64 protein-coding genes (1 of these 64 running past the window's edge) are annotated in these 55,601 nt (G+C 56.2%); 5 read left to right on the top strand and 59 right to left on the bottom strand.

The features are described from left to right. The 9 genes in view from ACO4XG_RS06970 to ACO4XG_RS06930 are tightly spaced (at most 17 nt apart) and all read right to left on the bottom strand, a layout consistent with a single transcriptional unit that may run on beyond the window. A protein-coding gene (locus ACO4XG_RS06970; protein ID WP_308508532.1) for an LCP family protein crosses the window boundary here: on the bottom strand, positions 1–1,336 show its 5' portion. The gene continues 218 nt to the left of window position 1, outside the view; only the first 1,336 of its 1,554 coding nucleotides appear in the window; it begins with the start codon at positions 1,334–1,336; its stop codon lies beyond the left edge, outside the window. Between the two features lie 17 nt (positions 1,337–1,353). Continuing rightward, the gene (locus ACO4XG_RS06965) at positions 1,354–2,763 is read right to left on the bottom strand and encodes an undecaprenyl-phosphate glucose phosphotransferase (RefSeq protein WP_308508531.1); all 1,410 of its coding nucleotides are present in this window, start codon (positions 2,761–2,763) and stop codon (positions 1,354–1,356) included. Positions 2,764–2,770: 7 nt separating this feature from the next. After that, positions 2,771–3,802: a glycosyltransferase family 2 protein gene (locus ACO4XG_RS06960; protein ID WP_308508530.1), complete on the bottom strand. Its 1,032-nt coding sequence runs from the start codon at positions 3,800–3,802 to the stop codon at positions 2,771–2,773. Beyond that, entirely contained in the window at positions 3,799–6,030 is a 2,232-nt protein-coding gene (locus ACO4XG_RS06955; protein WP_308508529.1) for a glycosyltransferase family 2 protein, read from the bottom strand. The genes ACO4XG_RS06960 and ACO4XG_RS06955 overlap by 4 nt, the downstream gene beginning before the upstream one ends. Next, a complete protein-coding gene (locus tag ACO4XG_RS06950) occupies positions 6,027–6,986 on the bottom strand; it encodes a glycosyltransferase family 2 protein (RefSeq protein WP_308508528.1) in 960 nt (319 codons plus the stop codon). Before ACO4XG_RS06950 ends, ACO4XG_RS06955 begins: the two co-directional genes overlap by 4 nt. Beyond that, the gene (locus tag ACO4XG_RS06945) at positions 6,983–8,074 is read right to left on the bottom strand and encodes a zinc-binding dehydrogenase (protein WP_308508527.1); all 1,092 of its coding nucleotides are present in this window, start codon (positions 8,072–8,074) and stop codon (positions 6,983–6,985) included. The genes ACO4XG_RS06950 and ACO4XG_RS06945 overlap by 4 nt, the downstream gene beginning before the upstream one ends. After that, positions 8,071–9,219, bottom strand: a complete 1,149-nt coding sequence (locus ACO4XG_RS06940) for a class I SAM-dependent methyltransferase (protein ID WP_308508526.1) — start codon at positions 9,217–9,219, stop codon at positions 8,071–8,073. Before ACO4XG_RS06940 ends, ACO4XG_RS06945 begins: the two co-directional genes overlap by 4 nt. Positions 9,220–9,233: 14 nt before the next feature. Beyond that, positions 9,234–10,214, bottom strand: coding sequence for an NAD-dependent epimerase/dehydratase family protein (locus tag ACO4XG_RS06935; RefSeq protein ID WP_308508525.1), 981 nt, complete (start codon positions 10,212–10,214; stop codon positions 9,234–9,236). Beyond that, a complete protein-coding gene (locus tag ACO4XG_RS06930) occupies positions 10,211–12,148 on the bottom strand; it encodes a thiamine pyrophosphate-binding protein (protein ID WP_308508524.1) in 1,938 nt (645 codons plus the stop codon). Before ACO4XG_RS06930 ends, ACO4XG_RS06935 begins: the two co-directional genes overlap by 4 nt. Before the next feature lie 213 nt (positions 12,149–12,361). Here ACO4XG_RS06930 and ACO4XG_RS06925 point away from each other — a divergent pair, with 213 nt between their 5' ends. Then, positions 12,362–12,718 carry a hypothetical protein gene (locus ACO4XG_RS06925; protein WP_308508523.1) on the top strand — a complete coding sequence of 119 codons (357 nt, stop codon included), beginning with the start codon at positions 12,362–12,364 and terminating at the stop codon, positions 12,716–12,718. A 66-nt stretch (positions 12,719–12,784) separates the two neighbouring features. On the opposite strand, the gene ACO4XG_RS06920 is transcribed toward ACO4XG_RS06925, so the two are convergent. The 33 genes from ACO4XG_RS06920 to ACO4XG_RS06760 all read right to left on the bottom strand — a co-directional run bounded on the left by ACO4XG_RS06920 (position 12,785) and on the right by ACO4XG_RS06760 (position 31,118). Beyond that, the gene (locus ACO4XG_RS06920) at positions 12,785–14,017 is read right to left on the bottom strand and encodes an N-acetylmuramoyl-L-alanine amidase family protein (RefSeq protein WP_308508522.1); all 1,233 of its coding nucleotides are present in this window, start codon (positions 14,015–14,017) and stop codon (positions 12,785–12,787) included. A gap of 478 nt (positions 14,018–14,495) precedes the next feature. Continuing rightward, entirely contained in the window at positions 14,496–15,023 is a 528-nt protein-coding gene (locus ACO4XG_RS06915) for a bL17 family ribosomal protein (protein WP_009532616.1), read from the bottom strand. Positions 15,024–15,122: 99 nt separating this feature from the next. Further along, positions 15,123–16,109 (bottom strand): DNA-directed RNA polymerase subunit alpha, encoded by a 987-nt coding sequence (locus ACO4XG_RS06910; protein WP_009532617.1) that lies wholly within the window; start codon positions 16,107–16,109, stop codon positions 15,123–15,125. A 99-nt stretch (positions 16,110–16,208) separates the two neighbouring features. Further along, entirely contained in the window at positions 16,209–16,802 is a 594-nt protein-coding gene (gene rpsD, locus ACO4XG_RS06905) for a 30S ribosomal protein S4 (protein WP_308508521.1), read from the bottom strand. Between the two features lie 15 nt (positions 16,803–16,817). Continuing rightward, the gene (gene rpsK, locus ACO4XG_RS06900) at positions 16,818–17,210 is read right to left on the bottom strand and encodes a 30S ribosomal protein S11 (protein WP_330362064.1); all 393 of its coding nucleotides are present in this window, start codon (positions 17,208–17,210) and stop codon (positions 16,818–16,820) included. Between the two features lie 103 nt (positions 17,211–17,313). Beyond that, positions 17,314–17,682: a 30S ribosomal protein S13 gene (rpsM, locus tag ACO4XG_RS06895; RefSeq protein ID WP_308508520.1), complete on the bottom strand. Its 369-nt coding sequence runs from the start codon at positions 17,680–17,682 to the stop codon at positions 17,314–17,316. Positions 17,683–17,718: 36 nt separating this feature from the next. Continuing rightward, positions 17,719–17,832: a 50S ribosomal protein L36 gene (gene rpmJ, locus ACO4XG_RS06890; protein ID WP_009532621.1), complete on the bottom strand. Its 114-nt coding sequence runs from the start codon at positions 17,830–17,832 to the stop codon at positions 17,719–17,721. A 92-nt stretch (positions 17,833–17,924) separates the two neighbouring features. Next, positions 17,925–18,143, bottom strand: a complete 219-nt coding sequence (gene infA, locus ACO4XG_RS06885; protein ID WP_009532622.1) for a translation initiation factor IF-1 — start codon at positions 18,141–18,143, stop codon at positions 17,925–17,927. Positions 18,144–18,160: 17 nt separating this feature from the next. Further along, positions 18,161–18,937: a type I methionyl aminopeptidase gene (gene map / locus ACO4XG_RS06880; RefSeq protein ID WP_308508519.1), complete on the bottom strand. Its 777-nt coding sequence runs from the start codon at positions 18,935–18,937 to the stop codon at positions 18,161–18,163. A gap of 26 nt (positions 18,938–18,963) precedes the next feature. Further along, positions 18,964–19,602, bottom strand: a complete 639-nt coding sequence (locus ACO4XG_RS06875; RefSeq protein ID WP_308508518.1) for an adenylate kinase — start codon at positions 19,600–19,602, stop codon at positions 18,964–18,966. An 81-nt stretch (positions 19,603–19,683) separates the two neighbouring features. Then, positions 19,684–21,015 carry a preprotein translocase subunit SecY gene (gene secY / locus ACO4XG_RS06870; RefSeq protein WP_308508517.1) on the bottom strand — a complete coding sequence of 444 codons (1,332 nt, stop codon included), beginning with the start codon at positions 21,013–21,015 and terminating at the stop codon, positions 19,684–19,686. A gap of 2 nt (positions 21,016–21,017) precedes the next feature. Continuing rightward, on the bottom strand, positions 21,018–21,458 hold the full coding sequence (gene rplO / locus ACO4XG_RS06865) for a 50S ribosomal protein L15 (protein WP_009532626.1): 441 nt from the start codon (positions 21,456–21,458) through the stop codon (positions 21,018–21,020). 17 nt (positions 21,459–21,475) lie between these two features. Continuing rightward, positions 21,476–21,664 (bottom strand): 50S ribosomal protein L30, encoded by a 189-nt coding sequence (gene rpmD / locus ACO4XG_RS06860; protein ID WP_009532627.1) that lies wholly within the window; start codon positions 21,662–21,664, stop codon positions 21,476–21,478. A gap of 16 nt (positions 21,665–21,680) precedes the next feature. Further along, entirely contained in the window at positions 21,681–22,190 is a 510-nt protein-coding gene (gene rpsE, locus ACO4XG_RS06855; RefSeq protein WP_040799664.1) for a 30S ribosomal protein S5, read from the bottom strand. 24 nt (positions 22,191–22,214) lie between these two features. Beyond that, complete coding sequence (gene rplR, locus ACO4XG_RS06850; RefSeq protein ID WP_009532629.1) at positions 22,215–22,583, bottom strand: 50S ribosomal protein L18; 369 nt, start codon at positions 22,581–22,583, stop codon at positions 22,215–22,217. A gap of 16 nt (positions 22,584–22,599) precedes the next feature. Next, the gene (gene rplF / locus ACO4XG_RS06845; protein ID WP_009532630.1) at positions 22,600–23,142 is read right to left on the bottom strand and encodes a 50S ribosomal protein L6; all 543 of its coding nucleotides are present in this window, start codon (positions 23,140–23,142) and stop codon (positions 22,600–22,602) included. A gap of 64 nt (positions 23,143–23,206) precedes the next feature. Then, complete coding sequence (rpsH, locus tag ACO4XG_RS06840; protein WP_009532631.1) at positions 23,207–23,608, bottom strand: 30S ribosomal protein S8; 402 nt, start codon at positions 23,606–23,608, stop codon at positions 23,207–23,209. Positions 23,609–23,646: 38 nt separating this feature from the next. Further along, positions 23,647–23,832, bottom strand: coding sequence for a type Z 30S ribosomal protein S14 (locus ACO4XG_RS06835; RefSeq protein WP_009532632.1), 186 nt, complete (start codon positions 23,830–23,832; stop codon positions 23,647–23,649). An 18-nt stretch (positions 23,833–23,850) separates the two neighbouring features. Further along, positions 23,851–24,396, bottom strand: a complete 546-nt coding sequence (rplE, locus tag ACO4XG_RS06830) for a 50S ribosomal protein L5 (RefSeq protein WP_009532633.1) — start codon at positions 24,394–24,396, stop codon at positions 23,851–23,853. A gap of 23 nt (positions 24,397–24,419) precedes the next feature. Then, entirely contained in the window at positions 24,420–24,725 is a 306-nt protein-coding gene (gene rplX, locus ACO4XG_RS06825) for a 50S ribosomal protein L24 (RefSeq protein ID WP_009532634.1), read from the bottom strand. Between the two features lie 11 nt (positions 24,726–24,736). Further along, positions 24,737–25,105 carry a 50S ribosomal protein L14 gene (gene rplN, locus ACO4XG_RS06820; RefSeq protein ID WP_009532635.1) on the bottom strand — a complete coding sequence of 123 codons (369 nt, stop codon included), beginning with the start codon at positions 25,103–25,105 and terminating at the stop codon, positions 24,737–24,739. Between the two features lie 26 nt (positions 25,106–25,131). After that, the gene (rpsQ, locus tag ACO4XG_RS06815; RefSeq protein ID WP_009532636.1) at positions 25,132–25,389 is read right to left on the bottom strand and encodes a 30S ribosomal protein S17; all 258 of its coding nucleotides are present in this window, start codon (positions 25,387–25,389) and stop codon (positions 25,132–25,134) included. An 18-nt stretch (positions 25,390–25,407) separates the two neighbouring features. Continuing rightward, on the bottom strand, positions 25,408–25,611 hold the full coding sequence (rpmC, locus tag ACO4XG_RS06810) for a 50S ribosomal protein L29 (protein WP_009532637.1): 204 nt from the start codon (positions 25,609–25,611) through the stop codon (positions 25,408–25,410). After that, complete coding sequence (gene rplP / locus ACO4XG_RS06805; protein WP_308508516.1) at positions 25,598–26,074, bottom strand: 50S ribosomal protein L16; 477 nt, start codon at positions 26,072–26,074, stop codon at positions 25,598–25,600. Before rplP ends, rpmC begins: the two co-directional genes overlap by 14 nt. 3 nt (positions 26,075–26,077) lie before the next feature. Next, positions 26,078–26,737 (bottom strand): 30S ribosomal protein S3, encoded by a 660-nt coding sequence (rpsC, locus tag ACO4XG_RS06800; RefSeq protein WP_009532639.1) that lies wholly within the window; start codon positions 26,735–26,737, stop codon positions 26,078–26,080. Between the two features lie 11 nt (positions 26,738–26,748). Beyond that, complete coding sequence (gene rplV / locus ACO4XG_RS06795; RefSeq protein WP_308508515.1) at positions 26,749–27,147, bottom strand: 50S ribosomal protein L22; 399 nt, start codon at positions 27,145–27,147, stop codon at positions 26,749–26,751. A gap of 30 nt (positions 27,148–27,177) precedes the next feature. Then, positions 27,178–27,462, bottom strand: a complete 285-nt coding sequence (gene rpsS / locus ACO4XG_RS06790; RefSeq protein ID WP_308508514.1) for a 30S ribosomal protein S19 — start codon at positions 27,460–27,462, stop codon at positions 27,178–27,180. Between the two features lie 16 nt (positions 27,463–27,478). Continuing rightward, positions 27,479–28,318 (bottom strand): 50S ribosomal protein L2, encoded by an 840-nt coding sequence (gene rplB / locus ACO4XG_RS06785; RefSeq protein ID WP_009532642.1) that lies wholly within the window; start codon positions 28,316–28,318, stop codon positions 27,479–27,481. 52 nt (positions 28,319–28,370) lie between these two features. After that, positions 28,371–28,670: a 50S ribosomal protein L23 gene (rplW, locus tag ACO4XG_RS06780; protein WP_009532643.1), complete on the bottom strand. Its 300-nt coding sequence runs from the start codon at positions 28,668–28,670 to the stop codon at positions 28,371–28,373. Beyond that, positions 28,670–29,290: a 50S ribosomal protein L4 gene (gene rplD, locus ACO4XG_RS06775; protein ID WP_009532644.1), complete on the bottom strand. Its 621-nt coding sequence runs from the start codon at positions 29,288–29,290 to the stop codon at positions 28,670–28,672. The genes rplW and rplD overlap by 1 nt, the downstream gene beginning before the upstream one ends. Positions 29,291–29,315: 25 nt before the next feature. Continuing rightward, entirely contained in the window at positions 29,316–29,996 is a 681-nt protein-coding gene (gene rplC, locus ACO4XG_RS06770) for a 50S ribosomal protein L3 (protein WP_308508513.1), read from the bottom strand. Positions 29,997–30,054: 58 nt separating this feature from the next. After that, the gene (rpsJ, locus tag ACO4XG_RS06765; protein ID WP_009532646.1) at positions 30,055–30,372 is read right to left on the bottom strand and encodes a 30S ribosomal protein S10; all 318 of its coding nucleotides are present in this window, start codon (positions 30,370–30,372) and stop codon (positions 30,055–30,057) included. A 293-nt stretch (positions 30,373–30,665) separates the two neighbouring features. Continuing rightward, a complete protein-coding gene (locus ACO4XG_RS06760) occupies positions 30,666–31,118 on the bottom strand; it encodes a hypothetical protein (RefSeq protein WP_308508512.1) in 453 nt (150 codons plus the stop codon). 172 nt (positions 31,119–31,290) lie between these two features. Between ACO4XG_RS06760 and ACO4XG_RS06755 the strand changes: the two genes are divergently transcribed. Next, positions 31,291–32,196, top strand: a complete 906-nt coding sequence (locus tag ACO4XG_RS06755; RefSeq protein ID WP_308508511.1) for a class I SAM-dependent methyltransferase — start codon at positions 31,291–31,293, stop codon at positions 32,194–32,196. 66 nt (positions 32,197–32,262) lie between these two features. Here the strand turns inward: ACO4XG_RS06755 and ACO4XG_RS06750 are convergent, their stop codons facing one another. Together ACO4XG_RS06750 and ACO4XG_RS06745 are read right to left on the bottom strand one after the other, a co-directional pair. Continuing rightward, complete coding sequence (locus ACO4XG_RS06750; RefSeq protein ID WP_308508510.1) at positions 32,263–32,748, bottom strand: YbjN domain-containing protein; 486 nt, start codon at positions 32,746–32,748, stop codon at positions 32,263–32,265. A gap of 72 nt (positions 32,749–32,820) precedes the next feature. After that, positions 32,821–34,125, bottom strand: coding sequence for an HAD-IIIA family hydrolase (locus ACO4XG_RS06745; RefSeq protein WP_308508509.1), 1,305 nt, complete (start codon positions 34,123–34,125; stop codon positions 32,821–32,823). Positions 34,126–34,285: 160 nt separating this feature from the next. Here ACO4XG_RS06745 and mscL point away from each other — a divergent pair, with 160 nt between their 5' ends. After that, on the top strand, positions 34,286–34,687 hold the full coding sequence (gene mscL / locus ACO4XG_RS06740) for a large-conductance mechanosensitive channel protein MscL (protein WP_308508508.1): 402 nt from the start codon (positions 34,286–34,288) through the stop codon (positions 34,685–34,687). 71 nt (positions 34,688–34,758) lie between these two features. On the opposite strand, the gene ACO4XG_RS06735 is transcribed toward mscL, so the two are convergent. From ACO4XG_RS06735 to ACO4XG_RS06715, 5 genes are all read right to left on the bottom strand, one after another. Continuing rightward, positions 34,759–35,310 carry an NUDIX hydrolase gene (locus tag ACO4XG_RS06735; protein ID WP_308508507.1) on the bottom strand — a complete coding sequence of 184 codons (552 nt, stop codon included), beginning with the start codon at positions 35,308–35,310 and terminating at the stop codon, positions 34,759–34,761. A 30-nt stretch (positions 35,311–35,340) separates the two neighbouring features. Beyond that, positions 35,341–36,768, bottom strand: coding sequence for a hypothetical protein (locus tag ACO4XG_RS06730; RefSeq protein WP_308508506.1), 1,428 nt, complete (start codon positions 36,766–36,768; stop codon positions 35,341–35,343). Positions 36,769–36,823: 55 nt separating this feature from the next. Then, complete coding sequence (locus tag ACO4XG_RS06725; RefSeq protein WP_308508505.1) at positions 36,824–37,066, bottom strand: hypothetical protein; 243 nt, start codon at positions 37,064–37,066, stop codon at positions 36,824–36,826. A gap of 424 nt (positions 37,067–37,490) precedes the next feature. Then, the gene (locus ACO4XG_RS06720; protein ID WP_308508504.1) at positions 37,491–38,765 is read right to left on the bottom strand and encodes a diaminopimelate decarboxylase; all 1,275 of its coding nucleotides are present in this window, start codon (positions 38,763–38,765) and stop codon (positions 37,491–37,493) included. Positions 38,766–38,776: 11 nt separating this feature from the next. Then, complete coding sequence (locus ACO4XG_RS06715; RefSeq protein WP_308508503.1) at positions 38,777–39,649, bottom strand: hypothetical protein; 873 nt, start codon at positions 39,647–39,649, stop codon at positions 38,777–38,779. 233 nt (positions 39,650–39,882) lie between these two features. Between ACO4XG_RS06715 and ACO4XG_RS06710 the strand changes: the two genes are divergently transcribed. Then, positions 39,883–44,223, top strand: a complete 4,341-nt coding sequence (locus ACO4XG_RS06710; protein WP_308508502.1) for an acyl-CoA dehydratase activase-related protein — start codon at positions 39,883–39,885, stop codon at positions 44,221–44,223. 91 nt (positions 44,224–44,314) lie between these two features. Here the strand turns inward: ACO4XG_RS06710 and ACO4XG_RS06705 are convergent, their stop codons facing one another. Then, positions 44,315–45,283: a DUF4097 family beta strand repeat-containing protein gene (locus tag ACO4XG_RS06705; protein WP_308508501.1), complete on the bottom strand. Its 969-nt coding sequence runs from the start codon at positions 45,281–45,283 to the stop codon at positions 44,315–44,317. A 71-nt stretch (positions 45,284–45,354) separates the two neighbouring features. Between ACO4XG_RS06705 and ACO4XG_RS06700 the strand changes: the two genes are divergently transcribed. After that, a complete protein-coding gene (locus ACO4XG_RS06700; protein ID WP_308508500.1) occupies positions 45,355–45,672 on the top strand; it encodes a hypothetical protein in 318 nt (105 codons plus the stop codon). Between the two features lie 127 nt (positions 45,673–45,799). Here ACO4XG_RS06700 and ACO4XG_RS06695 read toward each other — a convergent pair whose 3' ends face one another. The 9 genes from ACO4XG_RS06695 to ACO4XG_RS06655 form a co-directional block, all read right to left on the bottom strand. Beyond that, a complete protein-coding gene (locus ACO4XG_RS06695; RefSeq protein WP_308508499.1) occupies positions 45,800–46,702 on the bottom strand; it encodes an Abi family protein in 903 nt (300 codons plus the stop codon). A 186-nt stretch (positions 46,703–46,888) separates the two neighbouring features. Then, positions 46,889–48,031, bottom strand: coding sequence for a (R)-2-hydroxyglutaryl-CoA dehydratase subunit beta (hgdB, locus tag ACO4XG_RS06690; RefSeq protein WP_308508498.1), 1,143 nt, complete (start codon positions 48,029–48,031; stop codon positions 46,889–46,891). Between the two features lie 3 nt (positions 48,032–48,034). Beyond that, positions 48,035–49,522: a (R)-2-hydroxyglutaryl-CoA dehydratase subunit alpha gene (gene hgdA, locus ACO4XG_RS06685; protein WP_308508497.1), complete on the bottom strand. Its 1,488-nt coding sequence runs from the start codon at positions 49,520–49,522 to the stop codon at positions 48,035–48,037. A 27-nt stretch (positions 49,523–49,549) separates the two neighbouring features. Further along, the gene (hgdC, locus tag ACO4XG_RS06680) at positions 49,550–50,344 is read right to left on the bottom strand and encodes a (R)-2-hydroxyglutaryl-CoA dehydratase activase HgdC (RefSeq protein WP_308508496.1); all 795 of its coding nucleotides are present in this window, start codon (positions 50,342–50,344) and stop codon (positions 49,550–49,552) included. Positions 50,345–50,381: 37 nt separating this feature from the next. Beyond that, positions 50,382–52,196, bottom strand: a complete 1,815-nt coding sequence (locus ACO4XG_RS06675; RefSeq protein WP_308508495.1) for an acyl-CoA carboxylase subunit beta — start codon at positions 52,194–52,196, stop codon at positions 50,382–50,384. A gap of 48 nt (positions 52,197–52,244) precedes the next feature. Next, positions 52,245–53,039: a glutaconate CoA-transferase subunit B gene (gene gctB, locus ACO4XG_RS06670; RefSeq protein WP_009532664.1), complete on the bottom strand. Its 795-nt coding sequence runs from the start codon at positions 53,037–53,039 to the stop codon at positions 52,245–52,247. A gap of 16 nt (positions 53,040–53,055) precedes the next feature. Beyond that, positions 53,056–54,087 (bottom strand): glutaconate CoA-transferase subunit A, encoded by a 1,032-nt coding sequence (gene gctA, locus ACO4XG_RS06665; RefSeq protein WP_009532665.1) that lies wholly within the window; start codon positions 54,085–54,087, stop codon positions 53,056–53,058. Between the two features lie 78 nt (positions 54,088–54,165). Next, positions 54,166–55,263, bottom strand: a complete 1,098-nt coding sequence (locus ACO4XG_RS06660; RefSeq protein WP_485129672.1) for a sodium ion-translocating decarboxylase subunit beta — start codon at positions 55,261–55,263, stop codon at positions 54,166–54,168. 72 nt (positions 55,264–55,335) lie between these two features. Continuing rightward, on the bottom strand, positions 55,336–55,601 hold a 266-nt coding region (locus ACO4XG_RS06655; RefSeq protein WP_308508493.1), incomplete at its 5' end, for a biotin/lipoyl-containing protein.

Here is a 55,601-nt window from a genome sequence, read left to right as displayed (position 1 = left end):
TGCCGCGGGAATCCGTCGCCTCAGCGCTCGTCTCATGTGTGCTGCCGGACTCGCTCTCCTCCCGCGTGCTCTTCGAAGAAGCGCTGCCGCCGCCCTCCGTTTCGCTGCGGCTCCGTCTGGTCGTCTCCTCCTCGGTGTTGCTGTTTCGCTTTCTCGCCGCGCTCGTCTCCTCGCCCTCGTTGTACTCGCGCATCTTTGCCTTGTACTTTCGCTCCTCCGAGCGGCCGCGGTAGCGCGCGATGTCGGAGGCGATGTGGTTGTCGATCTCCTGCACCTGATTGGAAACCGTATACTCTTCGCCGCCGAAGAGGAAGGTATGCAGATCCTTGACATTCTTCTCGAGCGTGTTCGGAATGACACAGGCACCCTTGAAGCCCATGTTGATCTCACGGCGATCCATCGGGAAGCCGATGGTCTCCACAATGCTGTACTTCTTGACATTGGTCGCGAGGCTCATGCCGTCGTCCCAGGTGAGACTCGTCGCTACCATCGAGAGCAGGTTGCCCGCGAGATTCGAGAGCGTCGCCGGATCCGCCTGCTTTGCCTTCTGCACGCAGAGCTCCAGAACGCGGCGCTGCCGCTCGGTTCTCGTGTAGTCGTTGTCCATGTAGCGGAGGCGCGCATAGGCAACTGCCTGAATGCCGTCCAAATGGTTCATGCCCGCGTGTGTCAGCTGCACCGAACCGATTTGGGTGCCCTTGACGGTCTCCGTGATATAGGAATTGATGTACTTGAACTCCGGCTGGGTCAAATCGATGTCCACACCGCCGAGGATGTTGATGCCGGTCGCGACCGCCTTCCAGTTAAAGGTCACATAGTCGGTGATGTTGAGGTCTAGGTTCTGGTTCAGCGCCTTGACCGCAAGCTCCGGTCCGCCGACCGCATAGGCCTGGTTAATCTTATTGTAATTGCCGTTCGCGAGACTCAGATAAGAGTCGCGGAACACGCTCGCAATGCGGATTTCGCCGTTCTCGCGGTTGATGCTCACAATCATGATGACATCCGCATTGTTGCCGCGCCCCACCGAGGAGTCGCGCGAGTCGACGCCGAAGGCCGCGATGTTCCAGTAACCCTTCATCTTTGCAATGTCATCGGTCGTGAGCTCTGTGTTCTCGACATTCTTCACCTCAAAGACAGGGCGCTGTATCTTGGAATACTGCTTCAGAAGATAGGCATAGGCGAAAATGGCGAGCAGAACGAAGACTTCGAGAACTGCCATGATGATAAATCTGCGCCGCTTGATTGCCTTCGCGCTCTTCGGTGTTTTCTCTGCAACTGCCGCCTCTGCTTTCTTCCGGCTTCTGCCTCTCTGCGGCTCCTGCATCTCATTTTCCATACAATCTCCTGTTTTCCTCAATAAGCGTTTTTGTTGATAAATCCGCGGACAAAGGTGAGCAAAATAATCTTAAAATCAAAGCCCAATGTCCAGTTCTCGATGTAGTAGAGGTCGTACTCGATTCTCTTCTCTATCGAGGTGTCCCCGCGAAGTCCGTTGATCTGCGCCCAGCCGGTGAGACCGGGTCTCACCTGGTGCTTGATCATATAGTGCGGAATTTCTTCCTTGAACTTCTCGACGAAGTAGGGTCTCTCCGGTCTCGGTCCGACCAGACTCATATCGCCGCGCACAATGTTGAAAAATTGCGGCGTCTCATCGAGACTGGTCTTCCGGAGGATGCTCCCGATCCAGGTAACCCGCGGATCTTTTTTGACTGTCCAGCCTTTTTTCTCCTCCGAATCGACCTGCTGGCGCATCGAGCGGAACTTGTACATCCGGAATTTCTTCTGGTGTAAGCCCACCCGCTCCTGTTTGAAGATAATCGGGCCGGGGCTCGAAATCTTCACGAGAATCGCGGCGAGCAGCATAATCGGCGAGAAAATAATCAGCCCGACAATGCCGCCGATAATATCCACGAGGCGCTTCGCCGCCGCATTGTAAAACTCGGTCAGCGGCACATGGCGAATATTAATGACCGGCATGCCGGCCACATCTTCCATGTAGGGAATGGTCGGAATCACACCGTAGTAATCCGGAATAAACTTCGTGTGCACGCCGGATTTCTCGCAGATAGACACGATATTCTTTAATTTTTCATACTGTGAGAGCGGCAGCGTAATCGCAATCTCATCCAGCGCATTTCGCTCAAGCAAGGGCTGCAACTCATTGACGCCGCCGATAATCCGTATGCCGTGATAGCTGAACCCGGGCTCATGGGTGTCGTCGAGAATGCCGTTGATCTGATAGCCCCACTCGGCATTGGTTAAAATGCGGTCAATGTAACCCTTCGCCGCTTCGCCGTAGCCGACCAGGAGGATATTCTTCTGGTTAAAGCCGAGCCGTCGCATGCGCCGCAAAAAGCCGCGAATCACATTCCGCTCAATCGTCATCCAGACCACGCAGGTCAGATAGAAAACCAGCACCAGCCGACGCGAAAAGTGATACAGAATCGCATTCTTGGATCCGAGATACAACACCAACGTAAAGAGCAGCACGCCGATTGTATTGACTTTCAGGATCCCCGCAAACTCCGCGCGTCGTCCCTTGGTGCGCTTCGGCGCATAGAGCCCGAAGAGCGCATTCAGCAGGAGGTACAGCGGCACAATGAAAAACAGCGCCTGCATGTAAATCGCAAAGCTGAGGCGCCCGACTTTCTCGTGGTAGAGACCGAACAGAATGTACCAGGCGAGAAAATAAGAGCCGCTGATCACCGCTGCATCAATCAGAATATGCAGTCGATTGAACTGCCTTTGGAAGTCTTTTACCATACGGAAATTATACTGGATTGGAGGCCGATTTTCCAGCTTCCTTTTTCGCAGCCCGCGAGACATAGTGTCTCACATAGGCGGCGGTGCCGAGAACCAGTTCCCACTCGATTGCGAGGATGCGGGAAGCCGGAATCTTTGAGAAATCTGTTTTATCGCGCGCCGGGAGCGCCGTGAGGCCCTCAATGAGGCCGCGCAGATAATCGGAAAGCAGCCCCTTCTTTGCAAAGAAAGCCGCCTTTACGGCAATGCCGCCGATCAGGAAGGGCAGATTCCAGATGAGCTGCCAGAGCGGCTGGTTTTTCGCCATCGTGAAAATGTGATTTCTCGCCGAGAGCCGCACTTTGAACGCATTGTACTTTGAGCCGCTGGTCGCGGAGCCGAAGTGGTAGACCTTGGCCGCCGGGCAGTAGAGATTCCGGTAGCCCGCGAGTTTGGCCCGCCACCCGAGGTCTATATCTTCCAGATAGGCAAAGTAGCTCTCGTCGAGCCCGCCGAACTCCCGGTACAAGTCCGTCCGGTAAATCGCCGCGCCGCCGCAGGCGGAGAAGACCTCTGCCTCTTTCTCATAGGCCGCACAGGGCTCCATGGTGCCGCGTTGAAAAGCCCAGCCGGGCAGCGAAAGCAGGTCGCCCGCATCGTCAATCTCCGCGTGGTTCTGCGTGCGTATCATCATCGCACTGACCGAGAAGATGCGCTCGTGCCGCGAAATGCTCTCCGTGAGCGCGCGCACAAAGTTCGGAAAGACCTCGGTGTCGTTGTTTAAGAGCAGCACATAGGGCGTCTTGACCTCCCGGACCGCGCGGTTCACGCCGCCCGCAAAGCCCAGATTTTCTTCGCTGAATAGGGTCGGAATGCCCTCTTTCCTGAGCCATTCCGCGCTCCCGTCCGAGGAGCCGTTTTCCATGACGAGGAGCGAAAAATTTTGCTCCGTCTGACGCTTCAGCGCCGCAATGCACTGCGGCAGATATTTCATGCCGTTGTAGTTCGGAATGACCACCGTGACGCGCGCATCCTCGCGCTCCCATTGTTCCGCTCTCACGCCTCTTCCTCCAGTTCGCGCAAATATTTTTCGATACCCGGCATGTGATAGGGTTCGCCGATTTTCTCCTTGTCGAGATCCCGGAGCGCAAAATTCGACTTCCGAAGTGTCAGGTTCGGGTTGTAATAGGGATCTCCTTTTTCGAGAATTGTCGGCCAGCGCTTCATGAAGCGCGCCACTTCGCGGTTAAAGCGCTCCACCTTTTCCGGCGTGTCCTCGAGACCGCGCGACTTCGACTCGTAGTGGTGCAGCAGCGCGTAGGGATTATAGACCACCAGCTTTCCGGCCGCCCGCACTTTGAGGCAGTAGTCAATGTCGTTAAACGCGACCGCAAGTTCCTCCGTGAAGCCGCCGACCGAGAGAAAGAGTTCCTTCTTTGTCAGCAGGCAGGCCGCCGTCACCGCCGAGTAGTCCTGGGCGGTCAGCGCGCGGTGGAAGTAGCTGTTCTGCACTTCGTGGAGACCGATGAAGGTGTGCCCTGCAATGCCGCCGAAGCCGATGACCACGCCCGCGTGCTGTATCGTATCGTCCTCGTAGAGGAGGCGGCAGCCGACCGCGCCGACATCTTCCCGCTGTCCGTAGCCGAGAAGCTCCCGCACCGTGTCCGGGTTGATGAGTTCCACGTCGTTGTTCATAAAGAGCAGATATTCGCCCTTCGCATAGCGGACGCCGAAGTTATTGATTGCCGAAAAATTGAAGCCACCTTCGTAGTAAACAACCTTGACCTCAGGCAACTCCTTCTGAATCGCCTCATAATAGGCAAAGGTCTCGGGATCGGTCGAATTGTTCTCGACGACAATGAACTCCAGATTCTTGTAAGTTCCCTTCTCGAGGAGAGAGCGCATTGCCTTGTCCAGATCCTCGCGATGGTCCTTATTCGGGATGACCACCGAGACGAGCGGTTCCTCCGTCAAATCAAAAATCGTGTGGTAGATGCCGTAGTCCACCCCCTTTTTAACCTCTCTGATCTTTAGCTCCGGGTAGACGCGCTCGTAATGCGCGCGAATCGCCCTTGCGCCCGCCTCGAAGGCGTAGAGCTTGCTCTCCGGGTTCGAGGCCGTCGAGTTCATGTGACAGCGCCAGTGATAGAGCACCTTCGGGACATGGACAATGTGCCGCGCTTTCTCGGTCACGCGGAAGATAAAGTCATAGTCCTGGGCGCCGTCATAGGCCGCGTCAAACTGCCCGACCGTGTCGAGAAGACTTTTCCGCACCGCAAAGAGATGGCAGATATAGTTGACGGAGCCGAGCAGATCCGGGTTAAAGTCCGGCTTAAAATGCGGGTCAAAGAGGGAGCCGCCGTCCATGTCGAGCTTATCCTCGTCGGAATAGAGGCAGTCGGTTTCCGGCTCCTTCACAACGACCTCGGCAAAGGAGAAGAGCGCTTCGGGCGGCAGAATATCGTCGTGGTCGCAGAGCACCACAAAATCGCCTGTCGCAAGGGCGAGCGCCGCGTTCGTATTTCCCGCGATGCCGCGGTTCTCGCCGAGCACCGTATAACGGATTCTCGGATCGCGCGCCGCATACTCCCGGAGAACAGCTTCCGTGTCCTTCCCGGGGCGGCTGCCGTCCGCAAGGCAGATTTCAAACTTCGTATAGGTCTGCGCGAGCAGGGAGTCGAGGAGCGCCTTCAAATAAACTGTCGGCGTCTCAAAAAGCGGAATCACAATCGAAAAGAGAGGCGACGTACTGTCAAAGACCGTTTCCCGCTGCCGCTGTAGCTCTGCCTCCGTGGGGCGGGTCTTCTCGTACCACTCGGCGTACTCGTAGTCCGAGTCTATGCCCTGCAATTTGTTCTTGGACTTCAAAAAGAGCTTTTTCAGGCCGTGCTTCTTGAAATAGTCAAAGGCCACGCGCACGGTCTCCATATTGCAGAGATCCTTGATTTTCTCCATGCGCTTATGTGCAACCGAAGAGCGCTTCGCAATCAGCTCTTCGTTGTATTTGATGCGCGCCTTATGCCCCTCAACAGAGATGACCAGATAGTAATTCTTGCCTCTCTCGTAGGGAAAGCGGATGTCAAAGCCGTACTCTTTTTCCGAAGTCGCGTGATAGTAAATCTGGCTCACATCGTCCCGGCGTGTCCGCACCAGCTTAAACGGCAGAGGGCGGTGTGCCTCATCTTCGACCGAAAATGTCGCTTCGCTCCCCGGATTCCGCCCGATGGCCCAGCCGTTTAGGGTGATGTAGTTTTCCCGAATGCGCACCACGTCGACTCTGTACTTCATCGCGTCTCCTCCGCGTCTTCGCTGTCAAAATTAAGTCGCTCTGCCTCGACCACCAGCGGGCGCTTCATGACGCGCTGATTGATGGTCAGCACATATTCACCGACCATGCCGATGAAGAAAATCTGCACCGCGCCGAGAAAGAGCATGCCGATTAAGAGCGGCGCTAACCCCGCCTGGAAGCGGTCCCAGTAGAGGAGCTTCAGCACGAGGTAGATGAGCGCGATCACAACGCTCACCACCAGGGTGATGCCGCCGAGGAAGGTCGCGAGCCGCAGGCCGAACTTCGTATAGGAGGTCACCGAGAGCATGGCTGCGTCATAGAGCTTATAAAGATTGTTGCTCGTCTTGCCCGCGCGGCGCTTCGGCTGGTCGTAGGGAATTTCCTTCCGGCGATAGCCGAGTTCCGCGACAATGCCGCGGAGAAAAGGCGTCGGGTCATCGAGATCCCGGAGTACCTGAATAAAACTCTTATCGTAGAGGCCGAAGCCCGTGAAGTGCTCAATCTGATCCACCTCGGAGAGCTTCCGGATCCACTTATAATAGAGCGAGCGAAGGTGATACATGAGCGGATTCTCTGCGCTGTGGGTCTTGATCCCGATTGCGATTTTGTAGCCCTCTTCCCAGGCCGCGACATATTTCACAATCATCTCGGGCGGGTCCTGGAAATCCGCTGCCATCAGCACCGTCGCATCGCCGGTAGACTGGAGCATCCCGTAGTAGGGCGAGTTGAACTGCCCGAAGTTTTTGGCGTTAAAAATTGCCTTGATTTTATGATTCTCCGCACAAAGTGCGCGGAGATATTCTCTGGTTCTGTCCTGCGAATCGTTGTCAATGAAGATGAGTTCGTAATCATAGGCTGCGAGCTCATGCCGAAAGAGGCCCACCAGCGTTTCCGCCATCGGCCCGACATTTTCCTCTTCGTTATAGCAGGGAATCACAACGCTGATTTTTTTCATGCCTGCTTTTCCTCTCCTCCCGGCGAAAGGCGCACCATCACCTTGATTAAATCCTGCGGTTTGCGCCGCATGAGTTCGAGCCCTTCCGCAAGTGCCGGAAAACCCGTGAGCTTATGCGTGACCATGCGCCCGGGCTCTATTCTGCCGGCCTTCACGAGGCGCAGAAGCCGCTCCATCCGCGCTCTTCCGCCCTTGCAGAGTTCGAGGTGAACGGTCTTTCCCGCCATTCCTCTGCCGCCGGAAAACTTCGGAATCCCGATATCGCCGTCGCCGGGATAATGCTTTAAGTTCACGACGCGGCCGATGCCGTAGCGCACCATGTCGACAGCCTCCCGAAAGGTATCGTCGTTGCCGCCGCAGACAAAGACCGCATCCGCGCCCCGTCCGCCGGTTCTCGCCATAATCTGCTCCCGGATATCGCCGTCCTTATAACTCAGCACCTCTGTCGCGCCGAATTCGAGGGCGCGCCGCACACTGATTTCCCGTGTGCCGACCGCATAAATCTCCGCAGCTCCCTTAAGTGCGGCGCCCTGTACGGCCATGAGCCCCACCGCGCCGATGCCGAGCACCACGACCGTGTCGCCGAATTTGAGTTCCGCTGCCTCAACGCCGGTAAAGCCTGTCGTCACCATGTCGACACACATCAGCGCATCCTCGAGGCTCACGCCTTCCGGCACTTTTGCGAGGGTCGTGTCGGCATCCGCAATGCCGAATGCCTCGGCAAAGACGCCCGGAATGCTCCGCCCGAGCGCATTGCCCGAGAAGGGGCGCCCCGCATGGCGGTCGTTTCCCTCCTGGATTTCGACATTCCGCCAGTCCGGCGTGATGGCCGGCACCGCGACCAAGTCGCCGACCCGAAAGTCCCGCACGCGGCTTGCGACCGCCTTGACCCGCGCAATGCACTCATGCCCGAGAATCAGGTTGTCGGGCTTCTTGGAACCGCTCCCGTACACTGTGTTGACATCCGAACTGCAGGGCGCCACAACCACCGGCTCCAGAACGGCGCCGTACGGCTCCTCGAGTAACGGATACGGCGCGCTGTCAATGAGCGCCGCCTGTCCGGGTCTCTCCAGTACAAATGCTCTCATGCCTCTCTCCTGTCCGTAAGACGCTCGGGTCTGTCGCTCCGGAGCGTCCAAATCTCGGTGTCCGCCGGAAACTTCTCGCGGATGCGCGCCGCAATCTCTTCCGTGTAGCCCGGCGCGACAATCAGAATACAAGTTGCCGGGTCCGCCGCGGCTGCATCCGGCGAGACAATCGGGATGTGCGAAGCGGGGGCAATGTGTCCCTGCTTAAAGGGCGCGGAGTCGATGATATAGCAGATTTTATCGCCAAGTCCAAGGGAAGCCGCAATCGAAAAGCCCTGGTGCGAAGCGCCCCAGATTGCGACCTTGCCGCGCGCCGCCGCCGCATTCACAAGCCCGGTGATGTCCCGCGCAATGGTCTTCTGCTTTTCGATGAGTCCCGAGACATCCGGTCTCGCTTTCTTTTTCACCCAGACCGAAATCGTATCGCGGTTTACGCGCTCTTTCCGCAGAACGTCGAAACCGCAGCGGTTCATCAGCGAACTTAAGCTGTCCTCGGTGAAATAGGAAAGATGATCCGGAATGAACTCGTAGAAGCTGTTTTCTTCGAGAATATACTCAAAGCTCGGCACCGTCACAAGCCCTGCGCCGCCTACCGTCAGATTGTTCGCAATCGCGCGGAGATAGGCCGCCGGATCCGGCTGATGCTCGAGAAAATTAAACGAGGTGAAGGCATCAAAAGGCCCGTTCTCGAAAATCTGATCCTCCCGCTCCGGGTATTCCTCCGCGACCGTGAGCCCCTTTTCGCGCGCCTTTACAACGAGTTCGTGAAAGTGCTCCATCCCGTAGGCCTTGACCGGATACGCCGCGAGAATCGAGAGAAATTCCCCCTGCCCGCAACCCGCTTCCAGAATCTTCTTTCCCTCTAAGTGGAAGGCCGGAATCCAGGCGTCGTACTGCGCGCGGCGAAGCTTGTCCATGGTCTCCGAGTAGCCGCCGGAGCGTATCACATCGCGATAGTAGGCGACAGGCTCGCTGTCGAGCTGCGTGAGCCCGCAACCCGTGCAGGCGCAGAGCCTGAGTGTGACCCCGCGCTCGGTCGCCGCATCCTCCGGGCGCGGCAGATGCTGCGCCGCGGCCGGCATGTTCTCAATGGTAAGCAGCGGCTCCGCGGAAAGCGGCGCACCGCAGGCAATACATCTCTTCACAGCTGTTTCCTCCCTCAGTTCTCTCCGTTTGCGGTATCCGAGAGCAAGTCCCGCACGCCCGCGCGAAAACCGGTTTCGGGCGTCCAGTCTATGCTCCGCAGTAATTTCGAAATGTTCGGCGCGAGATAGGGCGTTCCCTCGGGCCCTGTCTCCCGCGGCTCAAAGTGCGCAAGCGCGGCAGGCTGTCCCGCCGTCTCAAATATCTCTTCGACAAAACACCGCAGAGATCGCGTGTCGAGGCTCGCGACATTGAAGATTTCGCCCTGCATGCTTCTCTCGGCTTCGCCGAGCAAGCGAAGGGCGCGAACGGCATCCCTGAGCGCCAAAAAGTTCCACTGCTGCGCACAGGGGCCGAAGCGCACTTCCTCTCCCGCCGCGGCCGCCTTGACCGCGGTCGGCACAATCGCGGTCTCGTGATCCCCCGGCCCGTAGACCGAGAAGATGCGAAGGTGGCGGTAGTCTGCGCCGAGACGCGCCGCGATCTCTCCCCCGCGCGCCGAAAAAGCGAGCTTGGCGCGCCCATACTCCGAAATCGGACGGCAGGACGTCTGCTCGTCAATCGCTGTGCCCGGCATCTCCCCGCTTCGAACGCGTTCCAGTGTAACACCGTACTCGGCCTGCGAGCCCGCAAACAGAAAGCGCTTCGCGCCGAATTCCGCCGCGAGCGCTACCATGTCCTCCGAGGCCGCTAAGTTTCTGTCCTGGATTTCCCTGTCCATGCGTCCGCGCTGTCCCACGCCGCCCCAGGCAAGGTGGAAGCAGACATCTAACGGCAGCGCCTCCGCTGCCGTCAGTTCCCGCTCCAGATTTTGTCGCAGCGCTGTCCTGTCTTCCATGTCGCCGGAAAACAGGTGAAAGCCGACTCCCGTGAGCGGCAGGCCCGTCCGCCCTGTCTTTTCCCGGAGCGGCGCAAACACTTCATGCCCCGCATCGAGTAGCTCTTTTGCGAGTGCAAGCCCCAAAAAGCTGCTTGCACCGCTTAAGAGCACTCTCACGGCCGATACCTCGGCACAATCATATTCTCATCCAACTCCTCATCGCTCAGAAACGGAACCAGCTCCTCAAGCGGCGGGCTCACCATGCTGCCGTCCGGCAGACGCTTTCCGCCGGACTTCGGCTCAAAGTTCTGGTCGGTATCCACGAAGATCTCGCAGAGCATCGGTCCCTCTGCCGCGAGCGTCTTTTGTATCGCCTCATCAATCTCATCGTTATTCCGCGCTGCGACATAAGGCAACTCGAACGCTGCCGCAATCTTTTCGAAAGACGGGAAGCTGAGGTCCCCGCTGTCGCTGCCTATGCCGATCAGCGGCTGGTCGCCGAAGAAGTTGCGCTCGGTCTGGCGAATCGAGTGATAGCCATCGTTGTTGATGAGGAAAATCTTAATCGGCATCTTCGCGCCGGAGATGGTCTGCAGTTCCTGCAGATTCATCATGATGCTGCCGTCGCCGGTCAGGAGGACAATATCGCGCCCGTAGCGCTCACGATCCTCGTTGGCCTTCGCCGCACCGATTGCCGCAGGCAAATCATAGCCCATCGAGGCAATCGCGGAGTTCGAGATGAAGCGCTGTCCCTTTTTAATCCGGTAGGCATGGCCGCCGACCACGCAGGCGGATCCGTTGCCGACCACGGTAATCGTGTTTTCCGGTACCGCGTCGCCGAGTTTCCGAATCAGCGCATAGACATTCGCCGGGCGCGAAGCCGGAACTGCAAGGTGCTTTTCCTGTACGACCGGATAGCGCTCCACCCAGTACTTGCAGGTCTCGCTCCAGCTCATACCGCGAAGCCCCTCGCCGCCGCCGAAAATCGGCGTCTGCTTTTCATCCAGCACCTCGTTCATGACCGTTAAAAGATCCTTCGCATCCGCATGGACCGGGAGCGAAACATGAATCGTAGGCTTCTTCAATTCCTCCGCGTCGATGTCGTTCACAATCGTGAAGGCTTCGCGCGCCCACGCCTTCGACTGGAAGCCGACCTGACGCACACTGAGACGAGAGCCCACCGAGAAGACCAGATCCGCATTCTGAACCGCAAAGTTACCCGGGCGATCGCCGAAGTTACCCGGACGTCCCGCGTAAAGCGGGTCATCGCTCGGGAGGCAGTCCTCGGAATCCCAGCCGACCACAACCGGAATGCCGAGTTTCCGCGCGACCGCAAGGAATTCCGCGTGCGCGTTCGCAATCCGAATGCCGTTGCCCGCGTTAAAGACCGGGCGCTTGGACGCGGCAATGCGGTCAATGATTTCCTCCGCGAGTTCCCGTGTCACCTTCTTCGGCAGCACAGCGCGGTACTCGCCCTTCCCGGCCTCGTCCTCGGGGATTTTATGCGCCGAGGGTGTCGCAAAGCCGTCGCCGCCCGCCTCGTAGTTCTCGGGGTCAAAGCCCGGGAGCTCATCCGTCTCCACAAAGGCGCCCTGCACATCGAGCGGAATGTCAAGCCAGGTCGGACCCGGTCTGCCGCTCTCTGCGAGGTACAGCGCCTTCTCGAGGCAGTAGCGAATGCGCAGCGGATCCGTGACCATCTCACAGTACTTGGTCATCGCCGCGACCGATTTACAGATATCGAATTCCTGGTCGCCGAGCGCACGAATGTGCACACCCGACATGCGCGCCGTCCAGTCCGTCCGAATCTGACCCGAAAGCACCAGCATCGGGATGGAGTCCAGCCATGCGCCGACCACGCCGGTCAGGGCATTCGTGCCGCCGGGTCCTGTGGTCACACAGACCACGGCGGGCTTATTGTTGATGCGCGCGTAACACTCCGCAGCAATCGCACAGGCCTGCTCGTGATGGTTATACGTGATTGTGAGGCCGTCTTCATGGCCGAGGGCATTGTTTAAGTGCATCGCACCGCCGCCCACGACACTGAACCCGCGCACAATGCCGCTCTCTACCAGTTTTCTCGCAATGTAGTTGCTGACTTTAATCCGCATTTTCTCCTCCGGCTTGCAACTTTTTACTTGCCACCCGTCTGATGGCATACCGTTAAAAGTATACCACAAAGCACATATGCTGCATAGAATACGCCTGCCGCCGTAAACACGGAAGAATTCCTTACAATATGTTTACAGCTCTCCTAAGTCGCTTTTCACGCCGCAAATATCTGGTATAATTATTCTGACGAAAGGGGAAAGGAGGATTAACGCATGAAGAAAAAAGGGTTGCGAATTGCTCTGCTGTTCGCACTGGTCCTTTCCATGTCACAGGCAGCACCCGCATTTGCGGCGCATACGCTCGTTGATGCAAACAGCTATGTTCTCTCCAATACAGCGCAAGGTGTCGCTGTCACCGGAAAAGACGGTAAAGCGGTCTCCGGCTGGGTGCAGGACAAAGACGGAAATTTCTACTACTTTAAAAAAGGCGTCAGAAATTCCGGCTGGGATAAAATCAACGGAGACTGGTATTATTTTTACCCGGAGACAGGCGCACTTGCGCGGAATACCAAGGTCCTGAATTATGATGTGGATGATGACGGCCGCATGATTAAAGTTCACGAGTGGTAAGGCAATCGTTTCCTTGATCACGGCAAGAAAAAAGAAGCGCAACCGCGCTTCTTTTTTCTTGTCCTTTTAATGCCGCCACGCGCCGTCCGCATCCACATAGAATGTGTCCACCGTCGTATTCCGCGCCATCTCCCCGCTCTCCGGATAGAAGTAAGACCAGTGGTCACCGAGCTGTACCCAGCCCTTGGCCCTCTGTCCGTCCGCGAGCGCGTAATAGTACTTGTCGCCGCTCACAATCAGCTCATTGGCCGCCATCTTGCCGTAGGTCGGGGAATCCGGGTCTGCGTCCAGATAGTACATCTTTCCGTTCACATCCTGCCAGCCGCTCAACATCTCGCCGCTCTCTGCGAAATAATACCAGCCCGAGACAGCGCGCGCCCAGCCGGTGCGCATCTTCCCCTCAGAGCTGAAGAAATACCACTTGCCCTCAATCTTCTCAAAGCCGTCTTTCTTGAAGCTACCGTCTGGAAAGCGATACATCCAGGCGCCGCCGCTCTGAATCCAGCCCGCCTTCTCGATATTGCTGCCGTCGCCCTTGCCGGTCTGATCCCAGACTGCGCCCTGACCGTTCGAAACCTGCGCGGCATTGACCTTCTGGGTCTCCGACTCTGTGAAGCCGGAACTCTTGCCGCTGCCCTTCGCCTCGGTGCGGATGCGGAAGCTGTAGTTGCCGCTCTTCGTCATGTAGGGATAGAAGTTATAGCTGTTGCCCGTCACGCCGAAGACACGCTTCACAATGTCGCCGCCGCGCCGGAGCACAAGCTCATAGCTGCCGCTCGTGTTTGCGGGCTCACGCCAGCTCGCCTGGCCGAGCGCGCCCTTCTGCCAGCTTACCCCCTCCGGCTCCGCAAAATCGCCCTTGATGCCCGGGAAGCGAAGTCCCACAATAAGGCGCGTCTTGCTGCGCCGAAGCTCTGTCACCTTGACCGCATTGTCGGAGAGATGCACATCGCTCTCGCTCAAAGTCTGCGAAAAACTCCTGTCGCTGTCCGTGGTCCGGAGCACTGCCTCGACGCTAATCACACTGCCGACCGGCAGATTGTCACCGATACCGCCGGTCACGCGCACGCTCTCGAGCTGATAGGAATCCGCATTCACCCAGACTCCCAGTTCACCCTTGGCAGGATCCCCCTGCACAACACCGTCCCGCGTGATGCTCCCGCCCGTCTCGATCCGGTTCTTCGCATTGAGACGCACACTGCCGATTTTCTGTTTGGAAGCGGCCACCGCCGGTACCGCGGCAAAAGCCGACAAGAGCATTGCAGTCAATGCCGACAAAAGTATCTTTCTCGGTCTCATCTGATACCTCCTTCTGTGCAAACGGTACAAATAATTCTCTTCTCAATCAGTATACCGAATATTTCCGTCCGGAACAAGCCACTCGTACCGCTCCTTTTCTGTGCACTCCGTCATGCGACAAGCCCCGACTGCACAGACACTTCCCCTCTGTTTTTCCGCAAGGAGAAACAAGGGCATCAACAGCATCGAGTAGATATGGCAACGCCGCCGCAAGAGGGGCAGGCCGCCTGCTTTCTGACCATTTTCTCCAAACATACCGGTTCAGGCTAAGCGGACAAAAAGAGTTGGTGCTAGCTCCACCTTTTTCTGTGGCGAAAGCCTTTTGTCTACCTCCAGAAAGCCCACCACAAGAAGGGCAGATGGTATGCTTCATGACTTTTTCCTCCAAACATACCGGTTCCAGGAAGATGTAAGCAGAAAAAAAGATACCGGTTTTCCCCGCGGAAAACCGGTATCTGAAAAATGCTTCGGATTCTGCTTAGACCAGCTCGAGCAGCACTTCCATCGCTGCATCGCCCTTTCTCAGGCCGATCTTCACGATGCGGGTGTAACCGCCCTTTCTGCTCTCATACTTCGGTCCGTACTCATCGAAGAGCTTCGCAACAAGGTCAACCTTCTTGCCAGCCTTCTTGTGCTTCGGATCGAACTCGCCGACTGCGTAGAGCTTTGCGAGCATGTGACGTCTCGCGTTCATTCTGGACGGCTTGTCCTTCTTGATTTCCTTCTGAACCGTGTCATAGACAACGACTCTCTTGCCGTCTTTCTCTTCTCTGACGCGCTTGCCGTTTGCATCCTTGCGCGGCACTTTAGCCGTGACGCTCACGGTCTCGAAGTTGTCCTTCTCCTTCACTGCCAGCGCAATGAGGGGCTCGACCATCTTTCTGACTTCCTTCGCTCTCGCCTCGGTCGTCACAATCTTGCCGTTTGCGATGAGCGCCGTCGCCTGACTTCTCAGGAGAGCCAGTCTCACATCCGTTTTGCGTCCAAGCTTTCTGTACTTTGCCATTGGTTTTCTCCTCCGTTTGGGAGCGCGATCCGTGCCATATCGGGACTCATCGGAATCGCACCATACTCAGGGGCTGCCGCTGTCTTGCCGGGCAGCCTGTTATTGCTCTTCTTCTTCCTCTTCTTCGGTCTCCTCGCTCTGGCGCAGCTGCAGATTCAAATCCGCGAGCTTCTCCAGAACTTCATCGAGGGACTTCTTGCCGAGGTTGCGCACTTTCATCATATCTTCCGGCGTCTTGCTGATCAGCTCTTCGACCGTGTTGATGCCCGCGCGCTTCAGGCAGTTGTAAGAGCGCACCGAGAGCTCGAGCTCGTCGATGTTCATCTCAAGCACTTTCTCCTTCTCGTCGCTCTTCTTCTCGGACATGACCTCGACTCTGCGTGCATTCTCCGAGAGATCCACGAAAAGGCTCAGATGCTCCGAGAGCACCTTGGCCGCGAGGCTCACGGCCTCGTCCGGCGCTGCCGTTCCGTTGGTAAATACGTCAAGGGTCAGCTTATCGTAGTCCGTCATCTGACCGACACGGGTATTCTCGACGCGCATGTTGACGCGCTCCACCGGCGTGTAGATGGAATCCACCGCAATCACGCCGATCGGCAGGTCGCCCTGCGCCTTATTCTTCTCCGCGCTGACATAGCCGCGTCCGCTTGTAATCGTGAGTTCTGCCGAGAATTTCGTGCTGCCGCCGGAAATGGTCGCGATGACCTGATTCTTGTTCAGAATCTCAATGTCCGCATCGCACTGAATGTCTGCTGCAGTGACCACGCCCTCGCCCTCAAAATCAATGTAGGCGGTCTTCGGCTCTTTCGAGGAAGAATGATTCTTGATTGCAAGGCTCTTGATGTTCATGATGATTTCCGTCACATCTTCCTTGACCTGGGGGATGGACGAGAACTCATGGAGCACACCGGCAATCTTCACCTGGCTCACCGCCGTACCCGGCAGGGACGAGAGCATGATGCGGCGCAGGGAATTGCCCAGGGTCAGACCATAACCTCTCTCCAGCGGTTCACAGATGAAACGGCCAAACGTTTTGTCTTCGGAGATCTCAGCAATCTCGATATTTGGTTTCTGAAATTCGAACAAGAATGATACCCCCTTTAAATCTTTGGCCACGCATGGAAACACTCCGGAAAGTCCCACTTAGGGAGTCTCTCGGAAAGAGACTCCCTAGCGGTAGACATATTACTTGGAGTACAACTCAACGATCTGCAGTTCATCGACCGGAACGTCGATTTCCTCGCGGGACGGCAGTGCCTTGACTGCGCCCTTCAGATTCTCCTTATCGGACTCAAGCCAGGTCGGCACAATGCGACCGGAAGTCATCTCGATAATCTCCTTGTAGCGCTCCGAAGACTTCGCCTTCTCCTTAATCTCAACCGTGTCGCCGGCCTTGATCAGGTAGGAGGGGATGTTCACAATCTTGCCGTTCACAAGAACGTGTCTGTGACCGACAATCTGACGAGCCTCTCTTCTGGTTCTTGCCCAGCCGAGGCGGAAGATCACATTGTCCAGTCTGCTCTCGAGAAGAACCATCAGGTTCTCACCGACCTGTCCCTTCATACGGGACGCCTTCTCGAAATAGTTGCGGAACGGCTTCTCCAGCACACCGTAGATGAACTTTGCCTTCTGCTTCTCGCGAAGCTGAGAGCCGTACTCGCTCATCTTGCGATTTGCTCTTCTCAATTCTCTGTTGGATCTTTTATCGATGCCGAGGAATCCAGGCTCCAGGCCGAGAGATCTGCATCTTTTAAGAACAGGAACTCTGTTAACTGCCACTTTTCTACCTCCTGATTATACTCTTCTGCGCTTCGGCGGACGGCATCCGTTGTGCGGAACCGGGGTCACGTCCTTAATGCTGGTCACCTCAATGCCACACGCCGAGAGCGCGCGGATTGCGGCTTCACGCCCGGAACCCGGACCCTTCACCATCACGTCGACAGACTTTAAACCATGGATGATAGCTGCTTTTGCGGCAGTCTCTGCAGCCACGGAAGCTGCATACGGAGTAGATTTCTTTGAACCTCTGAATCCAAGGCCACCGGCACTTGCCCAGGACAGCGCATTGCCCTGTAAGTCGGTCAACGTAACAATCGTGTTGTTAAACGAAGACTGAATGTGTGCCTGGCCGCGTTCAACGTTTTTCTTAACGCGCTTCTTGGCGGACGCCTTCTTCGCGCTTGACATCTGCTGCTTTGCCATTAAACTAACCTACTTTCTCGTTTACTTGAACCAAGTTCGCTCCTGTCGTTAAAACATGCAACGTGATTCAATTCTGCGGTTACTAAAATTACTTCTTCTTATTAGCAACGGTCTTTCTCGGGCCTTTGCAGGTTCTTGCATTCGTCTTGGTCTTCTGACCGCGAACGGGCAAGCCCTTACGATGGCGAATTCCGCGATAGCAGCCGATTTCGGTGAGTCTCTTGATGTCCATAGCGATCTGTCTTCTCAGATCACCTTCAACAACCTGAGTTTCAGCGATCACTTCGGCAATCTTCTTGACTTCGTCATCGGTGAGATCCTTGACTCTCGTGTTCGGATCCACGCCGGCCTGGGACAGAATTCTGTTGGAACTCGTCACACCGATACCATAGATATAGGTGAGTCCGATTTCAACACGCTTCTCTCTCGGTAAATCAACGCCTGAAATACGAGCCATTGTGCTGTCTTCCTCCTGTATTATTTTTGCTGCGTCTTAGCCTTGTCTCTGCTTGTGCTTCGGGTTCTCGCAGATGATTCTGACGGAGCCCTTGCGCTTGATGACTTTGCACTTCTCGCACATCGGCTTGACTGAAGATCTGACTTTCATTGTGTGATACTCCTTTCATCTGCCAACAAAGTCGCCATAGTAGTATAGCAGTTTTGAGTCTGCTTTACAAGCCCATTGCGCACTTCCGCAGATTATTTATTTCTCCAAGTGATTCTGGCCTTGTTGAGGTCATAGGGGGATAATTCCACCGTCACCCGGTCGCCCGGGAGTATGCGGATATAATTCATTCTGAGCTTGCCTGAAATGTGTGCGAGCACCTGGTGACCATTTTCCAGTTCTACCTGAAACATCGCATTCGGCAGCTTCTCAATGACCTTGCCTTCCAGCTGGATTACGTCGGTCTTTGACATCCTACTGTCCTTTCGGTTTAATGCACTCTGTCCGGATCGTTCTTGCCGAGCGATAAAATCTCCGGTTCGCCGTCCGTAATCAGAATTGTGTTCTCGTAGTGGGCTGCGAGACTGCCGTCGGCCGTGGTCACGGTCCAGCCGTCATCGCCCCAATCCACTTCGTAGGTTCCGATGGTGATCATCGGCTCCAGGGCCAGGGTCATGCCCGCCTGCAGGCGGATACCCTTGCGGTTCATGCGGAAATTCGGAACTTCCGGATCCTCATGCATCTCGGTGCCGATGCCGTGGCCCACGAGGTCTCTCACGACTCCGTAGCCGCGCGACTCGGCGTAGTCGCCGATTGCACCGCAGATATCGTTTAAGTGATTGCCCGCCTTTGCAAAGCGGAGTCCCGCAAAGAAAGATTCCCGCGTCACATCAATCAGATCCTGCGCCTCTTTCGAGATTTCGCCGATGCCCCAGGTTCTGGCCGCATCGCTCTGCCAGCCCTTCCAGATGACACCGGTGTCGAGCGAGACAATATCGCCCTCGCGGATCACGCGCTTCTTCGAGGGAATGCCGTGGACAACTTCATCGTTCACGGAGACGCAGACACTCGCGGGATAGCCCTCATAGCCGAGAAACGAGGGAATGCAGTCATAGCCCCGAATCAGCTTCTCGCAGAGTTTGTCGATCTCAAGGGTCGTCATGCCCGGCTTCAGCGCCGCATGGAGCTCCTCATGCACCTTGGCGAGAATTTCACCCGCCTCCCGCATCAACTGAATCTCATGTTCCGATTTTACCGTCACTGCCATTTCTTAACTCCAATCTCCGGGGCCCGTCAGAGCAGCGCTTTGATTGCCTCGAACACTTCTCCCATCTCCTGCGTGCCGTCCACTTCCCGAAGCACCCCCTGTCCTCTGTAGTACTCAATCAGAGGCTTGGTCTGCTCATGGTAGACCTTAAGACGCGCCGCCACTGTCTCCGGCTTGTCGTCCGCGCGCTGCACGAGCGCATGGCCGCAGACATCGCAGATGTTCTCCGTCTTCGGTGCGCGATAGCGGACATGATAGCTCTCGCCGCAGTTCGGACAGCTGCGCCGTCCCTCCATGCGGTCGATGATGGCCTCATCCGGCACTTCGATATCGACCGCTTCGTCGATCTTCGTGCCCTCCGCCGCAAGTGCCTCGGTCAGCGCCTCCGCCTGCGGTATGGTCCGCGGGAAACCGTCCAGCACATAGCCCTCGCTGCAGTCCGCCTCGTGAATGCGGTCTTTCAGCATTCCGATGGTCACCCCATCCGGCACAAGACCGCCTGCGTCCATGTAGCGCTTGGCCTCAAGGCCGAGCGGCGTGCCCGCTTTGATGTTCGCGCGGAAGATATCTCCGGTCGAGATATGAGGAATCCGATAGTAATCCGCAATTCGTTTTGCCTGTGTCCCTTTTCCGGCGCCAGGAGCGCCGAGCATGACAATCTTCACTGCCTTCTCCTTTGCTAGCGTGCCCATCGCAATGTAGAGCATCCGGCGGACAAACTTGCCCGCCGGACGCCGCGCTCTGCGTTAATTTCCGAGGAAGCCTCTGTAGTTTTTCACCAGAGTGATCGACTCAATCGACTTCAGCGTCTCGAGAATTACGCCGACAATAATGATCAGAGAGTTTCCGGTGAACGTGAGCGAGCCGATGTTGAATACGCCCGAGATGAAAATCGGAATCACGGCAACAATCGTGAGTCCCGTCGCACCGAGAAAGATGACATACTTTAAAACTTCACTCAGATAGTCACTGGTCGGACGCCCCGGACGGATACCCGGGATGAAACCGCCGGACTTCTTCATGTTGTTCGCGACCTCCAGCGGGTTGAACGTGATGGAGGTGTAGAAATACGCGAACAGGATGATGAGCACAATGTAAAGCACCAGACCGACCGAGTAAGCCGGACGCTCGGGCTTTAACCAGTTCGACGAGTTCAGAACCATGATGATCTTACCCGGAATGCTCGCATAGTCCACATTGAAGAACTGCGCGATAACAACCGGCATCGACATAATCGAGCTGGCGAAGATAACCGGGATCACGCCTGCGGTGTTGACCTTCAACGGAATCTCCGAGGACTGTCCGTTGCTCATCATTCTTCTGCCCTGCATCTTCGCCGTGTACTGCACCGGAATGTGGCGCTCCGCGTCGCAGAGCAGCACGACAAAGACAGTCATGAGCAGGATGAAGGCCACAATAATCAGGCCCACAACCACTGCCGTCGCCGGCGACTTCGCGTTCATAATGAAGCGCTCCCAGAGCGTTGCGAAGTCGTTCGGAATCGAGGACAGAATGTTAATCAAAAGCACAATCGAAATGCCGTTGCCGACACCCTTCTCCGTGATTCTCTCGCCGATCCACATCAGGAAGGCGGAGCCCGCGGTCATCGCCGCAATCGTGACGAAGACACTCTTCAGGGTGAAGTGGGTCAGAAGACCCTGGCTGCCGAAACCGACCGCCATGGCAATCGACTGAATGAGTGCGAGCGCAACCGTCAGGTAACGCGTATAGCTCAGCATTTTCTTTCTGCCGTCCTCGCCCTCCCGCTGCAGCTCTTCGAGCTGCGGGATGGCAATTGTCATCAGTTCCATGATAATGGAAGAGGTGATGTAAGGCGTGATGCTGAGCGCCAGCACACTCATCTGCTCAAACGAGCCGCCGGTGATCGCATTGAAGAAATTGAATGCGTTGCCGGCGCCCTGACGCTGCTGTTCAAAGAAGTTCTTCAGATAATCCGTATTCACGCCCGGAATGGGAAGATTGCTTCCAAAGCGGATCACAATCAGCATCAGCAGGGTGAAAAGAAGACGATCTCGAACCTCCTTGACTTTTAATGCCTTTTGGAGACTCTTCAGCATGTTTACAGCACCTCGCAGGTACCGCCCACAGCCTCAATCTTTGCCTTTGCGCCCTCGCTGACTGCGTTGACCTTGACGGTCAGCTTCTTCGTGAGCTCGCCGTTGCCAAGGATCTTCACGCCGTCGCGTGCGTGAGAAATGATGCCGAGTGCAATCAGCGACTCAGCCGTCACTTCACTTCCGTTCTCGAACTTCTCAAGTCTCTCGACATTGACCGCCACGATATCCTTCGTGTTGCGGTTCTTGAAGCCTCTCTTCGGAAGGCGTCTGTACAGCGGCATCTGGCCGCCTTCGAAACCCGGTCTCGGAGCGCCGGAACGCGCCTTCTGACCCTTGTGTCCCTTACCGGCAGTCTTTCCGTTGCCGGATCCGTGACCGCGGCCGCGTCTGAAGTTGTCAGAGTGGACAGCGCCCTCAGCCGGTCTCAAATTCGATAAATCCATGACTGAACCTCCTATCCTTATTCTTCTACTTCTTCGACACGCACAAGGTGTCTCACACGCCAAACCATGCCGCGCATCGCTGCGTTGTCCGGCATGACGACGGTCTTATGCATTTTCTTGAGTCCCAGCGCTGCTACAGTCGCTCTCTGCTTCGGAATTGCGCCGATCGGGGACTTGACAAGAGTAATCTTAAGCTGTTTCGCCATGTTCCTGTCCTCCTTTTCAGCCGAGAATGTCTTCCACGGACTTGCCGCGTCTCTTTGCAATCTCCTCCGGAGAGCGGATTGCCTTGAGTCCTTCCAGCGTCGCGAGCACAACATTGGTCTTGTTGTTCGAGCCGAGCGACTTGGTACGGATGTTCTGGATGCCTGCAAGCTCCACAACCGCACGAGCCGGGCCGCCTGCGATGATACCGGTACCTTCCGGTGCGCGCTTCATCAGCACCACGGCGCTGCCGTACTCACCCGTGAAGTCGTGCGGGATGCTCTTGTTCTCGTCAATTGCAACCGTGACAATGTTCTTCATTGCCGCCTCTTTGCCCTTGCGAATAGCCTCCGGAACCTCACCTGCCTTGCCGAGTCCGACACCGACCTTGCCCTTGCCGTCTCCTACAACCACGAGAGCGGAGAAACGCATCGTGCGGCCGCCCTTGACGGTCTTGCTGACGCGCTTGATGGCGACGACCTTGTCGTTGTACTCAGAATTCTTCTGATCGTTTCTATCGCGATTCATTGCCATTGTCTTCTGTTCCCCCTCTTAGAATTGTAAGCCGGCTTCGCGTGCAGCGTCTGCGAGCGCCTGGATCTTACCCGTATAGAGGAATCCACCTCTGTCAAACACGACGGCGCTGATGCCCTGCTCCTTCGCGCGCTCTGCGATGAGCTTGCCGACATATGCAGCAGCTTCCACGGTATCCGTGTGCTCCAGTGCGCTCTTCGCCTCCTTCTCCAGCGTGGAAGCAGCGACGAGGGTACGGCCGACCGTATCGTCGATAATCTGCGCGTACATATGGCTGTTGCTGCGGAACACGGAGAGGCGCGGTCTCTGCGCAGTGCCGCTCAGGTGGCTGCGCATTCTCCAGTGCTTCTTCTCGCGGACAGCTTTTCTGGATTCTTTGCTTACCATAATAAAACCCTCCTAATTATTTCTTACCGGTCTTACCGACCTTGCGTCTGATGGTCTCCGTAGCGTACTTGATACCCTTGCCCTTATACGGCTCAGGCAGTCTCTTCTCACGGATCACGGCAGCATGCTGTCCGACTTTCTCTTTATCGATACCCTGCACCTTGATGATATTCTGACCGTCGAGGACCGTCGTGACGCCTTCCGGATCCTCCATCTCGACCGGATGAGAATAACCAAGAGACAGGACGAGTTTGCTTCCCTGCTTAGCGGCTCTGTAACCAACACCGTTGATCTCCAGAACCTTCTCATAGCCCTCAGTCACGCCGACTACCATGTTCTTGATCAGTGTTCTCGTGAGACCGTGCAGCGACTTGATTCTCTTCAAGTCGTTGGGTCTTGTGACAATAATCTCGCTGCCTTCCTGCTTGATCTCAAGCTCAGCGGGCAGCACTCTCTCCAGCGTACCCTTCGGACCTTTTACAGTCACAAGATTATTTTCTGCGATTGTGACAGTGACGCCTGCCGGAATCGCGATAGGCATTCTTCCAATTCGTGACATGCCGATTTCCTCCTGATGTCGTTAAAATGATCGGGATCTTATGTGCATTTCATGCGGCAATTTCTTACCAGATAAATGCTAAAACCTCACCGCCCACACCTAAACGGCGTGCTTCCTTGTCTGTGATGACGCCCTGGTTTGTGGAGATGATTGCAGTGCCGAGGCCGCCGAGAACCTTCGGCATATCTTCCTTGCCCGCGTAGATACGAAGACCGGGCTTGGAGATTCTCTTCAGACCGCTAAGGATGCGGTCGTTCTTGGTTGCGCCGTACTTCAGCGTGATACGAATGTCCTGGAAGCCCTTGTTCTCGACGAACTCGTACTTCTCGACATAGCCCTCGTTCACAAGAATGTCGGCAATTGCGACCTTCATCTTGGAAGCCGGGACATCGACCACATCATGCTTTGCAGTATTTGCATTGCGGATTCTTGTCAGCATATCTGCAATCGGATCGTTCGTTGTCATGGAATGTTTCCTCCTGTTGGATTTCTATCAGCTTCGCCTTACCAGCTTGCCTTCGTGACACCGGGGATCTGCCCCTTGTAAGCGAGCTCTCTAAAGCAGATACGGCAAATTCCGTACTTTCTGAGATAAGCGTGAGGGCGTCCGCAGATTCTGCAGCGGTTGTACTCTCTGGTGGAGAACTTCGCCGGACGCGCCTGCTTGATCTTCATCGACTTCTTAGCCATGAGTCTTTTCCCTCCTGATTATTTGGCAAACGGCATGTTGAACAGCGTTAACAGGTAGCGCGCCTCTTCGTCCGTCTGTGCCGTGGTGACAAAAATGATGTCCATGCCGCGCACCTTGTCGATCTTGTCGTACTCGATCTCCGGGAAAATCAGCTGCTCTTTGATACCCATTGCGTAGTTGCCTCTGCCGTCAAAGGAGTTCGGGTTCACACCTCTGAAGTCGCGGACACGCGGCAGTGCGAGGTTGATCAGACGATCGGCGAACTCATACATCTTCTCGCCGCGCAGCGTCACCTTGCAACCGATCGGCATATCCTCACGAATCTTGAAGTTTGCGACCGACTTCTTGGACTTCGTAATCACTGCCTTCTGGCCCGCAATGATCTCCAGGTCGCGGACTGCAGCCTCGAGGACCTTTGCGTTCTCCTTCGCCTCGCCGACACCCATGTTGATCACGATCTTGTCGAGCTTCGGGACCTGCATCGGATTCTTGTATCCGAACTTCTCAATCATCTTTGCGACAAGCTCGTTGTCGTAGATTTCTCTTAATCTAGCTCTAGCCACTTGGAATGCTCCTCCTCTCTGCGTTAGTCGATGACCTTGCCGCTCTTCTTTGCGACACGGACCTTCTTGCCGTCTCTCAGCTCAAAGCCGACCTTCGTGCGCTCACCGTTCACGAGGAGCGCCACGTTCGAGACGTGAATGGAACCTTCCTTGCTCACGATGCCGCCGTTCTGGTTCTGCGGGCTCGGCTTCTGGTGCTTCTGCACCATGTTGCAACCCTCGACGATGACTCTGTCCTTCGCCGCGTCCACATGCAGCACCTTGCCGCTCTTGCCCTTGTCCTTGCCAGCGATGATCTGAACGTTATCGTTCTTCTTAATCTTGCGCATTGCGGACCTCCTTATAATACTTCCGGAGCAAGGGAAACGATCTTCATGAACTGCTTTTCACGAAGCTCTCTTGCCACCGGCCCGAAAATGCGGGTACCTGTCGGCGTCTTGTCATCCTTGATGATGACTGCCGCGTTCTCGTCAAAGGTGATGTAAGAGCCGTCTTTTCTGCGTGTCTTCTGCACCGTGCGAACCACGACTGCCTTGACGACATCACCCTTCTTAACAACGCCGCCCGGCGTTGCGTCCTTAACGGACGCCACAATCACATCGCCGATGTGCGCATATCTTCTGGTTGAACCGCCCATCACGCGGATGCAAAGGAGTTCCTTCGCACCGGTGTTGTCGGCAACTCTCAAGCGTGTTTCCTGCTGAATCATGCCGGATACTCCCTTCCTCTACTCGATTATCTCGCCTTCTCGACGATCTCAACCAGTCTCCATCTCTTATCCTTCGAGAGCGGTCTGGTCTCCATGATTCTGACTCTGTCACCGATTCTGCACTCATTGTTCTCATCGTGCGCCTTGAACTTCTTGGTCTGCTTGATGATCTTGCCGTACAGCGGGTGCTTCACGTGATCCTCGACCGCAACCGTGATGGTCTTATCCATCTTGTCGCTGACGACCTTGCCGACACGTGTCTTTCTAAGATTTCTCTCTTCCACGGTTTATCTCCTTTCGGCTCACGCTCTCGCCTGTTCCGTGATAACGGTCTGGATTCTCGCGATGTTCTTGCGAACCTCGCTGATTCTCGCAGTGTTATCCAGCTGGCTGGTGGCATTCTGGAATCTCAGGTTGAAAAGCTCCTTCTTCGCGGAGACCAATGCCTCTCTCAGCTCAGCTGCACTCTTCGCTCTTAACTCTTCGACATACTTATTCGTTTTCACTCTGTTCACCGCCTTCTGCAGTCACTGCGGAAACTCCGTCCACGCCTGCGTTGACCTCTTCCTTGGAAGCAATCTTGCACTTGCACGGAAGCTTGTGCATTGCGAGGCGCAGTGCCTCTCTAGCATCAGCCTCTGCGACGCCGTCGATCTCAAAGAGAACGCGTCCGGGCTTGACAACAGCCACCCAGTACTCCGTGGAGCCCTTACCGGAACCCATTCGGGTCTCAGCCGGCTTTGCGGTGACAGGCTTGTCCGGGAAAATCTTGATCCAGACCTTACCGCCACGCTTCGTATAACGGGTCAGTGCGACACGGGCCGCCTCAATCTGATTGCTCCGGATCCAGCAGGGTTCCTGAGCAACAAGACCGAAGGAGCCGTCCGTGATTCTGTTTCCGCGCATTGCTTTTCCGGCCATGGAACCGCGGAACTGCTTTCTGTGCTTGACTCTCTTAGGCATTAACATAGTTTATTTCGCGCTCCCTTCTCTGGTCTCAGCTCTCGCCGGCAGAACTTCGCCCTTGTAAATCCAGACCTTGACGCCGACCTTACCGTAGGTCGTGTCTGCCTCGGCGAAGCCGTAGTCGATGTCCGCGCGCAGGGTCTGCAGCGGAATGGTACCCTCCGAGTAGAACTCGCTTCTTGCGATATCCGCACCGCCGAGACGGCCTGCGCAGCAAGTCTTGATGCCGAGGATGCCCGACTTCATGCTTCTCTGCATTGCGGACTTCATCGCGCGGCGGAAAGAGGTTCTGTTCTCAAGCTGCTGCGCGATGTTCTCTGCGACGAGCTGTGCCTCTCTGTCCGGTCTCTTGATCTCCTTGATGTCGATGAAGACCTTCTTCTCGGTGAGCTTCGCAACTTCCTTCTTCAGCTTCTCGATCTCTGCGCCCTGCTTGCCGATGACCACACCCGGCTTTGCCGTGTGAATGATCACGCGAACTCGGTCCGAAGCGCGCTCAATCTCGATGTCGCTCACGCCGGAGGCATAGAGTCTCTTCTTCAGGAACTTCCGGATGTTGTAGTCCTCGACTAAGTTGTCCGCGAAGTCTCCCTCTGCGAACCATCTGGAGTCCCAGTCTTTGATCACGCCGACTCTAAGGCCGTGCGGGTTAACCTTCTGTCCCATTCTCTACCTCCTCATCTCTCGTCCAGAACAACCGTGATGTGGCTCATTCTCTTGAAGATTCTGTAGGCTCTACCCTGCGCTCTCGGGTGGACTCTCTTCATGATGGGGCCGTTGCTTGCATAGCACTCTGCGATGTAGAGTTTGTCAGCCTGCAAGTTGTTGTTGTTCTCTGCGTTCGCGATTGCGGACTCCACGAGCTTCTTAATGACGCCGGAAGCATATCTGGGATTGTAAGCCAGGATGCCGAGCGCCGTCTTCACGTCTTTGCCTCTGATTGCGTCCAGTACGAAGCATGCCTTCTGTACCGGGATTCTCGCATAAGAAAGCTTTGCAGACGGTCTCTTGTCGTTCTGTGCGTTTCTCTCTCTCTTAAACTGGGATCTATGTACTTTCTTGTGTACGTTAGCCATGTTGAAACCCTCCTTTCAAACCTTTCTTAATTATCTGGGCGACCCGACCTTCTTCTCGTCTGCGCCGTGACCTCTGTAGGTGCGCGTCGCAACGAACTCGCCGAGTTTGTGTCCGACCATGTCCTCGGTGACATAGACCGGGACATGCTTTCTGCCGTCGTGAACCGCGATCGTGAGACCGACCATAGCCGGGAAGATCGTGGAGCGGCGGGACCAGGTCTTGATAACCGACTTCTGGCCGGATTTGTTCATTTCTTCGACCTTCTTGAGCAGGCTCTCGTCTGCGAAGGGTCCTTTCTTCAGTGAACGTGCCATCTGTATCCTCCCTTAATTAGGCCTTGCCGTTTCTTCTTCTGACAATCAGCTTATTGGACTGCTTATTCTTCTTTCTGGTCTTGAGGCCCATAGCCGGCTTGCCCCAAGGTGTGCACGGACCCGGGCGACCGATCGGCGCTCTGCCCTCACCACCACCGTGCGGGTGATCGTTCGGGTTCATGACAGAACCGCGGACCGTCGGGCGGATGCCCATGTGGCGCTTTCTGCCTGCCTTACCGAGGTTGATGAGGTTGTGCTCACCGTTGCCGACGCTGCCCATCGTTGCGCGGCAGTTAATCGGCACCATTCTCATCTCGCCGGACGGGAGACGAAGCGTTGCGTACTTGCCTTCCTTTGCCATGAGCTGCGCGGTGATGCCTGCAGCGCGTGCAAGCTGTGCGCCCTTGCCCGGGTAAAGCTCGATGTTGTGAATCTCGGAACCGACCGGAATGAGTGCAAGCGGAAGGCAGTTGCCCACTCTCGCCTCAGCCTTGTCGCCGCTCATCACGGTCTGGCCGACCGTGAGGCCCTGCGGAGCCAGGATGTATGCCTTTGCGCCGTCCGCATAGCAGAGCAGTGCAATGTTAGCCGTTCTGTTCGGATCGTACTCGATCGCAACAACCTTTGCCGGGATGTTGTCCTTCGAATTTCTCTTGAAATCGATGATTCTGTACTTTCTTCTCGCACCGCCGCCTCTGTGTCTGACCGTAATCTTACCCTGCGCGTTGCGTCCAGCGTGCTTCTTCTTGCTGACGACCAGGGACTTCTCCGGCGTGGATTTCGTGATCTCAGCGAAATCGGAACCCGTCATGTTTCTTCTCGACGGAGTATACGCGGTATACTTTCTAATTCCCATTGTCTTCTCCTTTAGTTTGTTATCGCGGATTCACACCGCATAGTTTGAGGCATTACAGACCCTGGAAGATCTCGATCTCCTTGGAGTCTGCGGTGAGCTGCACAATTGCCTTCTTGCTCTTCGCGGTCTGACCGACGGTCATGCCTCTGCGCTTGGTCTTGGTCGGGCGGTTCATCGTGTTGACGCTCTTAACCTTAGCGCCCGCGAACATTTTCTCCACCGCTTCCTTGATCATCGTCTTGTTTGCTTCCGGATGAACCAGGAAGCAGTATCTCTTCTCCGCCATGCCTGCCATGCTCTTCTCGGTGACCAGCGGCTTGAGGATTACATCATAGTACTGAATGCTTGCCATTATGCGTATACCTCCTCAATCGTGGCGACAACGTCCTTCGACGTGACCACCGTGTTGTACTTCAGAATGTCGTACACGTTGATGGTCTTCGGCGATGCCGTCTTGACGCCGGCAATGTTTCTCGCGGAGAGAACCGTGGTCTTATCGTTCTCCGGTGCGACAACCAGTGCCTTCTGTACCTTCAGGTTCTTCAGGGTCTCTGCCATCTTCTTCGTCTTGACCTCGCTGAGCTCAAAGCTCTCGAGGACAATGAACTTCTGCTCCTGAACGCGGCTCGAGAGTGCGCAGCGAAGTGCCTGGCGCTTCTCCTTCTTGTTCAGCGTGATGGTGTAGTCTCTCGGGGTCGGTGCGAAGACAACGCCGCCGCCCTTCCACTGCGGAGATCTCGTGGAACCCTGTCTTGCGTGACCGGTGCCCTTCTGTCTCCACGGCTTTCTGCCGCCTCCGGAAACCTCGGAGCGGGTCTTCGCCTTCTGCGTGCCCTGGCGCTTATTGGCGAGCTGTGCGACCACAGCCATATGTACGAGATGCTCGTTCAGCTCTACGCCGAACACAGCGTCATTCAGTTCGATCGTTCCGACTTCTTTGCCGTCGGTGTTGTAAACAGATACGTTTGCCATCTTGCGTTCCTCCTTTCCTCTCGAATTACTTCTTGCTCTTCACGGTCTCGCAAAGCGTGACCAGAGCTTTTCTGGAACCCGGGATTGCGCCCTTGACCAGAATGAGGTTGTTCTCAGCGTCGACTCGCACGACCTCAAGGTTCTGCGTCGTGACCGTCACATGGCCCATGTGGCCCGGCATTCCCTTGCCCTTGAACACGCGGCTCGGATCCGAAGAGGAACCGTTGGAACCCTGGTGTCTGTGGAACTTGGAACCGTGTGCCATCGGTCCGCGGTGCTGACCGTTCTTCTTGATGGCACCCTGGAAGCCCTTACCCTTGGAGACAGCCGTCGCGTCGACCTTGTCGCCCGCCGCGAAAATATCTGCCTTGATGACATCCTTCACGTTGAACGACGCCGCGTTCTCGAAGCGGAACTCTCTGAGGAAACGACCCGCCTTGAACACCTCTCTCTTGTGCTCGCCGCGCGTCACAACTTCCTTCTCGATGCCTGCCTTCTCGAGCTGACCTGCATCCGGCTTGTTCACGAGCTTTGCGCGAATCTCACCGTATGCGACCTGAACCGCATTGTAGCCGTCGCTCTCTTCGGTCTTGACGCGAGTCACGACGCAGGGACCTGCCTGCAGCACCGTGACCGGCACAAGCACGCCGGCCTCATTGTAGACCTGGGTCATACCGACCTTTGTTGCAAGAATTGCCTTTTTCATTTCTTCCTCCTGTTTATCCTACAGCGGAGCGCCGGGGCGCTCATACTAGAGCAGGATATTATTTTGTCTTCATGCGGATGTCAATGTGAACGCCCGCAGGCATTTCGAGACGAGACAGTGCATCGACGGTCTTATCCGTCGGCGCGAGAACGTCGATAAGTCTCTTATGCGTTCTCTGCTCGAACTGCTCACGGCTGTCCTTATACTTGTGGACCGCACGAAGAATTGTAACTACCTCTTTCTTGGTCGGCAGCGGAATCGGGCCGGAAACCTTAGCTCCCGTTCTCTTCACCGTGTCGACAATCTTTCCGGCAGACTGATCAACCAGCTTGTGATCATACGCCTTCAACGTGATTCTCATTACCTGATTTGCCATAAAAAAAGTCGCCTCCTTTTCGCACTTTTTTAAAGTACGACAAGCGGTGACTGTACACAGTGCCGTGTGTGTCCTCCCGGAAACATCACAGCAGGCCTTCTCTCTTTCGAAATCCGGCGCTCTTCGTTTGTACAGTGACTTGTCGTCAGTATCGAGACTTGACATTCGCTCCGCGGAACTCCTGCTCTTTCGAGACAGCAACCTCTCACTTCACAGCTATCATGTCACAGCGCCGTATAGCATACCACAAAAAAAAGAGCTGTGCAAGTAGTGTCACAGCTCTTTTTTTCGCTTTAGTGAGCGGATTCCGACTCCTCCGGCATGGTCGCACTGAGCGGCGGCTCAACAGCCTTGCTCGTGCTCTCCGGCTTCACATAGTTGCCGGCCTTGTTCTTCTTAATCTTCGTCACCTTGCCGGTCGGGCCGTCGTCTGCCTTTGCGGACTCGTGTGCGCCGGTCTCCTCTGTAGCATTCTCTTCAGCCTCTTCCTTGGCCTCTTCGTCTGCCTCCGACTGCTCGATCGAGGAAAGCTCCTCCGGCGAATACGTGTCATAGACGACATTCTCATCGCCCGGATCCGTGCTCTCGCCCGCTACCGTGCTTGCGCCCTCACTTGTCGCCGCCGACTCTGCCGTGCTGCTCTCGGATGCCGCCGTCGTGTCGCTGTTCTTCTTTTTTGCGCCGCAAGCGGTCGCAAGCATCAGGCTCGCCGCCGCAAGGAGCACAACTGCCATCTTCTTTTTCATAAGGTTCCCTCCGTTGTGAACTTCTGTCACTCAGTTTCCGCTATTCTAGCACGACAACAAAATTCTTGAAAGCTTTCCGCGAAAATACAAGAAAGTTGTAAGAAAGCGCCTTGAAGCCCTCCGCTCCCTTTGCTAGACTAGACCCGTATATTCGCTGAGAGAGGAGGCTGCTATGCTGAGAGCCGATCGCTGGAAAGACTATGAAGTATTGGACTGCTCCGGAGGTGAAAAACTGGAGCGCTGGGGGAACTTTTTTTTGGTGCGCCCGGACCCGCAGGTCATATGGCGCGGCGACAAAAAAGATCCCCACTGGAGAAAGCCGGATGCGCACTACCACCGAAGTAACCGCGGGGGCGGTGACTGGGAGTTCTTCTCCCTGCCAAAGCAGTGGGACATCTCCTATGCGCTTCCCGCTTCCCTTGCGAATCCCCGCACGAGTACGCTCCGCTTCCAGTTAAAACCCTTCCGCTTTAAGCACACCGGACTCTTTCCGGAGCAGGCGGCGAACTGGGACCGCTTTTCTTCCATTATTAACGGCGCGGTACAGCAGGGGCGTCCCGTGCGCGTCCTAAATCTCTTTGCCTACACCGGCGGCGCGACACTCGCTGCGGCGGCCGCGGGCGCGGAAGTGACCCATGTCGACGCGAGCAAGGGCATGGTCGCCTGGGCCAAGGAGAACGCAGAGTCCTCTGGGCTCTCGGCGGCACCGATTCGCTGGCTCGTCGATGACTGCGCAAAATTCGTCCAGCGCGAACTCCGGCGCGGTCACCGCTACGACGCCATCATCATGGATCCGCCCTCCTACGGGCGCGGCCCGAACGGCGAGCTCTGGAAACTTGAGGATACGCTCTACGACCTCCTGGTCGACTGTGCCGCACTGCTCTCCGACACGCCGCTCTTCTTCCTGATCAGCTCCTATACGACGGGACTGCAGGCATCCGTCCTCTCCTACCTGCTCGGCGACCTCATTGTGCCGCGCTTTTGCGGAACGATTGCCGCCGAGGAACTCGGTCTTCCGATCAGCGGAAACGGCCTCACCTTGCCCTGCGGCGCGAGCGGCCTCTGGATTGCGCCCTGATGCGGCATAAAATGCCATCTCATCCGTACAAAAAAAGAGCAGCTTTCGGGCTGCTCTTTTCGATGTTTACAGATCCTCTTCGCACTTGGCGACGGCACTCTCCGCCTTCTCCTCATTGAAGACAATGCCGGTAATTGCCCTGCCGTAGCGCTCAAACATCGCCGCCGGGCAGGAAATGCTGTTGTCGATGATGTCGCGATTCGGCACCATACCCGTGCTGTCCACGTGTACCTTAAAGCGAATTTCGCCGTCCCGCATGTCGAGCTCAAAGTTGCCGAGCTTCAGATTATAATTCGCGCGGCAGGTAAACTCCGCCATTTCCTTCATCATGCGCGCATCGTCCTTATCGGCGCCGATCGGCGAAATCGCATAGCAGGTATAGGACTGCTGGCCGACCACAATCACATAGCGGATCTGCTGCAGCTTGCCGTCAATCGAAAGGCCGAAGCGGAACACCCCTGTCTCCTCATCAAACGAAATCTTCCAATCGTTCTCAATCAGATAGTTGTCAATTGCCTCCGCGAGCTCGCGCGAATACTCTCTCTCTGCCATCTTGCCCCCTCCGTCGTACTTATTTTCTTCCTTAGATATTCTACCACGACTTGCACCTTCACTCCAGCGGAATCACTGCTCTTCCAGTATCTTTGTCGCCGCCGTAGCGAGATCATCGGCGACAAGATCCGGTGTGACCGCATACTTTCCGTCTCGTCCGGCCTCTCCGGTCTTAACCAGCACCGTTCTGACGCCGGCATTTTTGCCGCACTGCATATCGCTCGTCGTATCGCCGACCAGATAGCAGGCCGAGAGATCCAGATGATAGCGCTCCGCCGCGCGGCGTAGCATACCAATCTTCGGCTTCCGGCAGTCGCAATCGATTTTCAGTTCCTTCACCTCGCCCGGAAAACCGCTGTCCGGGTGATGCGGGCAGTAAAAGACATCGTCCACAAAGGCGCCCTCGCGCCCGAGCAGGGTCTTCATCTTGTTGAAGATGGTCTCGAGCTCCGCTTCGCTCGTCTCGCCGCGGGCCACAACAGGCTGGTTGCTCACAACAATCGTGAGAAACGCTGAGCTGTTCAGCTGTCTCAGTCCTTCTGCCGCACAGGGCAGGAGTTCCAATTCATCCGGCCTTCTCACAAAGCCGTTGTAGCGGTTGATGACGCCGTCCCGGTCGAGGAACACCGCGCGCTGCGGGAATTCCAGATTCCGCTTTGCCGGAAAGCCCGACTTCCACTCTTCCTCGGCCGCACGAATGCGATCCACTGTGCCGACATCCTTTACATACTCCGGCGAACGGTAGGCGTAAATCGCCTCACCCGCAGCCGCCATGGGTGCTAAAATCTCCTTCTCAAAGTCCGTTTTTTTGACTTCGGGGACGCAGCGCAACATGTCACGCGACAGAATGTAAATGCCTGCGTTCACGAGATTGTCCTGCCAGCCCGTCCGCACATTGTGCTTGGAGTCAAAGCCCGTGACGCGGTTCTCGCTGTCTGTCACAATGAGGTCCGAGTCGTAGGGATGGGCATTCGGGTGCGCAAAGAGCAGGCACGCCGCCCGCTTTTCGAGGAAAAAGCGCTCCATCCGCGCAAGATCAATGTCAAAGCGGATGTCGCCGAAGAGGAGCAAAAAGTGCTCGCTTTCGATTTTCGGCAAAAGCAGCGGAAATGCGCCCGCCGTGCCGAGCGGCGCTGTCTCTTCGACATAGTCGAGCTCCAGACCGAACGCAGCGCCGTCCCCGAAGTAGTCGATAATCTTCTCCTTCAGGTGTCCGACCACAAGGGTCACGCGCCGTATCCCGTAGCGCTTCAGTTGCTCGAGTTGCCATTCAAGCAGGGGCTTTCCGAGGAACGGAGCCATGGGCTTCGGAATTTCGTCTTTTGTGAGCGCCGCGAGGCGACTGCCCTTGCCGCCCGCCATGATTACTGCCTGCATCTTTGCTCCTCTCCGTTTTGTTTGCTGTTTTCTGGTCGATTATACCATAAAATGTCCTTTTTCCGGCGGAACATTCTATTTTTCATTTTCACGGCGCACTGCTATACTAAGTCCGAAAACAGCAATTGTTGCTATTATTGTTTCGTGTAAGGGGGTACTCATGAAGGGATTTATGAAAGAGTTCAAGGAGTTCGCGCTGAAGGGCAACGTCCTCGACATGGCGGTCGGTGTGATTATCGGCGGTGCGTTCAGCACCATCGTGAAGTCTCTGGTCGACGACATTCTCATGCCGTTACTCGGTATGATTCTCGGCCGGATTAACATCGCTTCGCTCGCGCTGACCATCCCGAATCCGCTCGGTGGCGAGGCTGTCTCGCTCGCCTACGGCACGTTCTTACAGAACGTCCTGAACTTCTTCTTCATCGCACTCGCGGTCTTCTGCATTGTGAAGGCGGCAAATACGGTCAGCAAGAAGAAAGAGGAGAAGCCCGAGGATCCGAAGCCGAGCAAAGAAGAGATTCTGCTCACCGAGATTCGCGACGCACTCCGCGAGAAGCACTGACTTTCGCAAAAAAGAACAGCCGGGCACACGCCCCGCTGTTCTTTTTTTTTGCATACGTTCCGTTCGGCGACTCAGCGCCCCTCTCGCAGTTCCTTGACTCTGTAGTAGAGCACCAGATGGACCGCCTGCGCAAAACTGCCGTCCTCGATGGCCCGCCGAAGTTCCTCCTCACCGAGATGTAGATAGACCACACACTCGGTCTCATCGAGTTCCTGTGCGGTGACGGTCTCACAGTCCTCTGCGAGAAAACAGTGCGCGCGACTCGTGCCCATAGTGGGGTTCGCATAGAGACTGCCAAGGTCCGTCCAGCGTGCCGCGACCGAACCGGTCTCCTCGCGGAGTTCCCGCTTGGCGGCGTCGAGCGGCGTCTCGCCCGCCTCAATGCCGCCCGCCGGAAACTCGGTCGTGACTTCGTCGATTCCGACGCGAAACTGTCTCACACAGATATATTTCCCCTGCTTGTCGAGCGCCGCAATCACAACAAAGTCGCGCCCCGTATAGTGGTAAAACGGGGCTACCGTCTTGCCGTTCGGCATGCGGTAAGTTGCCTCCCGAAAATCGACCCATCTGTCCTTCCGGACAATTTTGTCCTCTAATTTTTTCCAGCGAAGATTCTCGTCCATCGTTCTTCTCCTCTCTTCTGATTGGTCCGCTCAGCGCCGACGCCGACTCCGGTGACTCGGCATCCGTGTTTCCACTTCACGGCTTTCCTCCCGCTGCCGCTTCCGGAGCGCAAGTTGCAATCCTTCCCCCGCATTCAGGATCCACTGCAAAAGATAGTTCAGTCCGTAGCAGATGAAAAGCAACACCGTCGGATGCATGCGCTGCGGGAAAAAGAGCCCGAGCAGGCAGTAGACATAGCTGCAGACCGAGAACCAGACAAAGAACCAAATCGTCAGACGGAGTGCCGGGAGCCGGACAGCAAACCAGACCGCCGCAATGCCGAGCAGCGTGCCCGCCGCAAGGAAGGGCAACAACTTCAGCCAGGCACCGCTCTGCAGCGCCGCCCAGACATGATTCAGCGGAATCGACAGCGTCTCGACAAGCTCATCGCCCGCAATCGCGTCCTGCCCTTTGTCCGCCACGCGGTTCAAAAGCTTCGAGAGCAGCGGCAAAATCCAGATCTGAAAGAGCAGCTGATAGCCCGCGTTCAGATTTTTCTCGTACTTGGTGCTCATCTTCACTTCGACCAGCGACAGCGCGCGCGACACAAGCAACGACAAAAAGTAAGAGAGTGCGAGCGCCTGTGCGACGCCGAGCTTTTTCAGCTGATAGAGGCTGCCCTGGTAGCCGTAGACGCTGCTTCCGAAGAAGAGCTTCATCACATCATGGAAGGAGCTGATGCGCCCCGTGAGCCAGGTGATAATCCAGAGCAGTCCGCAGATCAGGGCGAGTAACAGCGTCTGCTCCCGGCTCGCTTTGAGCGAGAGGAGCGGTTTCTTTTTCGGCTCCGCCTTTTTTGCGCTGCCGAACTTCCGGGCCTTCGTCAAAACCTGTAAGAGGACGGCGGAGAGTCCCGCCGCGAGCAGTCCGAGCAGCAACTGCAGCCCGCCGTTGAGGAGCGCCGCATGTCCCGCGAGCCAGATTGCCGCGGAGAGCGCACTTGCAAGCAACGTAGGGAAAAAGTTTCTCAGGCCCAAAACGCGCAGACTCACGAAGAACGGATAGAGGTACAGGAGCGCCGCCGCTACCTGCCACCCGAGCTGCCGGTCCCAGTTTGTTTTCATCCGGAACACGCCCGCCAGCACATCCGCGAGCGAATGCACGAGACTGTCCGTGAAATGCCCCGTCATAAACCACGCCGTCGTAAAGTGATTGTCCAGCAGCGTATACGGGCGCAGGCAGGCAAAGAGATACAGGAAAAAACCGAGCAGCACAAAGCCCGCAAGCTGCAAGGCCCGTGTCTCCCGCACCAGGGCGCCGAGTGCGAGCAACATTGTAAAGAGCAGCTGGAAGAGCAGAATCAACACGAAGAAAAGCAGAAGCATCGCATCCAGCTCACTCTCCGTTCGAAAACTGCGCGCCGCAACGGCCCTCGGCAGGGAGAGTGGCCCGCCGGCCGCCCGCAAACTCCAATACAACAGAAAACATCCCAAAAAAAGAACGGCAGCGCGGAAGCACTGCCGTCTGAGCTGCTCAAGCATGGTCTGCCTCGCCGCCCGTGCGGCTCACCGTATCCTCGCCCATAATGCGGTCAAAATCCTTTTTCTCCGACGAAAAACTCGACGTGCAGCCCGCGCCGCAACTGCCGCAGTTTCCGCAACAGCCGGTGCTGTGCTGATGACTGCCGTGTCTCAGGATAAAGCGGGTGATGAGAACGATTCCCACAAGAATCGCAAGTGCCAACAGAGTGGTATATATATTTGTTCCGTCTGCCATAATACACCTCCTGCGCTTTCGCGCTGTTTCATTGTAGCCCCAATCCAACATTTTGTCATTAAGGATTTCGTAACGTCTGGTCACATAATATTCAGAATAGTTTTCGACAAACTTCAAGCATTATCGCAGCGCTTCTTCTATACTAAATGCATAATAAATGCACAAAGCACGGGAACACTCCCCCGGTTTTGAAACCCCCACCCTAATGGAAAAAGCCTCCGCCGGTAACGGAGGCTTTTTCCATGTCTTTTTTTACCTGAAATCTTTTCTACCGGGCAAACATATTGATTCTTCCGCAATGTTCCCGCAAGAGAGAAAAACTTTTCGCAGGCCTTTTTACGCAAAGCCCCTCCGCAAGAGGGACGGATGGCCCGCTTACCTATGCTTCTCCCCAAACATACTGCCGTTTTTGCCATCGCGCCGTTTATTTCAGATATTTGTCCATGATATTGCAGAAGTCGAAGGTCGCAAAATAGTCCTTCGGCGTCTCGGCGCGGCGAATCAACTGCACGGAACCGCCCTCACGGAGCAGAAGTTCCGCACTCCGAAGCTTGCCGTTATAGTTATAGCCCATCGAGAAACCGTGCGCACCCGTGTCGTGGATGTAGAGATAATCTCCCATCTCGATTTCCGGCAGCTCTCTGCCGATTGCGAACTTGTCGTTGTTCTCGCAGAGAGAGCCCGTGACATCGTAGACATGGTCGAGCGGCGCATCCTCCTTGCCGAGCACGGTAATGTGGTGATAGGCCCCGTACATGGCCGGGCGCATCAGATTCACAGCGCAGGCATCGACCCCGATATACTCTTTGTAGATGTGCTTCTCGTGAATGGCCTTCGTGACGAGTGCGCCGTAGGGTGCCAGCATAAAGCGCCCCATCTCCGCATAGATTGCAACATCGCCGAGCCCCGCAGGTGTCAGAATTTCCTCGTAGACCTTCCGCACCTCACGCCCGATTGTGAGAATGTCGTTTGCCTGCTGCTCCGGACGATAAGGCACGCCGACACCGCCCGAGAGGTTGATGAACGCAATCTCCGCGCCGGTCTCCTCTTTTAAACGCACCGCCTCACGGAACAGGACGCCTGCGAGCTTCGGATAATACTCGTTGGTCGTCGTATTGCTCGCGAGAAAAGCGTGCAGGCCGAAGCGCTTTACGCCCTTCGCCTTCAGAATGCGAAAGGCCTCGGTAATCTGCTCCGGCGTCATGCCGTACTTCGAGTCGCCCGGGTTATCCATGATGCCGTTCGAGAGTTCGAACATACCGCCCGGATTGTAGCGACAACTCATGGTCTCCGGAAGCTGTCCCAGCTCCTCTTCCACGCTCGCGATGTGGGTAATGTCATCCAGGTTAATGATGCCGCCGAGCTTCGCCGCGAGCGCGAACTCACCGGCCGGCGTGTCGTTCGAGGAGAACATAATCTGCTCGCCCGAGAAGCCGCAGGCATCGCTCATCATGAGCTCGGTCTCCGAAGAACAATCCACGCCGCAGCCGTATTCCTGCAAAATCTTTAAAAGGAACGGATTCGGCGTCGCCTTGACCGCAAAGTACTCGCGGAAGCCCTTATTCCAGGAAAACGCCTCCGTGACGCGCGCCGCATTTTCCCGGATGCCGCGCTCGTCGTAGATATGAAACGGCGTCGGGTACGTCTTTGCGATTTCCCGCGCCTGCTCCAGCGTCAAAAACGTCTTTTTCTTCGTCATACAATCTTACCTCACGATTCCAAGTGCTCATGTGTATAGAGATGGTCGCTGCAGTACTCATGGTCCCCCTTGCACTTGGAGCAATACCGAAACTCCAGCTCGGGGTTGGTGAGTTCAGTCCGCCCGCAAACCGTGCAGCGGTGGCGCGCAGTCTTCTCCGGTCCAGCCTCCCTCTTTCGCTTTGCGCCGTCAAGTGGGATAATCTTGGGGCGTGCACTGCCCTGCCGCAGCGCTCCCCCGGCTTTTACGCCCAAGAGACTCTTCAGCGCGCCAGACCAGTGGAGATAGAGCCCCAAATTGAGGAGCGAGAGCAGAATTGCAACCCGACTGCCCGCATTGCCCACAATGAAGTAGTAGAGCTCGATGCCGGCATAGAGTACACCGAGATAGATGGCGCGGACAGGAATCAGTCCCATGATATAAATCCGAAGATCCGGAAAGGTCAGCGCAAAGGCGAGAAAGAGCGATAGGTTCAGGGCGGACGGCGTGATCAGTGCGAAGCCGTGCACCACAAAATTCACGACAAAGGCCGCCGCAATGTGAAACAGAATGCCGAGAAACAAATAGAAGTTAAAGCGGAAGCAGCCCCAGCTCCGCTCCAGCATTCCCCCGATCCAGTAGTAAAAGAACAGCGCCATGAGTCCGTAAACCACAGTTTCTATGAGGTTGTTGCCGACGGTCGGCGGAAACAGGAGCCAGCTGACTAAACGCCAGACCTCCCCCTGCAGAATGGCGCCCGGGTTGAGCGCAAGATAAAGAAGATAGACCGACGGGTTTATAATCCACAGCACAAGTCCTATGGCATAGATTACGGTAAAAATGCGCATCACGTTCGGGATGGCAAAGCGCCCAAGGCGCTTCTCAAGGCGATCCAAGGTATTCATACACCCTCCTTCTGTTAAGAATAGAACTATTATCCGGTAAGAAAGGGGCTTTGTCAAATTGCGTTATCGCTTGCGTGCAGAGCGGCAGCCGCTTCTCTGAACGCACGTTCTCGTTTCTTGTTTTTCCCTATGTGCTGTGCTAGAATGTGTCACTATATATGGTATAATTGTTGTGTATGCGCTGTCACGGCGCAGGCGTCACATCATTGCAACTACTTTGAGGACAGTAAAGTATGGATAAGAAACAATACAGACTGGGCATCGACATCGGTTCCACGACCGTGAAGATTGCCATCTTAGACGAGAAGAACGAAGTGCTCTTCTCGGATTACCAGCGACACTTCGCGAACATTCAGGAGACCCTCGCCCGCCTTCTGGTCGAGGCGCGGGAAAAGCTCGGCGAGATTGATCTGGTGCCGATGATCACGGGATCCGGCGGCCTGACCCTCGCAACCCACTTAAACGTAACCTTCGTGCAGGAGGTCGTCGCGGTCGCGACAGCCTTAAAGGCGATTGCGCCGAAGACCGATGTCGCAATCGAGCTCGGCGGTGAGGACGCAAAGATCATCTACTTCACCGGCGGCATTGACCAGCGCATGAACGGCATCTGCGCGGGCGGCACGGGTTCTTTCATCGATCAGATGGCTTCTCTGCTCCAGACGGATGCCTCGGGTCTCAACGACTATGCGAAGAACTACAAGGCCATTTACCCGATTGCGGCGCGCTGCGGCGTGTTTGCGAAGTCGGACATTCAGCCTCTCATCAACGAGGGCGCAACCCGCGAAGACCTCGCGGCTTCGATTTTCCAGGCAGTTGTGAACCAGACCATCTCCGGCCTTGCCTGCGGCAAACCGATTCGCGGTCATGTCGCCTTCCTCGGCGGTCCGCTCCACTTTCTGCCGGAGTTAAAGAATGCGTTCATCCGCACCCTGAGACTCACCGACGAGTACATCATCGACCCCGATAACTCCCATCTCTTTGCGGCCATCGGCTCGGCCATGAGCGCAGAACAACAGGAGGGCGTCGAAATCACTGCACTCATCACCCGCCTGCAGAAGGGCGTCTCGATGGACCACGAGGTGCAGCGCCTCGCACCGCTCTTCCGGAATGAGGAAGAATACCGCGAATTCGAAGCGCGCCACACCGGCCATTCGGTCAAGTCCGGTGACTTCGAGAGCTACGAGGGCAAGATTTTCCTCGGCATCGACGCGGGTTCCACGACCACCAAGATTGCCCTGATCGGTGAGGACGGACAGCTTCTCTACAAGTTCTATTCGAGCAACGAGGGTTCGCCGCTCACCACCGCGATTCGCGCGGTCGAAGAAATTCAGAAGCGCATGAATCCGAACGCGGAGATTGTCTACTCCTGCTCAACCGGCTACGGCGAGGCGCTCTTAAAAGCCGCCTTCCAGCTCGACGAGGGCGAGGTTGAGACCATTTCGCACTACTATGCCGCTGCCTTTTTTGAACCCGACGTGGACTGTATTCTTGACATAGGCGGTCAAGATATGAAGTGCATCCGAATCAAGGACCACACCGTCGACTCCGTGCAGTTAAACGAGGCCTGCTCGGCGGGCTGCGGTTCCTTCATCGAGACCTTCGCAAAGTCGCTCGGCTACTCGGTGCAGGACTTCGCGAAAGAGGCGCTCTTTGCGAAGAACCCGGTGGACCTCGGCACCCGCTGTACGGTTTTCATGAACTCGAACGTCAAGCAGGCGCAGAAAGAGGGTGCAACCGTCGCCGATATCTCGGCGGGTCTCGCTTACTCTGTCATCAAGAATGCGCTCTTTAAGGTCATCAAGATTGCCGACGCGTCGAGTCTCGGCAAGCACATCGTGGTGCAGGGCGGTACCTTCTATAACGATGCCGTGCTCCGCGCCTTTGAGCGCACCGCGGAGTGTGAGTGCGTGCGCCCCGACATCGCCGGCATCATGGGCGCCTTCGGTGCGGCATTAATCGCGCGCGAGCGCTGGGAGCACCAGCCGACTACCATGCTGCCGCTCGACAAAATCATTGCGCTACAGTATAAGACTGCCATGACGCGCTGTCAGGGCTGTAACAACAAGTGCGTGCTCACCGTGAACCAGTTCGGCGGCGGCCGCCGCTTTATCTCGGGCAATCGCTGCGAGCGCGGTCTCGGCCTGGACCGGAAGAAGAAAGAAGTCCCGAACCTCTTTGACTACAAGATGCACCGCCTCTTTGACATTGAGACACTCTCCGAGGACCGGGCACCGCGCGGTACGATCGGCATTCCCCGCGTGTTGAACCTCTACGAAAACTATCCGTTCTGGGCGGTTTTCTTCCGTGAGCTCGGCTTCCGTGTTGTGCTTTCTCCGGTCTCGACCCGGAAAATCTACGAGCTCGGCATCGAGTCGATTCCCTCGGAGTCGGAGTGCTACCCGGCAAAGATTACGCACGGTCATGTGACCTGGCTCATCAAGAACGGCGTGAAGACCATCTTCTACCCCTGCATTCCCTACGAGCGGGATGAGGAGAACGGCGCCGGCAATCACTACAACTGCCCGATTGTCACGAGCTATGCCGAGAACATCAAGAACAATGTCGAGGAACTTGAGACCGAGCATGTCCGCTTCCTGAGCCCCTTCATGGCCTTTACGAACGAGAAGATTCTCTCTACGCAGCTCGAGAAAATCATGCAGCAGGAGTTCGACATTCCGGCGGCCGAGACCCGCGCCGCGGCACATGCGGGCTGGGGCGAGCTCATTCAGGCGAAGAAGGATGTCGAGGCCGAGGGCGAGCGCGCGGTACAGTGGTGTAAGGACAATAAAAAGCACGGCATTGTCCTCGCGGGCCGTCCCTATCACATCGACCCCGAAATTCACCACGGCATTCCGGACATGATTGCAGGCTTCGGACTTGCGGTTTTAACCGAGGACAGTGTCTCTCACCTCGGCAAAGTGGAGCGTCCGGTTGTGGTCTCCGACCAGTGGATGTACCATTCCCGCCTCTATGCGGCGGCGAGCTATGTGAAGAACACGGACGAGTTGGATCTCGTGCAGCTGAACTCCTTCGGCTGCGGCCTCGATGCAGTCACAACCGACCAGGTCTCCGATATTCTGACAGGCTCCGACAAGATTTACACCGTTCTGAAGATTGACGAGGTCAATAACCTCGGTGCAGCGCGCATCCGCATCCGCTCCCTGATTGCGGCACTCCGCGTCCGCGACCGGAAGCACTACCAGAGAACCGTGAAATCCGCGGCTTATGACCGTGTCCTCTTCACGAAGCAGATGAAGAAGGACAACTATACGATACTCTGCCCGCAGATGTCGCCGATTCACTTCGACCTGCTCGCACCGGCGATTTCGGCTTTCGGCTACAACGTGGTGCTCCTCGACAACGACGACCGCCGCGCGGTCGATATGGGCTTAAAGTACGTGAACAACGACGCCTGCTTCCCCTCGCTCTGCACGATCGGTCAGGTCATGGATGCCCTGCTCTCGGGCAAATACGACCTAAACCGCACTGCAATTTTCATGAGCCAGACCGGCGGCGGCTGCCGCGCTTCAAACTACATCGGCTTTATCCGCCGCGCCCTTGAGAAGGCCGGCATGGGACATATCCCGGTCATCTCGGTCAACGTAGGCAACATGGAGCAGAACCCGGGCTTTAAGGTCACGATTCCGATGGCCATCAAGGCAATTCAGGCGACCGTCTACGGCGATGTCATGATGCGCTGCCTCTACGCGACCCGCCCCTACGAAAAGGTACCGGGCAGCGCGGAGCAGCTCCACAAGAAGTGGCGCGCCATCTGCACCAAGGCGGTCTCCAAGCGGAATCCCGCGATGAACGAGTATCGCCGCATTGTCCGTGCAATTGTCAAGGACTTTGACGAGCTGCCGCGCCGTCCGGTCAAGAAGCCGCGCGTCGGCGTGGTCGGCGAAATTCTGGTCAAGTTCTCGCCGCTCGCAAACAACCACATTGTGGATCTTCTGGAGCGCGAGGGTGCCGAGGCTGTCATGCCGGACCTCCTCGACTTCATGTACTACTCCTTCTACAACTTAAACTTCAAGGCCGAGAACCTCGGCTTCTCGAAGAAGGGCGCTTTCCTCTGCAATGTGGGCATTAAGCTCATGGACTGGTTCCGCGCGGACGCAAAGGCAGCCCTCCGGAAGAGCAAACACTTCACCGAGCCCGGAGACATCCGCCACATGGCGGAGACCAGCTCCAAGTTCGTATCGCTCGGCAATATGACGGGCGAGGGCTGGTTCCTGACCGGTGAGATGTTAGAGCTCATTGAGAGCGGCGTAAAGAACATCGTCTGCACCCAGCCCTTCGGCTGCCTCCCGAACCATGTGGTCGGCAAGGGCGTGATCAAGCAGCTCCGCGCTTCCTATCCGGATGCGAACATCATTGCGGTCGACTACGACCCGGGTGCGTCCGAAGTGAACCAGTTAAACCGCATCAAGCTCATGCTCGCCATGGCGCAGAAAAACCTGCAGGGCGGTTCCTGTGCGACAAGTACCGAACCCCCTGAGGCGCCCGCCTCCTCCTGCGGTTGCGGCGGTCACGGCCACAGCGGCGGCTCCTGCGGCTGCTCGCACTGCGGTTAATGTTCCCGCGATGGACTTGCTCCCGTAAACCGAAAAACACCTCCGAAGCTTCCGCTTCGGAGGTGTTTTTTGATACCGTTATCATTTCCGCTCACTGAATGCCGCTGATTGTGACATTGCCCATTTCACTGCGAAGCAACAGGCGCTTGCCGCTGTTGCCGCGCTGTAGGAACTTGCTGTCCACGACCGCGCCCTGCGAGCGCACTGTCCCCTGCTCGGTCCGCGCAAAGCAATTAAAATCTGCGAGCGGCTCTGCGAGTGTGACTGTCAGATTCGAGAGTTCGGCATCTGCCTTAAAGTCATTTGTACGAAGCGCATCCGCGCGAAGTTCTCCCGCTGTCAGACTGAGCAGCGCGCGCTGCACAGTCACCGTCTGCAGCGTCACATCGCCGAGCTCTGCGGAAACCGTCAGACTGTCCGCATTTACACCCGTGATTGTCAAATCTCCGGCGCCGAGCGTAAAGCTGAGCGTCCCTAAGTTGGTGCCGCGCGGCACCGCAATGCGGAGCAGCTTGCCCGCCGTTCCGCTCTCCTTTACATAGAGCGTATCATTCTCGTGGTCTTCTGTCTGCAGCGCCGGTTCGCCATCGTAGTCAAAGTGAAAGTTGCCGTCAATGCTCTCCGCGAGTTCAACCGAGAGGCTGTCGCCCTCAACCGTCAGATTCCGGAAACGGCGCGCCAAGGTCTGCGGCGTCTCGGCTGCCGTGCTCTCTGTCGCCGTCGTCTCGGCTGCCGCATTCTCAGCGCTGCTCTCGACAGCTGCGAGTGTCTCACCGTCGGCTGCGGTCTCGGCTACGCTCTCTCCGCCCGCGGACTCTCCCCCTGCGAGCTGCTCTGCGCCGCTCTCGGTCTCTCCGGGCGCTTCCGCCGTGCTCTCTTCTCCGCTCTCCGTCGCATTGCTCTCGCTTGCGCGACTCTCCGCCGTGCCGCTCTCCGCTGCCGTCGTGCTCTCTGCCCTGCTCTCCGGGCGCGAAAAGCGCTCCGCAAACGAGGAACAGCCAGCCAAAAGCAGAAGGCTTCCGCCGAGCGCCGCGAGCAGCGCGCACATCCTTTTTTTCATCTGAAATCCTCCCAAACGGTACCTGAATTGTGATCGCCTTCAATTATCCAGTATGCCGAAAAAGAGGGCATATGTCAATTGACAGGAAGAACTGCTGTCTCTATACTGATACTATGAAAAGAAAATATCTCTCACCGAAAATTCAAAGTGCACATTTTGAGACAGAAAGCGATTCGATTTTCATCGACATCGTTCGCATGATGTTTCCGACTCTCAGTACGCTGGCTATTAGTAAATTGGCCGGATTCAACTTATTGGGCGACATCGTATCGATTGCCTATGCAGTGTATACCCTGCGCTTATTATGGCAGAACCGTCACGCCGAGAGTCCGACGAGCGCAGTTACCTTACAGATAGGTCGTGACATCCGCAAGCTGTTCGGCATCTGATATCCCGCTTGCCAACGCTTAACCGAAACAAAAAGACACAGCCGAGACGGTTGTGTCTTTTTGTGATGCCTCCATGTTTTTGTATTATCTTATCAACATACGTTCGGTTTTTAGTCTGCCGCCATAACTATTGTTCCTCATTATTGTCTTTTTGAATTCTGATTTCCCAATCATCAGGAAATCCAATGTGCTTCCGTTCGATAACCCCTTGATACGCATTCATCAGTTCCTTCACCATAGAAGCTACACTCTGATTCCAATCTTCCGAATCCGGATAAAGCTCTTTTAGAACACAGATAACTCCCCACAGCTTTCTTTTAGCGTCCTCTGACAAACCCGCAACTCCTCTGGGAATGGCTGTAAACGTCCTAAAGTAGAGACGATCATAATGCGCACAGAGATTTCTAAGATCCGTACAGCATCTAAGCCAGCTGTCCATCATTTTGTCATTGACGCTCGGATAATACGCTCTCACAAAGCTCTTTTTGTCACCTGTCTTTAAATCTCCGTAAAAGTATGCCGTCATTCCGAATGTAAAGAAACCAACAACAACCCATAGCGGAAAAGCACTCCCATACCGTTCATTGTGATGCTTGACAATAAGGCTGTTTTGCTGATGAGCAATCTCCTTATGTATCTTCTCTAGAAAAACCTCATGCTTATGCTTTCTGCCAAAGCTCTCTGCCTGATAATATCCGATAGGCCCATATCGCTCAGGCGCTGCATGAAAGTGAGCAAGAGCCGCTTTCAAACTCACTTCTATGACTTCTATGCTCTGAAACAGTATGCTTCTGAGTTTTCGATCGAATTCGTAAATCTGATAGACTTTCTCAATACAAGTCCCTTCTTGATACAGATCGGAACCTTCCATCCTGAAAGGCAAGAGATATCCCGTTAACCGGTAATACCCGATTCTTTTCAGAATGTTCTCACAACATTTATCATCCTTAATCCGGCAATTCCGCTGGCGCAAGCGCTCTATCTGTTCCTGATAAGTCAGAAACGGCTTACTCCTTCTCTCATCCTGCATGGGGTGGATTCTCTCCATATATCGGCTCAATATATAAAAATGTCCCCCCTGGGTCACTTCAGCGAGAGGTGCGGGGGGTCCTTACGCCATTATTATAATAATAATATTGACATTATTCAAGTATAACTCCTTCTGTAAAAAAAACCGCCGAGGCCAAAGCCTCGGCGGGGGGGTGCATAGGATCGATTACAGCGAGAGCACGTCCGCAAACGCCTGGATTGCGGTCTGTGCCTGACCGAAGTCTCTCATCTGCTGGTCAATGCCCAGCTTGATGTGCGGGATACCCGCATCGTCCAGAGCCTTCTTGAGGTACGGATACTCCATCTCCTCCGGATCGCAGAACTGCTGCATGAAGAGCACCAGACCCTGAGCGCCGCTCTTCTTCACAAGCTCTGCAACGAACTCGCCACGGCGATTCTTTGCGGACTGCGGATCGTAGAGCAGGATATCGTGGTCGCGGTTTGCGAACTGCACGGCGAGGTCTCTGACCGGATCGTCGGTTTCCGGCGCATCGGTCTTGAAGAAACGGCTCTCGTGCGCGACATCGTCCGCTGCGATTGCAATATGGTTGTCGTCGAAAATCTGCAGAAGCTTCGGGTTGTCGCAGATGATACCGCTCGTCACAACCTTGCTGCCCGTCCACTTTGCAGCCGGCAGCTTCTCAAGCTCTGCATTGAGCTCTTCGAGAAGCGGGGTATACTCGCTCTTTGCCATGAACCACGCGGACTTCAGCACCTGCATTCTCTTGACTGCCGTAATCACATCGCAGTGCTCGCTTGCGAGCTCCACAAAACGGCGCGCCGCACGGCGGTAACGGTTGTAGAGCTTGATGCTCGCCTGGAGTGCCTCCGGCGTAATTGCCTTCGAAGCAATCTTCTCAAGCTGGCGCTTGACCTCGTGATACTGGTCCATCGTGAACTGCAGTCCCCACTCCGCGAAACGGTTCTGCGGATGTGCAAGGAAGATGGTCGGCATCTTGCCGCCCATTGCCACGCGGATGTTCTGGGACATCGGGCGCAGCGTATCGCAGATGGTCGGCGTAATCACGCCGTCCAGTTCATCGAGGGTGCCGTTTAACAGCATCTCGAGACCCAGCTGTGCGATCGTGCAGTAGAACGTCGCGCAGTACTCCTTTGCCATGCTGATGGTCTGGTCGTTTGCACCCCAGACGCCCATCGGCACCATGCCTGCCGCATCGACAAGCTCTTCCGGCGCATAGTACGGAAGCACGCCGATGACCTTCTTGCCCTCTGCCTTATACTTCTTCAGCTGCGCCTTCGGATGTGCGGAGACCGCTGCAAACTTGTCTAACAATGCCTCGATGCTCATGCCTTACGCCTCCTTTGTCTCGTTGTTCTTCTCGTTTGCTTCCATTGCTTCCATGAGACCCTGGACTCTGGTCTCGTACTGCGCCGCATTGAAGTTACGCGGGTCAGCCTGGTCGCCGTCAAAGCCTGCGGTCGGAACACCGAGGTCCTTCGTAAAGCGTCTCTGCATCTCTGCCATATAGCCGGACCACGGCTTGCAGGAGCGGTTGTAGTGCACCAGAACGCCGTCGACCTTGTTGTCGCGGCAGATGCCCTCTCTCCACGCCACGCCCTGCTCAATGCAGACCGAGTTCGGCGCCTTGTAGTACGCTCTTGCCATGCCGTCCATGTCCTTGTAGACAAAGCCGAATGCCGGCGCATACACGACTGCCGTGACGTTGATGCCGTTCTCCTTCAGCGGCTTGAAAAGCTGCGGGAGTTTCGGCCAGCACGGAATGCCCTCGAACATGATGCGCTTCTTCTCCGGGAACGGAAGCGTCGTCGTGCCTTCCTTCACATTCTCCTCGAGGTCGCGCGCGAGCTGCTCGAATGCCTCTGCGGTCTCAACCTTGCCGCGTGCGGTAACGATATCCGCCATGTGGTTGAAGAGGTCAAAACCGGACATCGGCGCCGGCTTGTACTGGAGGTAGTCACAGACCTTGAGCCATGCCGTTGCCGAACGGTTTGCATTTGCACAGGCCTGCTCGAACTTCTTCTCGTCGAACTTCTTGCCGGAAATCTGCTCGAGCTGCTTGATTGCCGCATCGAACTGTGCGCGCACATACTTGACCTTGGAATCATCGACCTCGACATCGTTGTTGTACGGAATGTCGATCATGATGAGCGGGATGTTGTGAATGCGGGCAATGTTCTCATACCACTTGGTCATGCAGTTGCAGATGTTGTTGCAGCAGAGGACAAAGTCGGGCATCGGCATGAGGTTCTGACGGATCGGCTTCAATGCCTTTAAGCGCATTTCCTTCTCCGGGCCGTCCGGAAGCGCCTCGATCTCGTTGATGTTCACGAGCTCCTCGTACGGAACCTGGGTCTTCGGATCCTTCTTCGGCTTGCCGGTCTCGGGATCGATGACCACATTGCCGTTCTCATCCTTTAACGGCTTGCCGCTTGCCGGGTTGATGATGAACTCGCCCGTTGCCGGATCAAACTTTCTGCCGACGCGGAAGCCCTCTGCATACGCAAGGCTGATACGGGTATAACCGCAGATATCGTTGTCATACCCCATATCCTCCGCCGCCTGACAGAGCATTTCGCCGTCGCGGTTTGCCGCGATACCCGCTGCCTGGTTCTCCGGATAGACAACCTTCAGATCGAATGCCTCTGCGAGCTCGCAGGGGAACTTGGAGGAAGACCAGCCCACCGGCTCACCGCGCTTCTTTGCCTCTCTCGCCTGCTCGTAGACATCGTCCACGACTTTACGGAGTGCAAGGACGCCGGGGCTCACTTTCTTCTTTGCCGGCTTCTTCGCTTCCGTGTTCTTTACTTCTTCTGCCATTTCAATCGCCTCTTTTCTAAATATGGCTTATGCCTTGGCGTGCTTTAACGCGCCCTGATATGCAAACAGTGCCGCGCCGAGCGCACCGTTGTACTGTGTGAGCGGGGAAGTCTTGATCTCACAGCTCAACTGCTCCTCCAAAGCCTTCACCACGCCGTGGTTCTGTGCGACACCGCCCGTCATGACGACATCCGGTACAAGACCCACGCGGTGCACAAGTCCTGCGACTCTGCCCGCAATCGCTCTGTGGATACCTGCGATGATGTCCCGCTTGTCGGTGCCCTGCGCGAGCTGGCTGATGACCTCGCTCTCCGCAAAGACTGTGCAGGTCGAGCTGATACCGATGCGCTTCGTGGACTCCGCCGAGAGCGTCTCGAGGTCCTCAATGTTGACCTCCAGAACCCGCGCCATGACATCCAGGAAGCGTCCCGTTCCCGCCGCGCATTTGTCATTCATCTGGAAATTGACCATCGCGCCGTTCTCGATCTTCAAGACCTTCACGTCCTGGCCGCCGATGTCAATGACGGTGTGCACCTTCGGAAACAGGAAAAACGCACCCTTTGCGTGACAGGAGAGCTCACTCATCTGCTTGTCCGCAATACCTTCAAGGGAGTTGCGGCCGTAGCCGGTTGCGAGCGTGTAGTCCATGTCCTCGCGCGTCTTGCCCGCATTCTTCAGAACCTCCTCGATGGCGCGCTGAGGACCGGATGTACCGGTCCCCACGCTCACCAAGGATTTCGATACGATTTCCTTGCCGTCCTTTAGCATGATGCACTTGGAGGCAGTGGAACCGACGTCAATACCCAACGTGTAAATTGCCATAAAATTCTAACCTTCTAAACTTCTTTGCGAATGAGAATTAAGCCTTTGCTCCCGCGGTTTTCGCGTTCTGGCCGTTCTCATCATAGTCCTTGATAATTCTCGGGAGAATCATCTGGTGAACCGGGCAAATGGACTTCGGATTCTGGTAAGCAGCATCCGCAAATGCCACGACATAGTTTCTGATCTTCGGCATATCGACGATCTCATCGACCAAACCTGCCTTTGCGCAGTAAGCCGGGGTCGAGGTATCGATATAGTGCTGAATCAACTGGTTCATCTTGTCGATGGTGCCCTGGAGATCCTTGCCCGAATCCTGGTCCTTCACGAGACGGCGGCTGTACATAGCGCCTGCTGCGGTCTTACCGTACATGACGTTGATCTCGGTTGCAGCCGTACCGATCGAGAAGACATTGTTGTCATTGCCCTGCGGGCCGCCGAGCACGTAGTGTGCCGCTGCGGTACCCTTGCGGAGCGTAATCTCGAACATCGGGAGCTTCGTGGACTGGATCGAGTAGATCAAGCTCTGGCCGAGACCAAGCAGCTCTGCTTTCTCTGCCTCATTGTCGACATCGATACCGGTCGTATCCTGTACCCAGATGATCGGGAGACGGTCACGGCCGCAGAGGGTCACGAACTCGTTCATCTTGATCAGGCCCTGGCGATAGAGCTTGCCGCCCATACCCATAGCGCCCTTGCCTCTGTACTCCGGATAGTTCGGGTAGCCCTGCATTGCGAGCACACCCTGACGGTTCGCGACGACACCGACCGGAAGGCCGTTGACCTTCGCGATACCGGTGATCATCTCCGGGCCGTAGTCCTTCTTGTACTCCATGAACTCGCCGCCGTCGATGAGTGCCTTCAGGACATTGTACATGTCATAGGTGCGGCGGGTGTTGCGCGGAACGATGTCGTAGAGCTCCTCGCCCTGGATGGCCGGAGCCTTCGGCGTATCGACCCGGAAGAACTCCGGATTGAATGCCGGCATGTAGTCCATATACTTCTTGATGGAATCCAGAACGCCGAACTCCTCCGCATAGACCTCGCGGAAGAAACCGGTCACGTTGTAGTGGATGGAGACGGAGCCCGGCGGGTCGTTCTTCATCTTTCTGGTCGCATCGATCATGCCCTGTGCACCCTCGAGGTCAACGTACGGCTTCGAATCCATGCCGCCGACAATGCCTGCGCCGCCGACTGCCATGTTTGCCTTCTCGTGCGCAATCAGCACGGTCGGGGAAATTGCGTGATAGCCGCCGCCGGCCGGGTTCGTGCCGTAGATGCCGACAATGACCGGAACGCCGAGCTGGTTGAGCTCCGAGTTGCGGTAGAACGGCGTGCCGCCGCCTCTGCGGTTCGGATAAACCTTCTCCTGCTCGTCGAGCTTAACGCCGGAGCAGTTCAGGATATAGACCAGCGGAATGCCGAGCATCTTCGCCGTGTCGGAGCCGCGGAGCAGGTTGTCCGCCTGACCGGGAACCCAAGCGCCCGCCATCTTCTTGTTGTCGGAGGCGATGATGACAGCCCACTTGCCGTTGATGCGGCCAAGACCCTTGACAATGCCGGTCGAGACAATGCCGATCTTCTCCTCTGCGTTATCCTCCGGGTTGTAGAGCGTGTTGAGCGGGCAAAACGTGCCCTCGTCAACGAGCTGATTGATTCTCTCGAGTGCCGTGTACTGGCCCTTCGCGTGAATCTTGTCATCCGGCGTGCCCGCAGAGAGAAGCTTCTCTGCGCGGGCGTGGATATCCTGCTCGACTTCCTTTAACTCTTTCACGTTCTCCGGATTCGGTTTTGCAGCCGGCACATTCAGAACTTTCATGTTCTGGAAGTAGCGCGGCATGGTGTAATTGCTCATTTTAAATCTCTCCTTAAAAGTGAGTTAACTGGTGGCTGAACTCTTCGCTTACTGCTTCGGAACCTTGATGAACGCCTGGCCGGGATCGATCTCCTCGCGGATCAGCTTGATGATCTCCGGGCTCGGTCCCTCCATGAGCTTTGCTCTGGACACATCGACATCAAAGCCGGTGTTCTCCTTGACCATTTCCGGGCTGGAGAAGGGATAGTAGTACGCGAGGTACATTCTCTTGGTCTCCTCGTCGAACTTCATGATGCCGAGATCCGTGACGACCATCTGCGGGCCTCTGTTGCCCGGAAGACCGGCTCTCTCTCTGCCGCCGGGGCCGTCCATCCAGCCCGGGCTCGTGACATAGTCGATCTTGTCCATGAATCTTCTCTTCTGGTGCTGCATCATGATGACCGTATTGCAGTAGGTCGCGATGCCGTTTGCACCGCCGGAGCCCGTGAAACGGGTCTTCGGGTTGTTGTAGTCGCCGATGCAGGTCGAGTTCACGTTGCCGTAGGGATCGATCTGCGCGCCGCCGATGAACGCAATCAGGCGCTCCTCGCCGTGCAGCCACTCATTTGCCTCGAAGCCGACAAAGCGGATGTTCGGCCACTGCACCGCGCAGTGTGCCATGAAACGGAGATCACCGACCGAACGCGGCACCTCGACCGGATCGCAGTCCATGAGACCGCTCTCCACAATCGGATGGCAGGACGGGCAAACCACGCGCTTCGCAAGGGAAGCGCCGATGAGCGGAAGTCCGGTTCCGACGATGACAATCTGATTCTCCTGAATATTCTTTGCAATGGCGTAAGCCTGCATCTCCTGCTTGGTATAATTCGTGTAATCAGCCATGTCTCTCTCCCCTCCTTTATCGCTTCGCGTAGCCGAGTCCCGGAATGACCTTCAGGCTCGCGAGGTGCGCGCCGCCGATCTTGTCCAGAACATCGTTGTTGTCCTTGCAACTGTAAACCCACTTGTCCAGATAATCGCGGAAGGTCTCCGGATTGACCGGTGCCGTGTACGGCAGGCCTTTCTTCTCGGCCTTCTCCTTCTCCTTTGCGATCTGGCGCTCTGCGTCTTCCTTATCCTGGTACTTCGAAGCCTTGTCGTACTCCTTCAGAGCCTTGTCATCGCAGTCATAGTAATTGTAGCACTGGGACGGCCAAGCGCCGAACGGCACATGCACAACCGCGTTGACGCACTCGCCGAAGACCTTGTTCTGCGACGGCTCCTGGCGGATGTACTCGTTGCTTACCAGTTCCTCGCAGGTCACGATGACCTTTCTCGCCGCGACAGCGACATCGACATCGTGGAACTCATCGCCCTCAATCACGCAGGTACCGTCCGGGGACGCCTTCTGCACGTGGATGATGGCGGTGTCAAGCTGCGGGGTCGGAACCGCAACGACCTTCTCGCCCGGGTTGAAGGGATTCTCAACATAAGCAAACTTTAAATTGGTCAGCTTGTCGAGGGTCTGTCTCTTCTCCTCCGAGATGCCCCAGAAATCCGTGAGACCGGAACCCTGCATGAGGCGCACCGGAAGGTACGGAAGACCGAGGGAAGCAGCATGGAGCTGCAGCATCAGCACGTCCTGCGAGTAGTCCTCGTAGGTCAGGGTGCCTGCCTCGATCGCAGCGCGGAAGCGGCGGGACACGTTCGTGTAGCCGGAGTTCGCGGTGTAGCAGTTGATGTATGCCTTGACGCGGCCCTCGCCGATCATCATGTCCCAGTCACCGCCTGCCGGGCCTGCCCAAACAGTAAAATCGGTCTGTCCCTGGCGAAGGATCTCGAAAACAGCCGCATAGGGCTTCCGGTTCGTTGTAAATCCGCCGAAGCAAATTGCATCTCCGCTCTCGACATACTTTGCAACAGCATCATGTAAACTCATTACTTTATTCAAGGTAATGTCCTCCTTTCTCGAAACACCAAAACGATTTTGTTCTTGCCTGTATTGCCTCTGTTTCTATTACAAAACGACTCAGTGCGCGAAGAAAGTCAGGAAGAATCCTGCCGCAACCGCAGAGCCGATGACGCCTGCCACGTTCGGTCCCATTGCATGCATCAAGAGGAAGTTGGTTCTGTCCGTCTTGGAACCGACCGTCTGGGACACACGCGCCGCCATCGGGACAGCCGAAACGCCTGCCGAACCGATGAGCGGGTTGATCTTGCCGCCGGTGACGGCATAGAGAATCTTACCGAATACCACGCCGCCGAACGTCGAGAAGCTGAATGCCGCAAGACCCATGACGACAATTGCGAGCGTCTGCGGGCGAAGGAAGAGCTCGCCGCGCGCCGTTGCACCGACCGAAAGGCCGAGGAAGATGGTGCAGATGTTGCAGAGTGCGTTCTGCGCGACATCCGAAAGTCTCTCAACCACGCCGCACTCGCGGAACAGGTTGCCGAGCATCAGCATGCAGAGCAGCGGTGCGACATCCGGGAGCAGCAGGGACACGAGGCAGGCAACGAGGATCGGGAAGATAATCTTCTCGGCCTTCGAGACCTTTCTGAGCTGCTTCATCTTGACGCGACGCTCCTTGTCCGTCGTCAGGAGATTCATGATCGGCGGCTGAATCAGCGGAATCAGCGCCATGTAGCTGTACGCCGCGACCGCAATCGGTGCGACCAGCTCGGGAGCGAGATTGTTTGCGACATAGATAGCGGTCGGACCGTCAGCGCCGCCGATGATGCCGATTGCAGCAGCCTGCTGCGGGGTGAAAAGGCCGGTCGCATTCGCAAAGATGAATGCGCAGTAGATACCGAGCTGTGCAGCCGCGCCGAGCAGCAGCGAAATCGGGTTTGCAATCAGCGGACCGAAGTCCGTCATTGCGCCGACTGCAAGGAACATCATGCAGGGGAAGAAGCTGGACTTAACACCCATGTACATAACGCCGAGAACGCCGGCATCGTACCAGTGGTCGAGCTGATAGAAATATTCGAAGGTGCCGGAGTGCGGCAGGTTCGACATGAAGATACCAAAGGAGATCGGGAGCAGCAGAAGGGGCTCAAACTGCTTTACGATCGCGAGATACATCAGAATGAACGAGATCACCAGCATGACAAGCTGCTGCCAGGTCATCGTTGCATATCCGGAACTCTTGAGCAGTCCCTCAACGATAGTTATAAGATTCACTGCGTGTTCCTCCTTCGCTTAGTTCAACGTGCCCATGACCTGGTCGGTATCCACCGTGTCACCCGTCTTCACGTTGATCGAAGCGACCGTACCGTCAACCGGTGCCACAATCTCATTCTCCATCTTCATTGCCTCGAGGACGAACATGGTCTGGCCTGCGCTGACCTTGTCGCCGACATTGACTTTGACGCCGAGCACGGAGCCGGGCATCGGGCTGGTCACGGACGTGCCGCCGGGCGCTGCCTTTGCAGCCGGTGCTGCCGCTGCCGGAGCCGGAGTCGCCG

It is taken from the genome of Stomatobaculum sp. (assembly GCF_057248925.1).
Note: the sequence above shows the minus strand (reverse complement) of the source record. Positions and strands in the feature narration are given on the sequence as shown.

Coding starts and splice junctions, on each gene's coding strand:
- ACO4XG_RS06725 (WP_308508505.1), bottom strand. CDS start 37,066: ATGGCAGACGGAACAAATATATATACCACTCTGTTGGCACTTGCGATT.
- rplF (WP_009532630.1), bottom strand. CDS start 23,142: ATGTCACGAATTGGAAGAATGCCTATCGCGATTCCGGCAGGCGTCACT.
- ACO4XG_RS06675 (WP_308508495.1), bottom strand. CDS start 52,196: ATGAGCAATTACACCATGCCGCGCTACTTCCAGAACATGAAAGTTCTG.
- ACO4XG_RS06930 (WP_308508524.1), bottom strand. CDS start 12,148: ATGCGGATTAAAGTCAGCAACTACATTGCGAGAAAACTGGTAGAGAGC.
- secY (WP_308508517.1), bottom strand. CDS start 21,015: ATGCTGAAGAGTCTCCAAAAGGCATTAAAAGTCAAGGAGGTTCGAGAT.
- gctB (WP_009532664.1), bottom strand. CDS start 53,039: ATGGCTGATTACACGAATTATACCAAGCAGGAGATGCAGGCTTACGCC.
- rplR (WP_009532629.1), bottom strand. CDS start 22,583: ATGGTAAGCAAAGAATCCAGAAAAGCTGTCCGCGAGAAGAAGCACTGG.
- ACO4XG_RS06745 (WP_308508509.1), bottom strand. CDS start 34,125: ATGCAGGCAGTAATCATGGCGGGCGGCAAGGGCAGTCGCCTCGCGGCG.
- rpsM (WP_308508520.1), bottom strand. CDS start 17,682: ATGGCTCGTATTTCAGGCGTTGATTTACCGAGAGAGAAGCGTGTTGAA.
- ACO4XG_RS06700 (WP_308508500.1), top strand. CDS start 45,355: ATGTCAATTGACAGGAAGAACTGCTGTCTCTATACTGATACTATGAAA.
- ACO4XG_RS06955 (WP_308508529.1), bottom strand. CDS start 6,030: ATGAAGTACAGAGTCGACGTGGTGCGCATTCGGGAAAACTACATCACC.
- rplV (WP_308508515.1), bottom strand. CDS start 27,147: ATGGCTAACGTACACAAGAAAGTACATAGATCCCAGTTTAAGAGAGAG.
- rpsJ (WP_009532646.1), bottom strand. CDS start 30,372: ATGGCAAATCAGGTAATGAGAATCACGTTGAAGGCGTATGATCACAAG.
- ACO4XG_RS06760 (WP_308508512.1), bottom strand. CDS start 31,118: ATGAAAAAGAAGATGGCAGTTGTGCTCCTTGCGGCGGCGAGCCTGATG.
- rplP (WP_308508516.1), bottom strand. CDS start 26,074: ATGTTAATGCCTAAGAGAGTCAAGCACAGAAAGCAGTTCCGCGGTTCC.
- ACO4XG_RS06965 (WP_308508531.1), bottom strand. CDS start 2,763: ATGGTAAAAGACTTCCAAAGGCAGTTCAATCGACTGCATATTCTGATT.
- map (WP_308508519.1), bottom strand. CDS start 18,937: ATGGCAGTGACGGTAAAATCGGAACATGAGATTCAGTTGATGCGGGAG.
- ACO4XG_RS06835 (WP_009532632.1), bottom strand. CDS start 23,832: ATGGCTAAGAAGTCGATGAAGATCAAGCAGGCGCGTCCGGCGAAGTTC.
- rpsK (WP_330362064.1), bottom strand. CDS start 17,210: ATGTCAAGCGCGAAGAAGGCGTCCGCCAAGAAGCGCGTTAAGAAAAAC.
- rplD (WP_009532644.1), bottom strand. CDS start 29,290: ATGGCAAACGTATCTGTTTACAACACCGACGGCAAAGAAGTCGGAACG.
- rplB (WP_009532642.1), bottom strand. CDS start 28,318: ATGGGAATTAGAAAGTATACCGCGTATACTCCGTCGAGAAGAAACATG.
- rplX (WP_009532634.1), bottom strand. CDS start 24,725: ATGCGCAAGATTAAGAAGAACGATAACGTTCAGATCATCGCTGGCAAG.
- rpmJ (WP_009532621.1), bottom strand. CDS start 17,832: ATGAAAGTCAGATCTTCAGTCAAGCCGATGTGCGAGAAGTGCAAAGTC.
- ACO4XG_RS06920 (WP_308508522.1), bottom strand. CDS start 14,017: ATGAGACCGAGAAAGATACTTTTGTCGGCATTGACTGCAATGCTCTTG.
- hgdB (WP_308508498.1), bottom strand. CDS start 48,031: ATGAGCATCGAGGCATTGTTAGACAAGTTTGCAGCGGTCTCCGCACAT.
- mscL (WP_308508508.1), top strand. CDS start 34,286: ATGAAGGGATTTATGAAAGAGTTCAAGGAGTTCGCGCTGAAGGGCAAC.
- ACO4XG_RS06720 (WP_308508504.1), bottom strand. CDS start 38,765: ATGACGAAGAAAAAGACGTTTTTGACGCTGGAGCAGGCGCGGGAAATC.
- ACO4XG_RS06945 (WP_308508527.1), bottom strand. CDS start 8,074: ATGAGAGCATTTGTACTGGAGAGACCCGGACAGGCGGCGCTCATTGAC.
- rpsC (WP_009532639.1), bottom strand. CDS start 26,737: ATGGGACAGAAGGTTAACCCGCACGGCCTTAGAGTCGGCGTGATCAAA.
- hgdC (WP_308508496.1), bottom strand. CDS start 50,344: ATGGCAATTTACACGTTGGGTATTGACGTCGGTTCCACTGCCTCCAAG.
- ACO4XG_RS06915 (WP_009532616.1), bottom strand. CDS start 15,023: ATGGCAAAGTACAGAAAGCTTGGACGCAAAACGGATGTGAGACTGGCT.
- ACO4XG_RS06735 (WP_308508507.1), bottom strand. CDS start 35,310: ATGGACGAGAATCTTCGCTGGAAAAAATTAGAGGACAAAATTGTCCGG.
- ACO4XG_RS06660 (WP_485129672.1), bottom strand. CDS start 55,263: ATGACCTGGCAGCAGCTTGTCATGCTGGTGATCTCGTTCATTCTGATG.
- ACO4XG_RS06925 (WP_308508523.1), top strand. CDS start 12,362: ATGAAGAAAAAAGGGTTGCGAATTGCTCTGCTGTTCGCACTGGTCCTT.
- ACO4XG_RS06950 (WP_308508528.1), bottom strand. CDS start 6,986: ATGAAAAAAATCAGCGTTGTGATTCCCTGCTATAACGAAGAGGAAAAT.
- ACO4XG_RS06710 (WP_308508502.1), top strand. CDS start 39,883: ATGGATAAGAAACAATACAGACTGGGCATCGACATCGGTTCCACGACC.
- hgdA (WP_308508497.1), bottom strand. CDS start 49,522: ATGGCAGAAGAAGTAAAGAACACGGAAGCGAAGAAGCCGGCAAAGAAG.
- rplN (WP_009532635.1), bottom strand. CDS start 25,105: ATGATTCAGCAGGAAACACGCTTGAGAGTTGCCGACAACACCGGTGCG.
- rpsE (WP_040799664.1), bottom strand. CDS start 22,190: ATGAATCGCGATAGAAACGATCAGAAGAATTCTGAGTACAACGACAAG.
- ACO4XG_RS06750 (WP_308508510.1), bottom strand. CDS start 32,748: ATGGCAGAGAGAGAGTATTCGCGCGAGCTCGCGGAGGCAATTGACAAC.
- infA (WP_009532622.1), bottom strand. CDS start 18,143: ATGTCAAAGACCGACGTAATCCAGCTGGAAGGCAAGGTCATTGAGAAG.
- ACO4XG_RS06695 (WP_308508499.1), bottom strand. CDS start 46,702: ATGCAGGATGAGAGAAGGAGTAAGCCGTTTCTGACTTATCAGGAACAG.
- rplC (WP_308508513.1), bottom strand. CDS start 29,996: ATGAAAAAGGCAATTCTTGCAACAAAGGTCGGTATGACCCAGGTCTAC.
- rpmD (WP_009532627.1), bottom strand. CDS start 21,664: ATGGCGAAACAGCTTAAGATTACTCTTGTCAAGTCCCCGATCGGCGCA.
- ACO4XG_RS06715 (WP_308508503.1), bottom strand. CDS start 39,649: ATGAATACCTTGGATCGCCTTGAGAAGCGCCTTGGGCGCTTTGCCATC.
- rplW (WP_009532643.1), bottom strand. CDS start 28,670: ATGGCAAGCATTCAGTACTATGATGTAATCCTCAAGCCGCTGGTCACC.
- rplO (WP_009532626.1), bottom strand. CDS start 21,458: ATGGATTTATCGAATTTGAGACCGGCTGAGGGCGCTGTCCACTCTGAC.
- rpsS (WP_308508514.1), bottom strand. CDS start 27,462: ATGGCACGTTCACTGAAGAAAGGACCCTTCGCAGACGAGAGCCTGCTC.
- rpsH (WP_009532631.1), bottom strand. CDS start 23,608: ATGACAACGAACGATCCGATTGCAGATATGCTGACAAGAATCCGCAAT.
- ACO4XG_RS06755 (WP_308508511.1), top strand. CDS start 31,291: ATGCTGAGAGCCGATCGCTGGAAAGACTATGAAGTATTGGACTGCTCC.
- ACO4XG_RS06705 (WP_308508501.1), bottom strand. CDS start 45,283: ATGAAAAAAAGGATGTGCGCGCTGCTCGCGGCGCTCGGCGGAAGCCTT.